Source organism: Coleofasciculus sp. LEGE 07092, assembly GCF_015207375.1.
In the GTDB taxonomy this organism is placed as follows: Bacteria; Cyanobacteriota; Cyanobacteriia; order Cyanobacteriales; family Coleofasciculaceae; genus LEGE-07092.
On the sequence record NZ_JADEWY010000022.1, the window covers coordinates 1 to 57,671 of the forward strand.

Genomic DNA, 57,671 nt, shown 5'->3' on the forward strand with positions numbered 1-57,671 from the left:
GAGCTGGGGAGCGGGGGAGCTGAGTAACACCCCAAATGTCCCCTTGTCCCCTTGTCTCCTATTCCCAAACTCTTAGAGGATGTAATGAAAAAAATTTCAGCACTGGGACTAGATGTAGGTAGTAAGCGTATTGGCGTGGCGGGATGTGATGGAACCGGTCTGATTGCTACGGGGCTGACAACAATTGAACGTACTTCTTTTGATCGGGATGTGGCACAACTGCGAGAATGGGTTGAGGAAAGAGAGGTTCAAATTTTAGTCGTTGGTTTGCCCTATTCGATGAATGGAACGGTGGGGTTTCAAGCGCGACAGGTGCAGAAGTTTGCCAAGCGCGTGGCTACAGCCTTACAACTACCTGTAGACTATGTGGATGAGCGGCTAACTTCGTTTGAAGCCGAACAGTTAATCAAAAACGAAAAGCGATCGCCCTCTCGCAATAAAAGTCTGATTGACCGCAAAGCAGCGGCTATTATCCTCCAACAGTGGTTAGATGCTCGCAGAGCCAATTCCAGCCCGATACCTTAACCTTTCAACCACACGGCTTAGAGTGATAACATGGAAAGCTGCTGCATTATTACAAATTAACTTGATCCATGACTCTAACCCAAGAGCGCAAACACGAAATTATTGAGGGCTACCAAGTTCACGAAACCGACACAGGTTCGGCAGATGTGCAAGTTGCCATCCTTACCGAACGCATTAATCGGTTGAGCCAACACCTGCAAACCAACAAAAAGGATCATGCCTCTCGACGAGGATTGTTGAAGATGATTGGTCAGCGGAAACGTTTGCTGGCTTATGTGCGTAACGACGATCTAGAACGTTACCAAGCCTTGATCAAACGCTTGGGTATTCGCGGATAGACCACTATATACGCTTATGTCTACTGAATCACCTCGCAACCGCTTGCCCTTTGAACCGCGATCCAAGCGCAAAAAAACAGAAAAAACCAAACCTGAACCAATTCCCAGTAAAACGACTGCCAAGGATGACAACCCGACTACCCCATCTAGAGAATCGATGACGATTCCTGATGCAGTCAGCAAGCGTATGGTGCGCCGGATGGCACTGCTCTGTGGCATTCCCACAGCCTTGGCGATATCCTCGTTTTTTATCAGTTATTTTTTGGTCACTAACGTGGGATTGAAGTTACCGAATGTGGCTGTGGTTCTGGTGAGTATGGGATTTTTTGGTTTAGGGGTACTGGGACTGAGTTATGGTGTTCTCTCGGCATCCTGGGATGAGGAGTCACCAGGGACTGTGTTGGGTTGGCAAGAATTTACCACCAATGTGGGACGAATGACAGCCGCATGGCGCTCGGTTCGACAAAAAAATTAGTAAGGGACAAAGAGATAAGCCTGATATAAGTTGAAGGGGTAGCCCAGCTACCTTCAACAAAATCTCGGTAACTCTCACCCTCAAGGTGGAGCTGAGTAGGGTGGAGTAGTTGAACCTGGCAGTACTATTACGCACAAAATTAAGTTGGTAGGAACTTTAAAAATATGATTGTGGTCATGAAAGTCGGCTCTCCAGAAGCCGAAATCGCCCGAGTCAGTGAAGAATTAATCGGATGGGGGCTGACTCCAGAAAAAATTGTTGGTCAGCACAAGGTGGTTGTCGGTCTAGTCGGTGAAACCGCCGCGTTAGACCCGCTGCAAATTCAGGAAATTAGCCCCTGGATCGAACAGGTACTGCGGGTAGAGCAACCTTTTAAACGGGCTAGCCGGGAGTTTCGTCACGGTGAAGCCAGTGAGGTGATTGTGTCAACGCCATCTGGTGCCGTTCACTTCGGGGAACATCATCCAGTTGTACTGGTTGCCGGTCCTTGTTCGGTGGAAAACGAGGAAATGATCGTAGAAACGGCACGTCGCGTCAAGGCGGCGGGTGCGCAATTCCTGCGGGGAGGGGCATACAAACCTCGGACTTCTCCTTATGCCTTTCAAGGTCATGGTGAAAGTGCTTTGGGCTTGCTGGCAGCGGCGCGGGAAGCAACAGGATTGGGTATCATTACCGAAGTGATGGATACCGCTGATGTAGAGAAAATTGCGGAGGCTGCCGATGTTGTGCAAGTGGGTGCCCGCAATATGCAGAATTTCTCACTGCTCAAAAAAGTCGGTGCTCAGGAGAAGCCTGTACTGTTGAAGCGGGGGATGTCTGCCACGATTGAAGAATGGCTGATGGCAGCGGAGTATATTCTGGCAGCAGGAAACCCGAACGTGATTCTGTGTGAACGGGGTATCCGGACGTTTGATCGCCAATATGCCCGGAATACTTTAGATTTGTCGGTACTGCCTGTTTTGCGATCGCTCACTCACTTACCGATTATGATTGACCCCAGTCACGGTACGGGACGGGCAGAATACGTCCCAACTATGGCTCTAGCTGCGATCGCGGCGGGTGCTGACTCGTTGATGATCGAAGTTCATCCCAACCCTGCCAAAGCGTTATCAGATGGACCACAATCCCTCACACCCGATCGCTTTGATCGATTAGTGCAAGAAATGTCTGTAATTGGTAAAGCTGTGAAGCGTTGGCGCGAACCTGCAATGGCTCTGGTTTAAGTTAATCATGGGGGCACGGCATTGCCGTGCCTTTCTAATTCATTTAGATTAACCCTATATTACGTGCAGCTAATTAGACTTAATGAGTGTCTTCGTGAAATTAAAACGAACTTGGTTAATGATTTCAATAAACTGATCGCGGGAAAATGGCTTAGGTAAGTAAGCACTAGCGCCTTGCTTCATACCCCAGATCCGGTCAACTTCCTGATTTTTAGATGAACAAATCACAATTGGAATACTGGCGGTAGCTGGATGGGTCTTGAGGCGGCGGCACAACTCAAAACCGTTAATTTCCGGCATCACTACATCTGTAATAATGACATGGGGCTTTTCTTTTACTGCCGTATTCAATGCTTCTTTGGAGTCTTTTAGGCTGATGATCTTATGACCACTATCGCGCAGGTACAGATTCATCAATGCCAACTGAGCAACACTGTCTTCAATTACCAAAATTGTACTCATAGGTAGTTTCTCCTTTAAAAGTCAACGCTCAGTATTGACTGGGCGATCCCCTTACTAGTGGGTTAAAAGTCATTGCAAATCAATCGATAAGGAACGCTCTTATAGTGGTTTGCCTAGTTTCCAGGATAACGGTCTCTATCTCAGGCATGACTCTGTATATTTGCTGAATCGATATACGCAGAATGGCTGAATTCGGTTAACAAGACTTGCAGGCGGTGTTTTCTACTACTCGGACGAGATCTAATTTCCTGTTTCTCTACTCCTCCTGCTCCTCTTAACCAAGCAGTATTGCCTGGAGTCCTTTTTTCTCTCCTACCCTTCCTTATGACTGGCATTTCTGGTGCATCAACACGGCTCGAACGCCACCGACGACAATTTCCCGCCTTAGGGAACAAAGCGTATTTCAACTATGGTGGTCAAGGTCCGCTCACTTCAGCGTCCCTAGCTGCTATCCAACAAGCCTACGACTACATCCAGCAGCATGGACCATTTTCAGGCAAGGTGTTTGCCTGGATTGTCGAGGAAGCCAATCAAACCCGACAAGCGATCGCTTCGGAATTGGGCGTACCTCCAGAGACAATTGCCCTGACTGAAAATGTCACGGTGGGCTGCAATATAGCGTTATGGGGGATTGACTGGCAAAAGGGCGATCGCATCCTCCTCACTGATTGCGAACACCCTGGTATCGTTGCGACTGTCGCAGAAATTGGACGGCGGTTTGGGGTAGAAGTCTCTACCTGTCCTATCATGGCAACTCTTGATCAAGGAAATCCCCTATCGGTCATCGTCCAACATCTAACACCCCGCACGCGACTGGTGGTGCTGAGTCATATCTTGTGGAACACCGGTCAAGTTCTGCCCCTTGCAGATATTGTTCATGCCTGCCGCCATTATGCTACGAATACGCAACCCATCCGGGTTTTGGTAGATGCAGCCCAATCAGTCGGTTCCCTGCCATTGAATTTAAGCGAACTCGGGGCAGACTTCTACGCCTTTACAGGACACAAATGGTGGTGTGGACCCGAAGGACTGGGTGGTCTTTACATCCGACCCGATGCTTTAGAAAGCCTCACTCCTACATTCATTGGCTGGCGCGGCATTGTGACAGACAAAATAGGCAACCCAACGGGTTGGCAACCGAATGCACAACGGTATGAGGTGGCAACATCTGCCTACCCACTTTACGCTGGACTGCGGAACGCGATCGCCACCCACCTGCAATGGGGAACGCCAAAAGACCGATACGAGCAAATTTGTCAAGTCAGTCAGTACCTCTGGCAGGGTTTGTCTCAGCTTAATTCTGTCCGTTGCCTGTTGAGTTCTCCTCCTCGAGCCGGTTTAGTTTCCTTTGTATTAACCAATGGCAAATCCTCTTCCCAACTGGTACAGTCTCTAGGGGAGCAAGGGTTCTTAGTGCGAACTCTCCGCGATCCAGACTGCCTCCGTGCCTGTGTTCACTACTTTACAACCCATGAGGAGATTGATCAATTAGTCGAAGCCATAGATCAATTGTCCGGTCAATCACTTGGTTGATAATCTGCTGTTGTCGTCATTCATTCTCTGTCCGTTATGTTGTTGTTACTAAGGAATGAGGAATGACTATTCAATTGACTTTTCCCGAACACCTTGAACAATTCTAGAAAGTTCACTCTTTTCATTCATCGTAACGCGGGTTGGAGAACCACTAATAATACGTTCGTAATTCCGGAATGAATCTTTGATTTCAGCTCCTTCCTGACTGATAGTGTACTCACGAATAGCCGTATCATGCCAAGAACCCCGCATTTTAAATACGTTAAGCGCCCGTGACATTTGACCACGAATTTCTACATATTGCAGCATCAAAATTGTATCTGTAATGGTAGAAATATGGGAATCTGTAATTGAATTAGAACCCATAAACTGGTCGGTGGTATTGGTAAAAAAGCCAGTAATTTCTTCTTGCTTGGCGTAGCCCGTCACTCCAATTACAAACTGCCGGAAAGCGTTGTTCGTGACTCCCCTTGCCATCGCTGAAAGAGAATCAATAGCAATTCGAGATGGCTTAAACTCCTGAATCTCAGATTGAATAATTTGCAAATGATCTTCTAATCCAGCGGATTCGGGATAAGAACAAAGAATTTTTAGCAAACCCTTTTGTTCCATCTCCTCAAAATCAATTCCCCAAGACAAACCATTCCGAGTGAGCTGCGCCCGAGATTCTTCGTAAGCGAAAAGAATGGCGCGTTCATGGGTTAAGCAAGCATCTTGGATAAACTTGCTGACTAATAGCGTCTTGCCAGTACCCGTGGCACCCGTTGCCAGGATAATCGAATCTTTAAAGAACCCACCGCCGCACATTTCATCTAATGTTTTGATACCCGAAGACACTCGCACATTGGAAGAACGCTGGGTTAGTTGCATGGCTCCTAGGGGGAAGATATTAAAGCCTTGATTGGTAATTGTAAAAGGATATTCCCCTTTCATGTGAGTGGTGCCCCGCAATTTTAGAATTTCTATAGTGCGGCGGCGTCGCTCTCCTTCTAAGACATTGCGAACAATGACTACATTATCTGAAACAAACTCCTCGACCCCAAACCGGGCTACAGGACCGTATTCTTCAACTCGCTCTGTCGTCATTACCGTTGTCACGCCAATTTGTTTGAGGCGTGCCACGAGGCGAAAAATTTCCCGACGCACGACTGAGGCGGCATCGTATTGCTGAAAGATGGCGGTCATGGAGTCAACTGACACTCGCTTGGCTTTGTATTTGCGAATGGCGTACTGAATGCGCTCAATGAGAGCAGACAGGTCAAAATTTCCAACAACTTCTTGACCTTCAGGATCGGGTGAGGCATCTAAAATAAATAACTTTCCTTCATTAATTAATTTTTGAAGATCCCAACCCAAACTGTGAGAATTTTTAATAATATCCGTGGGAGACTCTTCAAAGGTAACAAATACACCAGGATCATTAAAATACCTGATCCCGTTGTAGAGAAACTGAACCGCCAACAGAGTCTTGCCAGTACCCGATGTGCCGCTGACGAGGGTGGTTCTGCCAATGGGCAAACCGCCGTGACTGATATCGTCAAAGCCCTCGATCATTGTTTGGATTTTCTGAACTCCCACTGCTGCAAGTTCGTCGGGTTTTGGCTCAGTTGGGTTAAGGTGACTCATAGGTTCGGTTTTCAAAACAGATAGGGATCGAACAAAAGCTATTAAAGCAAAATACTCCCAAATGGGACATTATGCCATACCATTCAAAACAGTACTAAAAATCTACCTCTCCTTCACGGATTTCCTCATAGAGAAGATCCAATCCGATAAGTACCTTTTCCCGATCCGATAAGTCACCAATAATTTTACGAACGGGAGGCGGTAAAACTTTGGCTAGGGTTGGGGTTGCCAAAATTTTATCTTCCTCAGCCAGTTGGGGGCTTTTGAGAACGTCAATCACTTTGAGGGCATAAACCCCTTGAAACTCCTGTTCTAGGATATTTTTGAGTGTTTTTAAGGCTGTGACGGAGTGGGGCGTGTTCCCAGCCACATACAGTTTGAGAACATAGGTTTTTTTTAGCGTACTCATAGCTTATCCGTTATGAATCAGCAAAGGGATAGTAGAGATAAGGATAGCAATCACTACTAGAACTGAGGATAATTGCTAGTTGAGCCTCAGAGCCAGGTTTATTACTCAATGCAAATGATAGCGGAAAGCTATCATCTATAGCTCTCTAGGAATAGAGCGGCGATACATTTCACCTAAGTGAGCGATCACATCGATTAGAGTCAGGCGATAGTCCAGCAACACTTCTTCACTTCGCCCTTCTAGCTTCAACTGTTTAGAAAACTCCTCCATCAATTCCATATGAATTTCTACAACTCTTGATACTGAAATATCAGCAAAAAAGGCTTGATTGACAAAACTATCAATTTCCTGATTAATAGATTGTTCCTGAGAAAAGTACGTTAAAATGATTTGACGATAGTCTGATTTCAATTGGTCTAAAAACCGCTCTTTCTCCTTTTGCGATAGATAGCGGAGAAAAAATTTTGGATTTCTCTTATAGTACACACCTAGGTATCCGAGTCGCTCCTTTAGTTTTTCAGATAACCGACTTTGCTGCTGCATCAAAAAACTACGATTGGTTAGCTCGGTTTGTGGGTCGGTGCAGACTGAGGGATCGGGTAAGCTACACAGAGGAGATAGGGAAAGAAATCGGGCGATCGCTTGGTCAATGAACTTCCCAATCTCAGCTAATTGAACAAGTTTGAGTCTAACTTCAGCAGCATGGAACAAATAATTGCCCGTCTTGAGAGGATAGCAATAGCCGTCTGGACTCGCTAGGCTTGCCGAAGTCTGGCTCTCGTTGTGTCGGTTGTTTATGAAAGCACTCTGAGGAATTTTTTCAGCCTCGTCGGGCAAAATTACAATCGGTAGCAGTATCCCTTGTTCATACAAGTGATTGATGACTGGCAGTAAAGCGCTATCATCCTCTAAGATCAAACAATCGATGTGCTGCTTGTGTTGCTCAACCCAGTCAAAAAACTCAGCTTCTGAACGGGTGATCTGCAAACTATAGCGATCACCACTGAGTACCTGACTCAATGACTGAGCCAGAGATTCAGAACGCACAAAGGAACAGACAGACAATTGAGGATGCAAAACAATCCGCGATAAAGGTTGGAGAGAACAACCGACTCATTGAGCTGAGTAACATACTCTGCCCTAAAAGATTCTAACAAGAATCTTTATAAAGTTACTTAACATTAAGTGAAACAATGGCAGAATTGTAAGTAATTTTAATTGCTTTGCCCTCTGTTTCCCCCATTGAGCACCATAATTGAATTAGAGCTGTAGCTGTGCGCTGAAGGTCAGGAACATTTCTGGCGCTGTTGGTGCATTTTCAGTGCAGCAACCACTGACTGTCACCCGCCAGTAACCGCTCTATTTTTGCTAGATTGGTTCTATCTATGCTGACTCCCAGTTTAAAAGACTGTGCCGTTCAAGTTCCTGTTTGTTCGCAAACGACTGGTTTTGCCGCCGTCCTGGAGATTTTTCACTCTTCAGGATGTGACGCGATTGTTGTTGTGAGCGAACAGCAATATCCTCTGGGAGTAGTGAATCTCCGACAGATTACACCTCATTTAATGTCACAGGTCAAGTTGGAGAAAAATCCATCGCCAATGGCAACCGGATCTCTTTCCCAACCGCTATGCGAGCTAGATCCGCCTGTAATCGAACCTCTGGCAATAGTACCAGCATCGTTGAAAGCCAGACAATTCTGGACATACCTGCAACAGTCCTACGAGAGTTGGACGCCGAACGCTACAGAACAAGAGCATCAGCAGAGTGTCCCCTGCCCCCGTAGCCAGTGGGCATTGGTCGAAGGAGATGGCAAATTTTTGGGACTGCTGAATAGCTGGCTGCTCCTGAAGTATTTAGCTCCCAGCCAGGGGGAAGCTGTTGCCAGTGAACAGCCGAGCGGAAACACCCTGAATCTGCTGACATCGGTTCTCGAACAACTGCCCTTACCCCTGAGTCTGCAAACTGCTACCGGGCAAGTCCTGGCAGAAAATTTAACTTGGCGTCAGCAAATTGGGACATCACCCAATTTAGACTGGGTTCGAGTTCCCACTGGGTTAGATAATCCCTCCACCGAACCTCAAACAAGTTTAGCCTCCCTTAACACTAGCGGGATGCCTTACCAGAAGGCTCTTGACTCAAACCGCTCAGAATCGGCGGTAGCCATGTCAAATCAAACTCAGATTTCCCTGGGCAGCAGAGTTAATCCCTTGCCACGGCAGGTCGGCAATCGAATTGTCCCTAAGTCTTCGGTTCAAGCTGCCGTTCGCTGCTACTGTGCCACGGTTCCTACCCCCAAATTTGCAATCGTGGCTGGGCGTCAGGAAAACCGCTCTGTACCAGCCGCCATCACAGCCCAAAATGCCTTGGAAAGCCGGGAAATATCGAAAACACGTCAAACAATCAATGATCGCTTCTTTTCCTTTACAAAAATTCCCCTTTTACCACCGCTCCTCAAGGAAAGGGAATGGGGAATGAGACGACAAGGAAATACGGCACACAAAGTAACAAAAGGACAAACGGGCAATTCTCGATTACCCGAATCACCCAATTCTAATCTATGGTTGGTGCTGGCTCAAGACACCACAGAGCAGCAACAAGTCGCCAAAGAACTGGCAGCTAAAAATGCAGATTTAGTCCAACTCAACCGACTCAAAGATGAGTTTTTAGCCTGCATTAGCCACGAACTAAAAACACCGCTTACCGCTGTTTTAGGGTTGTCGAGCCTTTTAAAAGACCAAACATTGGGAGAACTCAACGAACGCCAAGCTCGCTATGCTCGACTGATTTATCAGAGCGGACGCCAGCTTATGGCAGTGGTCAACGACATTTTGGATTTAACTCGGATAGAAACGAATCAGTTAGAGCTTACCCTAGAACCGGTACAGATTCAGTCCGTCTGCGATCGCGCCTATGCCCAAGCGCGACAAGTCTACTTGGAAAAAGACCAGCAGAATGAAGAGTCTATTCCAGAAAATCCTTTTACCTTGGAACTTGAACCGAATTTAGAAACGATTGTGGCTGATGAGCTACGCCTGCGGCAAATGCTGGTACACCTACTATCCAACGCCCTCAAGTTTACAGAAACTGAGGGGGAAATAGGTCTCAGGGTCAGCGCTCTAGGAGGATGGATTGCCTTCACCGTCTGGGACAAGGGAATAGGTATCCCAGGGGAAAAGCAGCACTTGATCTTTCAAAAATTCCAACAGTTGGAAGAACCCCTAACCCGTTGCTTCGAGGGTACTGGTTTGGGTTTGGTCATAACGCAACGCCTTGCCCGCTTGCATGGTGGAGATGTCTCCTTTGTTTCCAAAAGCGGTGAAGGCAGCGAATTTACCCTACTCCTACCACCCTGTCCACCCCAGGGCAGAGGTTTAACAGAAACTGACGGCTGGGAACACAAAGGAGAACACTACCAATATCCCATCCGTAACCGTTTAGTGTTAATTGTTGAAACAGTACTCCGCTACTTGGAAGACTTGACGGCACAACTCAAGCGTCTGGGCTATTGGGTTGTCATTGCTCGCTCCGGTACAGAGGCAGTTGAAAAAGCCCGCAGCTTGCAGCCCTGTGCGATTTTACTCAATCCTCTCATCCCGCAACTGTCTGGCTGGGATGTCTTGACTCTTCTCAAATCCGATGTGCAAACCCGTCATATTCCAGTTTTGGTAACCGCAACTCAGGCAGAGAAAGAGCAGGCTTATGCCCACAATGCTGATGGCTTCTTGAGTTTACCCGTACAAGAACCAGCACTTCTTGGAAGTCTGAAGCACTTCGGCAAACCTCAAAGTACAACGACTAGCGCTCTGACTGTCCTCTACCTCAGTGCTGGTTTAGTTGAAACAGATCCTGAAGAGTCTAGACTAATTTTTCAATTAACTCAGGTATTGAGTCTTCAACATTCAGAACTTAACTATCGAATTCTGGAAGCTGACGATCTCGATCAAGCAGAATTGCTGGCTCGAGTTTGGCATCCTGATGTTATCTTACTAGATGGTGTTAGTGTTCCAGACCCATTGGCTTACTTGAAAACCTTCTCATTACATCCAGACTTGACCTCTCTACCACTAGTTACCCTGGATCGCCAAATTACACAAGCCGCCAATCAAATCATCGGTCTTTCGGTGTATCCTTGTTTGGCACCTGATAACCAGCAAAAGATTGCCGCGCTGCTGGAAGTCATTCAGATTGCTGCTGGACTCAGCCGCAGGTCGAGCATTCTAGTGATGGATATCGATAATGGGAAGGACACTGCGGAAATGACTTCATTTCCAAACTCCAATTCTCTAACTCCTCACAACCCTTGGCTGCGAGCACTGATGCAATACCTGCAAGCTGCTGGATATAGAAGCTTGCTTTCCTCCTCGTGGGCAGATGTATCCCGTCAACTCCAAGATCAAACGGTTGACTTACTACTGGTTCGTTTAAAAGAGAGTCATGATTCTTCGACACTGATGCAAGGACTAATGGACTTAAGTCAGTTCCCCAAGCAACCACCCATTTTGGTGCTAGATCATCGATTCGAGAATCCCACCAGTGATGATACTATCCTTGACTTGGGTCAGGCTAGTTCTACCCGCCTAGAGTCGCAGTTGAGAACCGTCGCCACCAAAATTTTGCGGGGTTATTCCCATTCAATGAGCCAATTGTTAGATCAAATCCATCAAACCCTGGCACAATGAGCCAGTATCTCCTTAATGGGGACTCCACAGAACTGACTGCCAATTTTTGTGTAACAGGAATAGCAGAAAAAAGTAAGAAAAGTAAGAAAAGCAGGAAAAGTAGGAAAAGAAAGAGCGTTCACGCCATATAGCTGAACTTCTGTATTTTCCTCGGTTAAATAAAATTTAAAATTAAGTGTTGTTCCTACTGAAGATTCATAAAGTTGGAGATAGACTTCATAAAAACTTCATGAACAAATATTGTTTTTTCTCATAAATTAATAAATATACCAGTTCTCCCTTAAAGTAAAGGATGATTGGATTTGCACCGCCATTTGTCCTAAAATTGCGCAATAATTCACTGTATAAGTGCCTGCCATTTCAATAATTGACGGGCAATGGATACCCAAGCCTCCAATCAGGAAAATTTCTTCCCTAACAGTTCCCCTTAGCACGGGGAAACTGGGAAGGTTTTAAGAGAGTAGTCTGCATAAGCATCACATAGCGAGAGTTAAAGGGTATCAAATGTGATGCTACCATCATCTTGAACGAATTAATCTCTACCAATTTTGAATTATGAATCTTGTCCAAGGGTTGAGGGTTTTCAATGGTCGCAAAAGCCAACGGAAATTAACAGTCAGCGACGTACCGAAATGTCTCCCATATCTACAAATTCCTAAGGTCTCTTTGCAGGTTATTCTCGATTTAGACCCCTTCAAGAACTCCCCTAGCTACTCTGCTAGTATCAATGAGACAGCTCAAGTGGTTGGTTATTGGAAAACCCCCAGTGGAGACACTTCTGCTTTCCTTTGGAGCCACAACCAAGGAATCACTGATTTAGGTAATTTTGGTGGCTACTCTAGTGAGGCTAAGGCTATCAATCGTCAGGGTTTGGTGGTTGGCTATTCAAAAACAGAGACTGGATACGAACGGGCGTTTGTCTGGAGTCAAGATGAGGGAATGCAAGATATCGGCACTCTCGGCGGTTTGTGCAGTTTCGCTTACGGTATCAACAATCAGGAACAAGTCGTTGGTTCTGCAACGCTCAGTGACAGTAGTGCCTACTGTCATGCCTTTTTCTGGAGTCAGGATCAAGGCATGATGGACTTAGGTACTCTCGGGGGCGACTATAGCGAAGCCAAGGCTATCAATAATAGCTCTCAAGTAGTCGGTTCTGGGGAATTGAAAAATCAAGACTGGCATGCCTTCATCTGGACTCAGGGCAAAGGAATGCACGACCTCGGTACCCTTGGCGGCAGTCACAGTTGGGCAACCAGTATCAATGATAAAGGGTTCGTCGTCGGTGCTGCTACCGTTTGCGCTACCAACTGGTACTCTCGCGGTTTCTTCTGGAGTCAGGATGAGGGAATCCAAGACCTCGGCACTCTGGGGGGTTCTCACAGCTACGCCCACAGTATCAACAATGTTGGACAGGTCGTCGGTTCTTCAGACACTCAAGATAAATCCCATCACGCTTTTCTCTGGGATAACGGTACAATGATCGACCTTAACAGTCTTATTCCTGTCGAAGCGGGTTGGGAACTGCGACAAGCCTTGCACATTACTGATTCGGGTCAAATATTGGGCTATGGCGTTTACCTGGGACAAATCTGTACCTTCCTTCTGGTTCTGTAGGTTATTTCAGAATTTGACCGTGAATTCCTAAGGGGGTACTCTTCCAAATCCTAATCTTGAAGTTTGACTGGCTATCAAAGTAAAACAAACTGGCAGCAATCATAGCTAGCCCCAAAACAATTATGCCAATATCATTTTTTTGCATTCCTTTAAGCCTCCACTATTGGTACTTCAACAGTAGAAACCTGACTTCATTTACAGACAGTTGAATGGGCAGCTTTGATAACTGTACTGTTGGTAATGGAACGTTCTCGCTAAGGTTTACAAGTTACCGGCGTCTGACGTTGGACAATTCCCTAGCTGGCACTGTCGCCCGTGCAGTTTTCTTATAGGTAAAAGGAGAAAGGTATAGGTTATTTGTTGGCTTCTCCTTTCCCCTGAGTTTTTTATAAATGCGGTATAGAGTATTTCTACATCTGACTCTGACTTTCTCAGTGTAAGTCTGCCTCCCAGATACCGATGTAAATTCGACCGCTTTTTTGGCGTTCGATTACCCCTTTGAGATAATCGAGCCGAAAGGAGAACTGCTGAGACTTTTGCTGCCACACTTGCTCTAACCCTTGTTGGATTTGAGGATTAATTTGGCAGCCTAGCATACCATTTAGGGTTAGCTGCACTGTTTCAGAATCAACCACAGGGGTAAAGGATGCTTCCGTTTGACGAATTCGTTCTGAATGTCTGTCAAACAAAAAGCCTAAGCTCACTTGCTCCGGTATCAATTCATAGAATACAGCACGAGTATTGGGCCAGTAACCGCGTGCCGTTCCCGTGGGAGCACCGAGCAGGCGAAGCACGTCGCTCTTCTCGATTCCTGGCTGAAATGCTGGAATGCCAACACCATTGGGAGCATCTCGACATTGGGTTTCAATGATTTCTCCTAGGGGAGGTGGAAACACTCTCATCGATTCCCACGGTAAGGCAGAAGGTTTTGTGGAGATTAGAGACATAGACTGTACCCCTGCCTGTTCTGACAACAGTTGAGGTGATAGCCATACCTGGGAAAGTCCAGCCACCAAACAACTCGTAACAATTAAGATCCCCATGATCGTTGTTCTTTGCACTTGTGTTGAATTGGCACCACCTGCGATCGGGTTTGTTCGCTTCAGTGTCTCCTGAAATTTTGAGTTTTCACCCTTTGTAAATCATTTGATAGCAATAAGTGAGTCTGGGTAATTGAAAATAGAGCGTGTTTTCAAATCACGGTATTTCAATTCAGTTCTAGGCGAATCTCAATCTTCCGATAAGTCAGCTAGACTGTACCCATAATTCCTCGCTTATCGGTAAATCATTTTTTTCGTCATTCCGCCATCAATCACAAAATTAGCACCCGTAACAAATGCCGCTTCAGGGGAGGCAAAATAGACCGCTAAGGCTGCAACATCTTCAGGTTTTCCAACTCTGCCAGCCGGATGTTGGTGGTTGTCTTGTTGAGTCAATTCGGGTTTGTGTTGTGTTGCTTGCTTTTGCCAATAAAATTTTGAACGGACTTTTCATCAGAAACATCCGCCTGAATAAATTGGATAGAACCTAGAGGCTGAAATTCTGCTTCTGTTTCTCGTCCGGCTTCTTCATCAATTTCAGCGATCGCAACCTTCATGCCTTCTTGCAAAAATCGTTTGGCGATCGCTTTACCAATCCCTTGACCCCCTCCTGTAACAATCGCTACTTTTCCTTGCAAGCTCATTTGATAAAGTCCTCTGGCATTTATGAATGAGCAGCACCCTTTTCTTCTTGCTTTTCTTTAAGATAGGCAAAAACCGACTTATCACCAATGTCAGGTGGAATCGGTTGCACAACCTTGCGCAGGGCAAATAGGACAAACAAAACAGCCCAAGTTCCCAGCAGGATCTGTTCCCATGTGGTTGGCAAAATACCTGCTAGGTGTCCCAGTAACAGTGTCGGCACGAGAGGGGTAAGGAACTTAGTCTCCAAGCGGTTAAAGCAAAAGGCTTCCTTGAAATATATCCCAGTTAAAGCAGCAAAGGTAAAGCCAATGCCGAAGAGGGTAGTTGGATTATTGTAGACGAAGGCAGAAAGAGGTTCGCTGTTTTGTACTGCCAGGATACCTGCCCCAATGCTGCCGATCCCCCAAAAAATTTGCAAAAGTCGGTGCAGGGGTTCCAGATAAATGTGAATGGTGACTAAGCTAACGCCTAACGCCACGCAGAACAAGGCATAAAGGGGAGTTATTACACTCAACACCGTTGGATTATTACCCTGCCACAACACTAACAGGCTCCCAATCGCAAAGCTCAACGCTGCCACAAGTAAGCCACTGCGGTACACAATAACACCAGTGCGATCGCTGTGATTAATCGTAAATTCTCCAAATTGACCCTGGTAAACCTCTGGTTCCCATTGCTGTTGTAATGTCATAACTTATCCTTATTTTATCGATAGCCAATGCTTAAGGCTACGGTTAAAAAAACCAAGCCTGCTCAGTGTAACGAGGCTTTAACATACTATAGTTTTTCAACTTTAACGTTATTTAAAACTCATAGACGTTTTTGCTCCTATTTGCTGATTAAGTTAAGTTAAGTTTTGTAATGTTTTGTTGTTGAACTTTTATAAAGTAACTAGGGCTAACTGACAGTTCATCCCAATTTATGAACAAAGACCCTTTGTCGTCATTGAAAGGCTGGCGATCTTTCTACTCCATTACCTTATGCGTTTTTTCTTTTCTGTATCGAAAAATACGATTACTACCCCTGATGCGACACCTTTCGTGTTATTTTTGAAGAGTAAGACTCGATACCGCAAATCAGCAAAAAGGAATGTTTACCATGAACAAAAATTTATCACAAAAAGTACGGGAAGCTGCTAGTGTCCACCGCCACAGTCTCCAAAAAAGCTTGCAGCATCGCTTAGAAATCGCTAGAGCAAAGGGGGATGAAGCGTTGGTTCGTCTGCTAGAAGCAGAAGCCAGCTATCTCAACCTCAACTAAAGTTTCTTCATCGTTTCGATCTTGGCACTAATGACGCAACATTGGGAAAAATGTCAGGAAATTTTAACAGGGATGTCAGGGTAGACTGATATCCCTATTTTTGTGGGGCTCGGTGCGATCGCCTGAAGGCATGGCAGATGACAGCATCTAGCTTCGGTATCCATACCCCTGCATCCTCATACAAGCTGTATCTTTGAAGCAGCAGAAATTTCAAGAATCCATAAAGTGATTCAATCTCTGACAGCATCAATTGAGTCGGGTATTAGTTGTCGAAAGATCCCTGCTAAAACGTCTCTAGTTGGGAGTATCTCTTAATTTCATCCACTTCAGAAAAATTTCCTGTAGCACGTTACCGAGATCAGCTAGCTATACTAGTGATTACGACACTATTCAGCAGACTCATACCTGTACCGAAAAGCCTATGAAAGCTCTCATTGCTTATGCCTGGAAAGCTTGGCATCGCCACAGTGGTTGGATGGCGTGGAATTTATTTCTAGCTTTCATCCCATTGGCTTTAAGTGTTTGGTTGTTCCGAAGAGAATCGGGTTCGCGTTCGGTTTTATGGTGGGTGGGTTTGTTGGTTTTTATCGCCTTTTTGCCCAATGCGCCTTATTTGCTCACAGATATCATTCACCTAATTGGAGCAATTCGTGCCAACTACTCCATATGGATTATTACCCTGGTGCTAATCCCCCAGCATTTGAGTGTAATCCTAATTGGTTTTGAAGCCTATGTCCTGTCGTTAATCAATCTGGGTTACTACTTGCAACAGCAAAGAATGAGCAAGTTTATCGTAATAGCGGAGTTAGCTACTCACGCGCTGTGTTCTGTTGGTGTCTATTTGGGGCGATTTAAACGATACAATAGCTGGGATTTGGTCACGCAGCCGAACGACGTAGCCCTGACGTTGTTTGATGATTTGACGACAAAACGCCCCCTGCTGGTTATGGGAATCACGTTTGTGATAGTGACGGTATTTTACTGGCTAATGAAGCAAATAACCTTGGGTGTGATATTCAGATTGCGCCATCGGAAAATGATTCAAGATTAAATGACTGTAACTACTTGATCTGACCAGCTATTATTTGCTGTTCCCAATCTAGAGAAAGGCGAAATTAGTACTCACGCTTCCCAATTTTGGTGAGAATGAAGCCGCACTTACCTCCGACGCGACCAAAATCGATCGACCAGCCAAAGCAAAAAATCACTAATCGTTTTGATCAGGCGTTCCCAAAATCCCTTTCGTTCTTCTATTGTGGTGATCATTTTCCCTATTTCCCAATACATACACTAGGAAATCAGTCTTTATAACCAGAAAACATCTTTCTTTGGGTGCAGTTCCGAAAATTAGAGGTGAGATTGGGGAATGGATAGGGAACTGGCAATTCCGCGAGCGTCGGCACCAGAACAGTACCAACCTCAAAAATAGACAGATACTATCCTGAACTGTGAGAGTTTATCTTGTATATAGAGGAGTTCTTAGGCTAAGCTGCGACAAACGAGCAAGCGAAGAGGCGAGCGCTAAATGGCAAACGAGCAACATTTGGCTTTACTCAAGCAGGGGGTAGAGGACTGGAATCAGTGGCGGGAGAATAACCCTCAAGTACTGGTAGACCTGAGTGAAACAGACCTGAGCAGAGCTAATCTCAACGAAGCTAATCTGAGAATGGCTAACCTTCATCAGGTTGACCTGAGAATGGCGAATCTCAGTGAAGCTGACCTTACAGGAGCCAACGTGAGAGGAGCTGACCTCCGAGGAGCAAACCTCAGAGGCACAAACTTTACTGAGGCAGACCTCACAGGCACAGACTTGAATGGGGCATACCTGACGTTGGCTAATTTTATCAATGCCAACCTCACGTTTGTCAATCTCAGCGAAGCTAACCTGAGAATCGCTAACCTGACTAGGGCAAATCTCAGCGATGCCAACCTGAGTATATCGAATCTGAGCGGAGCTAATTTGAGTGAGGTCAACTTCAGAATGGCAAACCTCAATGATGCCAACCTGAGGATGGCAAACCTCAGCGCAGCCAATTTAGAAAGAGTGCAAGCACTGGATACTAACTTTAACAAAGCTATATTGACAGGAGCCTGTCTAGAAAACTGGCAAACTAACAGAACGACCAATTTAGAGGAAGTAATTTGCGATTATGTTTACTTGCAAGTTGAACAGCAAGAACGCCGTCCGACGCAGGGAAATTTTTCGGCTCGAGAGTTTATCCAGCTCTGGCGCAGCAGTCTGAACCCTATTAATTTGACAGCCCCCAATGTAACGACTTCGGTGCAGGATTATCAGATAGCCAGCAATACCTCACCGAGTATACCAGACGTAGTCGTGGATGTTCAGCAGCTACCGCCCTCTGCCCAAAGCTACACATTTAACGTACCCAAGGTGACAGCAGAAACTCAAGAGTTGCCCCAAGCCCAACCCAGTTCCTATCAAACTCCTGCCCCCAACCTACCTCAATCCGTTGTAGAAGTTCAGCAGTTAATCGAGCAATTCGACCAGACCATTTCAAAATCCAAATGGTCTGAAGTTGCAGCAGAAATTCAGCAGCTACTCCAAGAGCTAACCCAGACTTGCCCAACCAATACTCCACTCGAAAAAGTCATCGTGGTTGCAGCAGCAATCAAACAGTTAGAGAGCAATTTTCCTCTGAAAGCACAAATAATAAACGCCTTGCAAGAAGTAAATACTGCAACGCTTAAAGAGTTAATTAATCATCCCCTGAGTGGTATCTTGCTTTCAGCACTGGAGGGATGGCATTAGTCCAAGAGGGAGTAGGGAGTAGGGAAAAGGACTTCCTAAAGACACCAAAACGTCGTTCTCCTTTTCCCTATTATTTCTCGAGATTACAAGAAAGGGAGGTTAAAAGCCCCTCTCCTTGAGGACGGGCATGAAAACTACAGGGATAATCCTACAGGACAAGCCACATTCGTACCACCTAACCCACAATATCCGCCTGGATTTTTAGCTAGGTATTGCTGGTGGTAGTCTTCTGCGTAGTAGAATTCTGGCGCTTCGATAATCTCCGTGGTAATTTCCCCATAACCAGCTTGGTTTAGGGCTTTTTGATAAGCGTCCCTCGACGCTTCAGCCAGTTTTTTCTGGTCTTCTGAATAAACATAAATGCCTGAACGGTACTGGGTGCCAGCGTCATTGCCTTGGCGCATCCCTTGGGTAGGATTGTGACTTTCCCAGAAAACTTTCAGGAGTGTTTCATAACTGATCACTTTTGGATCAGACACGACGTACACTACTTCATTGTGAGCCGTCATACCTGTACAGACTTCTTGATAGGTCGGGTTGGGTGTTACCCCAGCAGCGTAACCTACGGCGGTGACGAACACGCCTTCTTGCTGCCAAAATTTGCGCTCGGCTCCCCAAAAGCACCCTAAACCAAACATTGCCACTTCCATTCCTTCAGGGTAAGGGGGCTTGAGCGGCTTTCCGTTAACGTAGTGATGAGAAGGTACTGGCATGGACTCTGACCGTCCTGGTAATGCGTCTTCAGGGGTGGGTAGAGCGAGCTTCTTCTTACCAAATCCAAATAGTACCATTAGTTTTGACTCTGATTTTGAGTAACGTCTTTACTTTACTTAATATTATCCGTGACCTTTCGCCTAAAAACCGTACCGTATCCACCAGAAAACCGCCATATCTGCTTTAATCTGTGGTTCTCATCCTGACTATTTATAATGAAGGTTTGAAGCCTTTCTTTAATCCTTGTTTAGATTAAGTCACTATGACCACATCTCCCCGCCGCTACCATATCACCACCTTCGGTTGTCAGATGAATAAAGCTGACTCGGAGCGTATGGCTGGCATCCTTGAAAACATGGGGTTTGAGTGGTCAGAAGACCCCAACGATGCTAGCCTGATTCTCTACAATACCTGCACCATTCGGGATAACGCTGAACAAAAGGTTTATTCCTACCTTGGCAGACAGGCAAAGCGCAAGCACGAAGAACCTAATCTGACTCTGGTAGTCGCTGGGTGCGTTGCCCAGCAGGAGGGTGAAGCACTGTTGCGACGGGTCCCGGAACTGGATTTGGTAATGGGACCACAACACGCGAATCGGCTCAAAGATTTGCTGGAAGCGGTGTTCGATGGCAATCAGATTGTCGCTACTGAACCGATTCACATCGTTGAAGACATCACTAAACCCCGCCGCGACAGTCGCGTAACGGCTTGGGTGAATGTTATTTACGGCTGCAATGAACGCTGCACTTACTGTGTAGTGCCTAACGTGCGCGGAACCGAGCAATCTCGTACTCCGGAAGCAATTCGTGCTGAGATGGAAGAATTGGGGCGACAGGGTTATAAGGAGATTACCCTACTCGGTCAAAATATTGACGCCTATGGGCGTGACTTATCCGGAGTTACCGAGTCTGGGCGTCACCAGCATACCTTGACAGATTTACTTTATTATGTAAACGGTATACCGGGAGTTGAGCGCATTCGGTTTGCCACCAGCCACCCCCGCTACTTCACCGAACGGCTGATTCGTGCCTGTAAAGAGTTGCCCAAGGTGTGCGAACACTTCCACATTCCCTTCCAATCGGGGGATAATGACATCCTTAAAGCAATGGCGCGGGGATATACTCAGGAGAAATATCGCCGGATTATTGATACGATTCGGGACTCTATGCCAGATGCGTCGATTAGTGCCGATGCGATTGTTGGTTTCCCAGGCGAAACGGCAGAACAGTTTGAAAATACCCTGAAGTTGGTGGAGGATATTGGTTTCGATCAGCTCAATACCGCTGCCTATTCTCCCCGTCCTGGTACACCAGCCGCACTGTGGGAAAATCAGATTAGTGAGGAGGTAAAGAGCGATCGCCTCCAGCGTATCAATCATTTAGTTGGGATTAAGGCAGCCGAGCGATCACAGCGTTACCTGAATCGCATCGAAGAAGTGCTGGTAGAAGACCAAAATCTAAAAGACTCCACCCAGGTGATGGGGCGCACTAGGGGCAATCGGTTGACCTTTTTTAGGGGTGATATTAAAGAGTTGCAGGGTCAGTTGGTGAAAGTCAAAATTACTGAAGTACGTGCCTTCAGCCTGACCGGTGAAGCCTTAGCCCTAGCCACCTGTTAATTTCTGTTCTGCAATTCAGTGCCATTCCACTTAGAGCCTATCCGAAAAATCCGTTACGCTGTAAACTGACATAATAAACAGCACTCAACCAAGTCAAGCTCAACTAGTGGTCTGTCAACCTTAAATGGAAAAGTTAAGCTCATCCTCAGACTGGAAGTGCAGAACAGGGACTTACTTTGGGACTCTATAGGGGTGGTAGCTGTAGTACTTCGGGTACGAGTCTAAGCGGATATGTAGCCAATATACCCCTAAACCTGAAGTACTTAACCAGATGGGATGCTCATCAAGCTTTTGCTCAAGTGCTAATCCTACGCTTTGCCACAAGGCGTGCTTTTGCTGTGTCGGTGCCTCACGCATAAAAGCAGCAATATGACGGTATGTAGATGTAGATGCTTTTGGACAAGGCACAACAAGCAAAGCATCTTTCCCCAGATTAGGAAATGTAATAATTGACTCTTTCTCACCTGCTGCTGCAAAGTGACTGGCAAAATCACTTGGATTGGCTTGTACACCTGCAAGGTTTGGACTATCTACCAGCACAAACTCGAATACTTGGTTGATAGTAGCGTCCGAGAGAGCAGGAGTTTCCCAGAAAAAAGCTGAAAATGGAGCATCGGCTAGCAGGGATATGAAGAATGTACGAAAATCCTTGCTATGCTGCCATAGCTGAATTACTTCTGAGTAGAGAATCAGCTTGCCATTGGACAGAATAGAAACCTTTTGAATGCGATCAGCGTTTAGAGACTCGACACATGATTTCCACATTTGGATATCCTGTCTTTTCTTCAATGTTAGATGTATGGATGTGCTTAGAGCAATACTGCGGGCAAGGTTAGCGATATAATATAGTTTCCCCATGTTTATCAAAGAACAGCACAGCCATGAATTTTACATAATCAGCTTAAGAACAAAAAAATGGAGAATGTGCAACCAACCTCTAGATCCAGATAAATGTCTTTTTAAACCAGATAGAAAGTATTAATAGTAAATAGAAAATTAAAACTTAAATGGCAACAGGCATACCAGGTAAGACTAAACGCAATAGTAGATTGGCGAATGCTAATCAAGTATCATTCCAACTGGAATATGAAGGTAAACTTCCTGTTGAAGATATATTTAATACTCCTCCCGCCAAATTACGTCGTGTTGCGACTGTAGAAAAACAGCTTAAAAACAGACTGATCTATGGCGAAAATTTAAGAGTTATCCGAAGTTTATTAGATGACATTAATATTGTTGGAAAAGTGGGATTGGTTTATATTGATCCACCTTATGCTACCGGAGCTGGTTTTGAGTCTAGAAATCAGACTCATGCTTATCATGATTTAATAGATGGAGCTGATTATTTAGAGTTTTTACGTCAACGGTTAATCTTGCTTAGAGAACTATTAGCTAATTATGGATCTATTTATGTCCATTTAGACGACAATATGGCTTTTAATACAAAAGTATTGATGGATGAGATATTTGGAGCTAAAAATTTCCGAACTTGTATTACTAGGAAAAAATGCAACCCTAAGAATTACACAAAAAATCAATATGGCAATGTGTCAGATTATATTTTATTTTATACAAAAACTGGTGATTATGTATGGAATCAACCTTTTGAACTCTGGACAGATGCTACGGCTAAAAAAGAATATCAATATATAGAAGAAGAAACGGGAAGACGTTATAAAAAAGTCCCAATTCATGCACCAGGAGTGAGGAAAGGTGCAACCGGTCAACCGTGGAGAGGGATGCTTCCTCCGCCTGGTAAGCACTGGCAGTATACACCTGAAAGGCTAGAAGAAATGGATACACGGGGAGAAATTTATTGGTCTTCAACTGGCAACCCAAGAAGGAAAGTATATTTGGATAATAGTAAGGGTATCCTAGTTCAGGATATCTGGCTTGATTTCAAAGATGCTCATAATCAAAATATTAAAATTACAGGCTATCCAACTGAAAAGAATCCAGAAATGCTGAAGCGCATTATCCAAGCTTCCTCGAACCAAGGAGATCTTGTGTTAGACGCTTTTGTGGGCAGTGGTACTACAGTGGCAGTTGCAGAGGAGCTAGAAAGGCAGTGGATAGGGATAGATAATTCTCCTTTGGCAATGGAAACCACAGTCTGTCGCCTAGCAAAAGGGACTGAGGCAATGGGTGACTTTATTAGCGGTAATGGTAATAAATCAAATCCTGGCTCTTTGATAGATATCAATAGAATTTTACGAAGTGGGTTGGATCTTTACGTTGAAACTGCGCCAGATTTACAACCTATTCCAGAAACGGTGATTGAGGAATGGAATAGCAAGCTTAACTTTCAAGCCAATCTTTGGTAAACCTCTCATCTAGCATTTTAAGAGTGCATACCATCACTCTTCCTTTCCCATCATCCTCTAGAGCTGCATAGTCATTCCACATCGAACCAAGTGTCAGTCCGGGACCATCATTTAGAAAAAACACCTTTAGAGGTACGTTATAAGTATTTGCATAGTCGAGAATATCTGTCACCTTTTGTCTGTTGGCGCTTATTCGATCATCCTCCTGTCCTCCCCCTCGATCTGTATCATAACGAGCGAACCCTACAACCAGAGGAGTGCCATCGGCACGAGAAATCAGTGTGCCGCCAGGCGGATTCCCTCTGTTGTGTCAGACACAGATGTGGCACAACTCGCGGAACCCAACTCTGTATTCGACGGTCAGGTTAATCAAAAGTCAAGCAATCTTAACGAACTAACTGACTATCGAGGCTACTTTTATGGTATATAAAACTATTGCTATTTCTACTTTGGCAGCCCTAGTGGGTGGGGAGTTAACCAACCAGGCAATTGCCAGTCCAGATCCCGCAACTGCCAACCCGCAATCGCCAGCCAGAAACTATGTTGTTCCGACTGAGGCATCTCCGGCACCCCAGCCCACAGAAGCGATCGCTGCACCGGAAGCCATCCAAACACCAGAATTTGCCCAATCCACCGAAACGGCGGCAGCGTTATACGCTTCAAATCCGGCTGCAAACAACCCAACACCAGAATTTGCCAGGGCAACCAGTACCAATAACGATCTTGTCGTCATCGCCACCGACGTGCAGGTAATCGGTGTTCCTGAAGAATTGCAACAAATCGTCTTGAAAGCAATCGGCACTCGTCCAGGCACTCAGACCAGTCAAAGCCAATTAAATAAAGATATTACTGCAATTTTAAATACTGGCTTATTTTCCGACGCCCGCGTAACTCGCAACGCTAACCCGAACGGCTGGGAAGTCGCCTATCAGGTGCAACCCGCGATGGTGCGATCGCTTCAACTATCCGGCAACCAAGTTCTTACCCCAGAAGTTGCCAATACTATTTTCCAATCCCAATTCGGCAAACCCGTTAGTCCTGCTGCCTTGCGTCAAGGTGTGCAGCAGGTAAGCCAATGGTATAAAGACAACGGTTATATCTTAGCGGAAGTACTCGATATACAATCAACGCCCGATGGTGCGATCATACTAGAGCTAGCAGAGGGTGTAGTGGGTGATATCAATCTCCGCTTCCTTGATGAAGAAGGCAATCCTACAGATGGGCGCACCCGTGAAGACTTCATTAAGCGCGAGTTAAAACTGCAACCCGGTCAAGTCTTTAAAGTGGATGTGGTGCGGCAGGACTTGCAGCAGCTTTACCAGTCGGGGCTATTTGACACCGTTGATATTGCCTTAAATGGTGATGCTACAGATGTAGGTGTCACCTACGAACTGATTGAACGCTCTGCCCGTGCAGTGAATGCGGGGGCAGGTTACGACAAAGAGCAAGGTGTTTTCGGCACCCTCAGCTTCAATGATTTCAATGTTGGGGGAGTCAATCAACGCTTAGGCGTTAATCTCCAGTTCAGTCGCCGCGACTTCCAGTTTGACGGCAATTTCGGCAGACCTTACCTTGCTAGCAATCCTGATACACCAGGATATAATATCAATACTTTCCGGCGGCGCACGGTATCCCGAACTTTTGATGATGATGTTGACTTAGCCAATGGCGACGATCCCCGCGAAGGACAGTTTGGCGGTGGCGTTACCTTATCTAAACCCTTGAACGAGGAATGGGGTGGGTCAGTAGGATTAAACTACACTCGTACCAGTATCCGCGATAGCGATGGGAATATTACTCCAGTGGACGAACTGGGCAATTCCCTCTCCTTCAGTGGCACGGGTATTGATGACTTGGTGACAGTATCGGCTGGCGTTGCCAGAGATAAGCGGGACAATCCCTTTAATCCTACTCAAGGTTCTCTCCTCCGCCTCACCTCTGAACAGTCTGTACCAATCGGCAGTGGTAGTATTTTAATGAATCAAGTTAAGGCGGACTACTCTCAGTACCTTCCCCTTGATGTCATCGGCGGTAATGGTCAAGAAGTACTAGCCTTTAATGTTCAAGGTGGCACCACCATTGGCGATTTGCCCCCTTACCGCGCCTTTAACTTAGGGGGTCAGAATTCGGTGCGCGGGTATGGCACGGGTGATGTCGGTACGGGTCGCAGCTACGTGCTAGCATCGGCTGAGTATCGGATTCCCCTGTTTAATCCTGTGGGTGCCGTTGTTTTTGCTGACTTTGCTTCTGACTTGGGTACTGGCGACACAGTGCCGGGAGAACCGGGAGTCGTGCGTGACAAACCGGGAGCAGGTTTTGGTTACGGTGCTGGCTTGCGGGTTAATTCACCAGTGGGTATCATTCGTGCTGACTTGGGATTTAACGATCAAGGCGAAAGCCGAGTTCAGTTTGGGTTAGGTCAGCGGTTCTAAGGGTTTGCTGAAGACTCGGCAAAAAAAATACCCAAGTTTTCGTAGGGTAGGCGTCTCGCCTGCCCCTAAAAGGTAGGATGCCTGCTTTTGATAGCTTTTGACAGGCAAGATGCCTGTCCTACGGGATGGGATAATTTATTTTTTGGAACTTTTTTCTAGTCTCTATGCGGAATTGAGCGATCGCAAAGTGAAGTAACTTAGTGTAGCACCTCAGTCCTAAATGATTCTTTCGGCAGTTTCTGGTACGGATTACTACAGCTTGCCCTAGATTGAGTAAAGAGAGTTGCTGTTGTCGTTAAATAACAACAAATATTGCCATGCCATCTAAAAAAGAAAAAAATGGATGTGGATGTGCGAGTATTCCATTTTCCTTAATCATAGTTTTGTTAGGTGTTGGTTACTGGGGCTTTACACATCTAGATAATCTAGGCATCGACAAATTTGTGTCTGATAATATCAGCAGGTTTTTGCCTAATAATCAACCTAATAATCAACAACCAACTACTCCTACTTTGACTCCTGCGCCGACGCCGCCCTTACCCGTTGCCAATTCTCCCCTTCCACCCGTTAGTCCGACTGAGACACCGACAAGCAATCCACAAGTTTCACCATCACCCGTAACCGCCAAGAGCTCACCATCACCTCAAACACCTTGGGAGAAAAAAGAAATAAGGGGAATTTATTTAAGTCGGTATCAAGCGACTAATAATGCTAGCGAACAAATGATTCGTGAACGAGTTCGTTCTTATCGCGCTCAAGGAATTAATACAATTATTCATGGAGTGTGGGGTAATGGTTGCACGATGTATAACAGCGAGGTTCTGCAGCAAACATTCGGATTCAAAAGTTGTCCCAACCAATTTCAATCTCAATGGTTAGATTGGTTAATTGATGAGGCACACAAGCAGGGAATGCAAGTTCATGCCTATTTTGAGAAAGGAATTAAAATCGATAAAAATAGCCCGATATTTGACTTGGCAATTTCTAAACGATGGGTTGTGCCTGGGGTTGATAGAACCTACGCTGACATTGAACACTATGTACTAGATGTGGAGATTCCAGAGGTTGCTAATTTATTCAAAAAGATATCAGTGGAATTTGTCCAAAAGTATCCAACCATTGATGCCGTTCAGTGGGATGATTACCTAGGTTATCATGCTGACTTACCCGGAAAAGTCGATCGTACCACTCATTTAACTAATTTTGTGCAGCAAATGAGGGCTGATATAAAGAAAGCTAACCCGACCGTTAGCTTCGACCTTTGCCATCATAACCCTTATTGGGGTAAACGTTATTTTGCGGCGGATTGGACAAATTGGAATGTTGATCGAGTTTTCATTCAAATTTATAACGATGATAATTTCAAAGAAGAACTAGATTATGCCGAAAATTATGCGGGAGTTGCCATTTCAGATCAGCAATTGTATCGCTTAAAAGAATTGGTTAATAACCCCAAAATCAAGAGTGTTTTACTTTTTCCATCATCGGGAAAGCCAGAAGAAACGGCTGCTTCTATCAAAAAGTTTACATCAATGAGTAACTAGTCCCGCATAGGTAAAATCCAAGCAATAACCCCGATTTCTCTAAGAAGTCGGGGTTGTCTGTACTTCACTCACCGGAAAGATGATTTCTCTATTTGGCAGCCTTTCTAATTGCGATCGCTTTCCTATCTACAGACACTTTCAACTGCTCTAAACGTTGCTCTAACTGATTCACTAACTCGATAGTTCCCTCCAAGCTGTTCGCTTTTGCGTGATCGTGGAGTTGACTCGCTAATCCTGACATCGATTGCACGGCAACTGAGGCACTCGAACCTTTGAGCTGGTGAGCTTTGTTCGCGAGAGTAACCCAGTCTTGATTCTCTAGAGCTTGCTTGGTTTCCGTGAGGAAACCTTTGCTATCTTTGATAAATCCCTTCACCAGTTCCAGTTGGAATGCAGGCTCCGCCCCAGAGATTTCTTGTAGGTGTGCCCAATCTACCAAATCGTCACCTTCAGACTTGCTGCGTTCTCCCCGCACGTCTGCTTTGACGACAGATGACCATCGCTGTAACATAACTTTCAACTCCTTGACCATCACGGGTTTGCTCAGGTAGTCATCCATACCCGCCGCCAAACACTTCTCCCGATCCCCCGGCATCGCGTAAGCCGTCATGCCAATAACAACGGTATGACGATCTGTACCTTCTCGCTGGCGCAATTTCTGGGTTGCCTGATAGCCGTCCATAATCGGCATCTGACAGTCCATAAGTACGATGTCATACTCGTTATGAGCTAATTTCTCAAGGGCTTTGCGACCATTTTCTGCCGACTCCCACTGATGACCCAGCAAGCGCACCTGATGCTGAACTAATTTTAGGTTAATGGGGGTATCTTCAACTAACAGAAGTTTCAGACTAGTTTGTTGTTTTTGGTCAGAGTCCAATCCTAGTTTCCTCAATGGCGGAGTATCAGTGCTGGGCGATCGCTTTTGGGGTGTTTGTACCTTAGTCGCTTGAGGCGATCGCTCATCTCCAGTTGAGGCATTCATATCGATATGTCCCTTGAGTTGCTCAAGGATTTGTTCTAACTGAGCAATGAACTGAGCCGCACCATCCGGATTTTTAACGATCGCTTGATGGCGAAGTTGAGACGCCATCTCTGGCATAGCTTGTACGGCAACCGAAGAACTTGCCCCTTTGATTTGGTGAGCTTTGTTGGCTAATGTCACCCAGTCGCTATCGGCTAAAGCTTCTTTGGCTTCCGCAAGAAAACTCGCCCCCTCTTTGATAAATCCTTGCACCAGTTCCAGTTGGAATGCCGGGTCTCCCTCAGAAATTGCCTTCAGACGTACCCAGTCCACTAAGGTTGAGGACGGCTCCAGTTTCGTTTGACGCTCAGGTTTGAGCTTTGTCTCCTGGGAATTTCCTTTACCTTTCGGCGACCAACGCTCTAGCATCGGTGCCAAATTTTTCACCATCACCGGTTTGCTGAGGTAGTCATCCATGCCGACTGCCAAACATTTTTCGCGATCGCCTTGCATCGCATAAGCCGTCATGCCAATCAGCACAGTATGGCGGTCTGTACCTTCCCGTTGGCGCAACATTCGAGTTGCCTGATAGCCATCCATCACCGGCATCTGGCAATCCATTAGCACGATGTCGTACTCATTTTGTGCTAATTTGTCAAGGGCTTCTTGTCCATTCTCTGCGGACTCCGACTGGTGTCCCAGGAGTTGCACCTGATGCTGCACCAGTTTGAGATTGATAGGAGTATCTTCCACTAACAAAATCTTCAAGCTCGTCTGCTGTTCACCTTTAGGAGTCAATTCGCCGTCCAAAGAAGACTGAGTACTAAGAATTGATGATGGGACTTCAGGTGCAAGTATCTTGAGTAGTGACTGTAGTAACTGCGATTCTTTGACAGGTTTGACTAAATAATCAGCAAACCCACTTTTTAGTAGGGGTTGAGCGGAATCGCCAGCATGCATGGATGTCATCAGCACCAATTTGGTACGCGCCCAATCGGGTTCTGCCAGAATCAGCCGCCCCAGAGTTGAGCCATCGATTTTAGGCATTTTCATATCCAGCAGCGCCACATCGTAGGGGATTCCAGCTTCCGTGGCGGCTTGCAAAGCGTTGAGTGCGACAATGCCATTATCGGCTTCATCCACTTGCATACCCCTAGCACTCAACTGATGCTGCACGATTTGACGGTTAATGGGACGGTCATCGACTACCAACACCCGTTTCCCAGTCAGGGATTCAGGGGATGCCAGCACACTGCTAATAACAGGATAGAGTCCTTCTACAATAGAGTCAGCCGTCACTTTCCCAAAGGTGGCTGTAAACCAGAACGTAGAACCAACCCCAGCTTGACTTTCTACGCCAATTTCACCGCCCATTATTTCGATAAGTTGCCTACAGATTGCCAGACCTAAGCCAGTACCACCGTGCTTGCGGGTTGTAGAAACGTCTACTTGTGAGAAGGCTTGAAATAGCTTTCTCTGGTCGTCTAAGGAAATGCCAATTCCTGTATCTTTAACTGCAAATCGCAATTGGGTTTTTTGTTCGTCTTCCGATTCACCAGAAACCGATACGTGAATTACGACTTCCCCAGCATCGGTAAATTTCACTGAATTGCCGACTAAATTGGTGAGAATCTGCCGCAGGCGACCCGCATCTCCTAGCAATTGTCGCGGTACATCGGTGTCTATTAACAGCGCCAGTTCCAACTCTTTGGCATTGGCTTGGGAGCTGCACAAATCCAGTACTTCTTCCAAGCAGCGGTTCAAGTTCAACTCACCGGTATCGAGCCGCATTTCTCCAGCTTCAAGTTTCGAGAAGTCGAGAATATCGTTAATGACTCCTAGCAAGTGTTCGCCACTCACTTGCAGCGTTTTCACGAAGTCGAGCTGTCGGTCATTCAGTTCGGTACTCAGGAGCAATTCACTCATGCCCAGCACTCCATTCATCGGGGTGCGGATTTCATGGCTCATGTTTGCCAAGAATTGGGCTTTGGCTCGTGCTGCTTCAACGGCAGCTTCCCGCGCTTCAACTAACTGATTTTCGTATTGCTTGCGTTCGGTAATGTCGCGATTAACACCAATGGCAGCGATGGGCTTGCCCTTTTCGTCGGGCAGGGGTACGATGACAGTTTCGCAAACTCCTCTAGTCCCATCTTTACGAATAAAGTCAATCTCTCCAGCCCAGCGTCCCTCGCGCATCAATCCATCAATCATCTGCCGAGTCAGTATTCTTGCTTCTTCTGGCTGATAGACCATTCCGCAGGTTTTGCCTAACATTTCAGCTTTTTCGTAGCCAAATATTCGCTCGGCAGAGGGGTTCCAATCCAGAATGCGACCCGCTAAATCGGTGAGGATAACGCCGTCGTAAATGGTTTCAAACATTAGAGCTTGTCGGCGCAGCGCCTCATCTGCTCGTTTGCGTGCTGAGATGTCTTGCACTAAACAGACGATTCCTTGAATTCTACCCGCAGCATTCTGCATAACTGATGCAGTAACAGACACGGGAATGGGACCGCCTTCTTTAGTAAAGAAGGTTGTTTCTCTCCGCCCTAGGAAGCTATTTTGTCGAGAGCCGTTCGCTTCTAAGGACGAAAGGAAATTTTCTTCTTTAAAGAAGAGGTCTAGTGGTTGTCCGCGCAGCTCACTGGATTCATAGCCAGAGAGAAATAAGGTCGCTTCATTAAAGCTTTCAACTTTAATATTTCTATTAAGAACAATCAACGCATCGCTCAGAGAACGGATAATATTATCTAGATAAGATTTGGATACAGTTGTGTCCTGAAGCTGCCGAACCATATTATTGAAGGCATCGGCTAAAATACTCAATTCATCTCCTGTGTTAATCTCAACCTGGGTATCAAATTCTCCTTCCCCAATTTTGGCAGCGGCTTCTTTGAGCTTTACAATAGGTCGCGTAATCCTTTCGGCTAGCACTATCCCCATGATGATCGAGATAGCAATAACGACAGAAACGGAAGTTGAGTTAATGATAAGTGAATAAGTAGAGCTGCGGTTAGCGGTTTTATTTTCCTGTTCGAGAGCCTCCAAATTAACAGCAATTGCCTGATCGACGACTTCCAGAAATTGATCTTGCGCCTTTTCTATCTCCTGCCTAGCTTGAAGGATATCCTCTCCTTTAAAATTGGCAGCCTTTAAATCGATAATCTCCTGACCAATTTCAGCGAGTTGCAATTTTCCAGTGGTGAGTTGTCGGTAAACATTTTGTAATTGAGGCGTATTGGCAAAGTCTTTAAACTCAGCTAAGGATTGTTCTAGATTTTCGACAGCCTCCTGAAATTCTTTTTTCTCTTGAAGTTGTTCTTGGGAGCTGGCATCAACTTTAGTAGGAATAGAAAGATACTGAGATTCTCCTTCAATGACGGCATAGCTATAAACTTCATTCATCATTAAGACTGAAGCAACCTTTACTCGGTCTAAGGCGATTAACTGTCGAGTTGTACTTTCTGTAATTTTATTAAACTGTTCGTCAACATTCTTTTTCGTTTGAATATTAATGATGCCCAAAAGGGCGACTAGGGATGCCACCCCTAAAAAACCGGAAATAAATTTGGTTTTAAGTTTCATACACTTCTCCCATAACTATCCTGTTTTTCAGAGGTTGGCAGGTAATTTCCGGATAGTCGTATCCCTTCAAGCAGCAGGCGATCACACGGGATAGCTAGCAGGTTAAACTATTCAGAAGGGTTTGGGATGTGGGGGAAGAGATAAGGAGAGAAGGAGACAAGGCGATTTTTGAGTGTTACTCTTCTCCTCCGCTCCCCCGCTCCCCACACCTGAGCGAAGCTCCCTCGTCTAGCTGTCATGCCTACATTTTTATTAGAAGTCGGTACAGAAGAATTACCCGCAGATTTTGTCGATCGCGCTATTGTCCAGTGGCAGTCAAACCTGCCGAAAACCCTCGACGAGCAATTCCTCACTCCCGAAGCCATTGAGGTGTACGGTACTCCCCGACGCCTTGCCGTGCTAATTAAAGGGTTGCCAGCACAACAACCCAACCGGGAAGAAGACGTGAAAGGTCCACCAGCAAAGGCAGCGTTTAAGGATGGTAAACCAACCAAAGCTGCCGAGGGGTTTGCCCGCAAGCAAGGGGTTGAACTGGATGCCCTGGAAGTGCGGGAGACAGACAAGGGAGAATTTGTTTTCGTTCTCAAAAAAATAGCCGGTCGTGCCGCTACTGAGATTCTCACTGAACTGATTCCTCAGTGGATTTTGGGGCTGGAAGGCAAGCGGTTTATGTCTTGGGGAGATGGGGACATCAAGTTTTCTCGACCGATTCGCTGGTTGGTGGCACTATTGGATGATGCGGTATTGCCGATCGAGTTGGTCAGTGGTTCAGAAACGGTTAAGAGCGATCGCATTTCCCAAGGTCATCGCATCTTACAATCAGAACCCGTTCAGATACCCCAAGCGGCTGATTATGTCCAGTGCCTGCATTCTGCTTATGTTGTCGTAGACCCCAATGAACGTCGGAGCAAAATCAAAGAACAAGTGGAGTCGGCAGCGCAAAAGCTGGGGGGTCACGCTCCAATGTACGAAGATTTATTAGAAGAAGTTACCAACTTAGTCGAATTTCCCAGCGCTGTAGTCGGGAAATTTGACTCGGAGTTTTTGATTTTACCGCCAGAGGTGGTGAAAACAGTGATGGTCACTCACCAGCGCTACTTCCCGGTGTTCAAAGATGTCACCGCTACCGAGTTAATACCTTATTTCATTACCATTTCTAATGGCGACCCAGCTAAATCTGACATTATTGCACCTGGAAACGAACGGGTAATCCGAGCACGCTTGGCAGATGGTCAGTTTTTCTACAAAGCTGATTTGTGTCAGCCTCTAGAAAGTTACTTGCCCCGGTTGGAGAAGGTAACGTTTCAGGAAGATTTGGGTTCGGTACGCGAGAAAGTAGGGCGGATTGAGAAAATTGCGGCTCAGATTGCTGACCAATTACCAGTATCCCAGGCAGAGCATACTGATATTTTACGAGCGGCAGAGCTTTGCAAAGCTGACCTTGTTACCCAAATGGTCTACGAGTTTCCCGAATTGCAAGGAGTAATGGGCAGTAAATATGCTGCCGCTAGCGGGGAATCAGAAGCTGTGGCAACGGCAATTGTTGAACATTATTTACCCAAAGGAGCGGGAGATAAGTTGCCGCAAATCCTTACGGGTCAAGTTGTTGGCTTGGCTGACCGACTGGATACCTTAGTAAGTATCTTTGGATTAGGAATGCTGCCAACGGGTTCCTCTGACCCCTTTGCTCTACGCCGTGCGGCAAATGCGCTCATTACTATTACCTGGGATGCTGATTTACCGATTAATCTGTATCAGTTATTACAGGATATATCGGCAGATTTTGTAGCAACTTATTCGGATAAAAATTCGCCTGTGGAATTGCTACAGGAGTTCTTTTTACAACGCATCCGCACACTACTACAAGAAGAACGGACGATTGATTACGACTTAGTAAATGCTGTTCTGGGTGAGAATGATACTGAGTACACTCAACGGGCATTAAAAGACTTGTTGGATGTCCGTGATCGCGCTTTATTCCTCCAAACTATCCGCAATAACGGTAAGCTCGATGAAATCTACGAAACCGTTAACCGTTCTGCCCGTTTATCAGTTCAAGGGGAGTTGGATTTCCAACAATTAGAACCCAAGGCGGTTGTGCGTCCGGAACTATTCCAAAAATCCTCTGAGAAAGCATTTTACGATGCCCTAGTCAAGCTAGTACCGCAAACCCAAGCAGCTCAAGAACAACGTAATTATCAACAAGTGGTTGATGCTTTGGCAGAGATTGCTCCTACTGTTAGCCGATTCTTTGATGGTGAAGACAGCGTGTTGGTGATGGACTCAGACCCAGAAATTCGGCGGAATCGGTTGAATTTACTGGGTTTACTGCGGAATCATGCGCGGGTGCTGGCTGATTTTGGAGCGATCGTTAAAAGTTAGAGTTGGAAGGGAGTGGGGAGTGGGGAACTCCCCATGAGTTCAAAAGCCGAGGATTCCGTCAGGATAAATAGGGGAAAATTATGCGTAGGAACAGGGAATCGGTTCATTCACAACTCATCGAGTTGCAATGTTCCCCGTATTTGTTGCTGAAACAGTCGCTGTTGTAGGGATGGAGGTTGCTGCAAAATTTCCCGAATTTGTTCTTCAGCTTTTTGTTGCAGATTGTCAGACTCAGCGGGTTCTAACTGTAAAAATAAATACAGGAGAGGTTGTTCGCGCTGGAGGCGTTGTTGCAATTGCCGGAGTTGGGAGGGGTTGGTGAGTTGCTCGATAGTAGAGGGTAGTTGTTGCTCGGATAAGGGTTGTGCTTGAGTTGGTGTTATCCAGCCGAGTAAGGTCAAACTTATCGCTGCTGCCAGAATTTTGATGTTCATAGTAAAATGATTGCCCCTGCTTTATTTACTATTAATTTATCATCCAAATAATTGAGTAGAGGGCATTCGTGTCAACTTAACGTGAAACCTAAGCGTGACTATAATTTCCCATCAAACCCGCAGTCTGAAAGCCTAGGGCTACACGGGACAAAACCAGCATACGCAGGCTTCAAATTCAGCCCGCGCAAGATTCTCTCATTGGGTGCCCGCCAGTGGCGAGGATGATGGAGTTGAAAACAGGCACGGAGTATCTCATCTATCGCTCTTTTGTCACTCTCCGAAGAAAGCAAGTAACTTCATAAGCCGATTATCCATCGGCAAAATCAAGTTTAAATTGATTCATAGCATGAATTAAATCATGAAATCCCAGTAATAAGTAACGATTAGGAAAAATGTCTAACCAAGGGGAAATTAGCCACAATAGAATAGTCGGCTGGATAATTAAACGCAGATTATTCAAAACATTTTTCCATCCAACTCCCTGATTCCATTGTTGATGTATAGAAAAATCAACAGCAGGTTTTTTACTCTTAGAATTACTGGGATGAGATGGGTTTAATAACTGAAAAACTGGTGCATTCAAGCTAATCATTAAATAAACCGAAAAAATAATTTCCCACCATTTTTCAATATCGGCAAAACTAGTCAGACGTGAAACAATTCCCTGCTCGACTTTACCGATGCTGCCTAGGTACTGTCTGGCTACATAATCTGTTGTTTTCCCTTTTTTTCTATCTCCGGTTTCATCTATTACTACTGTCAGCGGATTGTCATTTAACAGCGCTAATATTTTTGATAATCTTTGCTTTCTTAGTTCGCTGACCTCCCACGGTGATTCAGAAAGGAAATGGTGCAATGATTGAGCCGATTTCAGTCCAACCGCTTTCGCAATTTCTGGTAAAGATTTTCTCTTAATTTCTGCAATTATTCCCAAATGTAAATATTTAAAACATTCATAACTTCTGACTTCAGTAAATAAGTCTTTGCAGCCCTCACAATATTTATCTATGAAGGATACCGTCCCTTGAGCATCTCTGGCTTTATGTTTGAGAATTTGTAACTCTACATCCATTGCTCTGCCTTCCTTATAGAGATTTAACCTGTTTATCTCTTCATTTTAGTTCTCGGAGAGTGACAGAAGAGGGATAGTTTATATAGGGAAAGTTTGATTAAACCTACCTTGATATGTAAAGTGAGGTAAATCTTCACGTAAGAACTTACGTTGTGTATTCTTTGAGAAGTGGACAAAGAAAGAATTGAACGATTCATTGTGTTGTATATCTAAATCATCTACACCAATGAGTTCTGAAAAAAGAATAAATAACTCATCAAAAGAGTAATAGAAATGCCAATGAGTTTCCACGTTATTGATAATGTTCCAGCATTCCTGCTCGTAAGGGATACCGTTGTGGGGCATATGATTGACGGAGAGGAAGTGGAGGATAGCGTGTCCCTGGGGAGCAAGAACGCGATAAATCTCGCGCATAAGTAGAAATGCCACATGCTTTTCGATGTGCTGGAGTGCAGCACATGAATAGATGACAGGAAAATAGTTATCGGAAAACGGAAAATTAAAGCCGTCATAGAGAACAAACTGGGCTTTAGGATCAGAAAATCGTTCCTGAGCCCTCCGAATCATATTTTCGGAAATATCTAACCCAGTAATTTCCCCCATAGGGAACTTTTCCAACATGACTTGCATAATCCAGCCAACACCACTACCAATCTCTAGCACGTGATCGCCCTCTTTAGGCTGTGCAAAGGGATAGAGAACTTCAAACATCTGGTCACGATAACCCCGAGCGCGATCGGCAAGTTGCTCAAGCGAAACACCATCATGAATCCGTCTATTCAAGCTATCGAGGCTTTCTTCTCTTGTCCAGGCAGCAGCATACGCAGTTGGTTCCATCTCCTATTCTCCCTTTAGTAGTTGATTTGTCTCAAATGTTCTCGGCTTGCTTGTCTTGTGACAGCACATCAGTACGGTTGCCGATGATTACCTTAGCTCAAGTCGATGATGAATACTATCCTTGCTCCTGTTGATAGCAGTGCCAACACGAGGCTAGAAGTTCGCTGGAGGTACAGGGTGCGGGTTTCGTTTAAACCAATATCCCTTTCCGAATGGCTCAACAGTGCATTGTAATTGTTTGCTATCCTCAAGAGTCCAGTAATGGCTGACCAAACTCTTTCGAGTTAGTGCTTGGTTCTTGATAGGTGCTCCTCCATGCAGCAGCTTGGAATGCCAGATGAAAACATCACCTTTCTTAGCCTTTAAATAGTGAGGAGTCAAGCCTAACGTACTAATATTGGACTGGATATACTCTTGCCATTGAGGCATTTCCTCTGGAATAAAGTGTATCCCCCCGTTAGAGAAGTGGTACACAGGGATATTATGGCTTCCTGGGTAATACTGAAGAGGCCCTGCATCCAGATGAGCGTCTTCTAAGGCAATCCAGGAAGCTGCCAGGTTATTTTCTCTCAACGGTGTCATGTAGAGCGCATCCACATGATAAGGCTGCTGAGTGCCCTTTTCCATGTTCAAAGTATTGATCAAGACGGGAGCATCTCCTAAAACCTTTGCTAATACCTCTACAAGAGTTTCGTGGAGCGCCACATGAAGGATCTCTTTGAAATTTAAGTAGAGATCATTGACTTTACAGTGATGAAACTTTTCATCACTCGAAAGGTCGCTCATCCAATTTCTCCGACCAGTGACCAAGTCATCTACCACTACGAAAGGGGGACAGTCCCGCCAAACCTCACTAACAAGGCGGTTCACATCCTCAATGATGTCTTCACTGAAGAAACCAGGAAGGTAGAGATAACCATTTTTTTGCCAAAACTGCGAATTTTCAGGTTCCTGAATACCTACATATTTGTAATTCGATTGATGGGATAATCTCTTCCAAAACCTAAATCCCTTAGAGAATAGAGCCATAAATTTGTCTTGTTTGCTGACCTGTTATACATTTAAGCAGCTATAGTGATGCAATCTGACATAGGATACCCAGACCTGTTCAATTAGTCAAGCCTGGCTTGACAGTCCACTAGCCCTGAAGGGGGGGACTTAAACTTCCATCCAAGGAACAGTATTGACCTATCTACGCGACAAATTGAGAAGAGCCTGGCGGACTTACAGTCTGTTTCCTGATCGCTTGTTGGTAAGAACAATACCAGACGGGCTTCGTTTGAGTAGCCCAAGGATGAGAGCCTTCGGGCTTAAGTTGACACCAATGCCCCTATACCTGATTTATCCGGACGAGCCAGAAGCCTATCAGACAACTACCGAATATTTTCTTGGTGATTCAGTACTCGTTGCCCCAGTAGTAGAGGCAGGTGGATATCGTCGCGTTTACCTGCCCGGTGAGAATTGGTGGGAACGAGAAACGGGTAAAATTTACTCCGGTTCCCAGCATCTGGATTTATATGTTCTGATCGAACAAGTCCCCGTATTTGTAAAAGCGGGAGCAATATTACCCCTGCAACCCGTCTCGCTGCGGGTGGGAACCACTTCCCGAGATTCCCTTATTCTTGAAGTTTATGCTGGGGAATGGGGAATAGGGAATAGATGCGATCGCTGAAACACTTTTAAGTAGGTTGGGCATTTCTGTACGAGATATTATAGTCAGTTTAAATGAATCGTGAAATCTTTTTGTTCCCTGTTCCCTTTCCTCGCTTTTGGCGTTTACGAATCAAATACACTGACTCTATACGGTATGCTAAACCAGGGACTTTTTAACACCTAAGTTATGCCCAACGCTCATGTTATTGGTCTGGGACGCTCCGGAATCGCCGCCGCACGGCTGCTAAAACAGGAAGGATGGCAGGTAATCGTCAGCGACAGCAAGACTTCTGAATTCCTGCAACTTCAACAACAGGAACTTTCCAAGGAGGGAATTCCTGTTAAATTGAGTCATTCGCTAATGCTTGAGCATTCAGATTTACCCCAGCTCATTGTCGTGAGTCCCGGCGTACCTTGGGATATCCCTATATTAATCGAAGCTAGAAACCGAGGCATTGACACCGTTGGCGAACTTGAACTGGCTTGGCGTCATCTCAATGGGTGTCCTTGGGTTGGCATTACGGGTACGAACGGTAAAACTACGACTACTGCCCTCATCGCCGCTATTTTTCAAACGGCAGGGTTCCAAGCCCCCGCCTGCGGTAATATTGGTTATGCTGCTTGTGAATTGGCTCTGAAAGAGAGAGAGAGGGGGAGCAGGGGTAAGACAGATAATTCATCCGCTGCCAAACGCCAAAAATCCCTGGATTGGATTATTGCTGAAATCAGTAGTTACCAAATTGAGTCCTCACGGAGTTTAGCGCCCCGCATTGGTGTTTGGACAACCTTTACCCCCGATCACTTGAACCGTCACCAGACACTAGATAATTATTACAACATCAAAGCATCTTTACTGGCGCGATCGCAACTGCAAGTCTTTAACGGTGATGACTCTTACTTGCGCCAGTTGGGGGCAAACCACTGGGCTGATGCCTATTGGACAAGTGTAAAGGGTCAAACTATCGACGCGAATTTTCGCCCGTGGGTTTATATTGAAAACGGTTGGGTAATTGCTGAGGCAGAACCGATCCTACCGGTGGCATCGTTGCGGATGGTGGGCAACCACAATCATCAAAATTTACTCATGGCAGTAGCCGCAGCGCGGTTAGTCGGAATCGAGAAAGAGGCGATCGCTCATGGTATTGTTAACTTTCCCGGTGTTCCCCACAGACTTGAACACATCATCACTTGGCAGGGCATTGACTTCATTAACGACAGCAAAGCCACCAACTACGATGCCGCTCAAGTTGGATTAGCTGCTGTTGCGGCACCGACTATTTTAATTGCTGGCGGTGAAGCCAAAACTGGTGATGACTCTCAGTGGATGGAGACGATTAAAGGTAAAGCTGCTGCTGTTTTACTCATTGGTGACGCTGCACCTGCTTTTGCCGAACGCCTCAAGCAAGTGGGTTACACCTGTTATGAAATTGTCGAAACCCTAGCACTAGCCGTGCCTAGAGCGACTGAACTAGCGCAGCAGTATCAAGCTCGTGTCGTCCTCCTATCCCCTGCCTGTGCAAGCTTTGACCAATACCAAAGCTTTGAGCATCGGGGTGACGATTTCCGACAGCTTTGCTTGGAGTTATTGCGATCATAGTTCTACATTGTTAGGGAATTCAGACCCTGATTAACTGATAAAACTTTAGCACCCTCACCCCCAGGACTTGGAAGCGGAAGCCTAGGAACAGCCTTTTCAAGGTCTTTTCGTAGCGATCGCTAATTTAGCATTGGGAATTTCGCGCAATTGATCCATCACGGCGACGACTTGACCATGGTCAACAACTGTATCGGCTTGTACAATGACCAGAGCTTCCGAATTGGGTTCGATTAGCTGCCGCACTTCGATTTTCAATGCCTCTAGCTGAATAGACTTGCGGTTTAGTGCCAGCTTTCCTTGGGGATCAATCGTGACGGTAATTTTAGTGGACGGTTGAGCTTTAGATGTTTTTGCCTGGGGTAGGTTGACGGGCAATCCGTCGGATCGCGTCAAAAATAAGGTTGAGATAATGAAAAAAGCCAAGATTGCAAAGATCACATCGATCATCGGCACAATGTTGATCTGAGCGGGAATTTCTGGCTCATCGGGTAGACGCATACTCTAGATCTCCTTTGTTGTTTGCTTCATAGCGACGGCGATAGAGCAGTTCCAGTTGACCGCCGTACTCCTGTATCAGTGCTATTTGTCTCAGGTAGAACCCTCGAAAGGTATTGGAAACCATCAAGGCAAACATGGCAACGACCAATCCGGCAGCAGTGGACACCAACGCTTCACTAATTCCACCCGTGACGCCAGTCGATTCACTTCCCCCAATATCACCCACCCGCAGGGACGCGAAGGAAGTAATTAACCCCAAGACTGTTCCCAACAAACCCAACATTGGAGAAAGTCCGATAATCGTTTCAAAGGCGACGTTAAATCGTTTGAGTACAGGTAACTCTGCTTGTGCCTCGCTTTCTAGAGCCAAGCGAAATTCTTCTGGAGTAGGTTGCTCCAGTTCTAACGCTGCCAAAAATATCCGCGCAATTGGCAAATCGGCATTCGGCTGTAAGGTTTTAAGTGCATCTTCCGGATCACGTCGGTAAAGCGAAAGCACATCCCGCACTAAACGGCGCTGTCGTCGATTGACACGAAACCAAAAGGCGGCACGTTCAGCCGTTAGAGCGATCCCTAGCACAGAGAATCCCAGCAGGGGCCACATTACCACGCCACCGGCACTAAAAAAACTATTGACTTGCATCGAAGGGTTGGATTGTTTTTTGAACAAATACACAGAAAACTGACCAGCTTGCTCAGGTTTGTAGCTGATAGTAGTTCTCAAAAAGAACTTATACCTAATCAAGATAAATTGTCAAGCAAGTTGGCGTAAATAACTCTTGGGAATTTTTTAATATTTATTTACAAAAGAAGTATTTGAGCTAAAAAGTCCTGTATTCATTAAGTTTTGAGGATTGTAGAGGGATTAAAAGACAAGCTTTAACTCTCACTTTTTGTATTGACATTGGTACATCGGCAGCTTAATCTACTCAAACATCTGATAACTACTTGCAATAAGCTATGGGCTTGTCAACTCTCGCTATAGAGCAGCGAGAAAAAGAAGACGAGGCGGTTCGGTCTTTTTTGACCTACAGCCTTATCGGTTCGCTGGCACTGCATATCGCTGTGCTGATACTCAGCAGTCTTTGGGTCAAAACGCCGGGACTAGCGGAAGAACCGATTGAAATCATCGTCATCGATTCGCCCAGTCCTGAAGTAACAGAACCCAAGGAAACAACTCAGTCTGAAGATTCAAACGACTCAGGCGGTAATGAAGGCGGTGGTTCTGGCGCGAGTTCTGCACCATCATCTGTGCCAGCAACATCCATGCCAGAGATTGCTCTATCGCCGCCATCGAATCGATCTGAAAAACCATTTAAGGTGGCTGAAGTTACTCCTCCGCCAAAACCTGTTGTTACACCTAAACGGGTGGAAACTCCGCCTCCTGTTCCGACGGCAACACCAGAACCCGAACCTGTGGAAACCCCAGAGGTAACGGCAACACCGGAACCCGAACCTGTTGAAACTCCGGAGGTGACGGCAACGCCGGAACCCGAACCTGTTGAAACCCCAGAGGTAGCAGCAACGCCGGAACCTTCACCTGTTGAAACCCCAGAGGTAACAGCAACGCCGGAACCGACACCCGAACCTTTACCTGTGGTGACTCCAAGCATTGCAGAGGAACCCTCACCAGCAATGACACCATCTCCTAGTCCAACTCTGGCAACTGCGCCAACACCAACGTCTCAACCACGTATCGCCCAACGAATTAGAGATTTTTTCAAACAGCCATTCAATTCTCCAGGGAGTCAAGAGGTTGCTAGCCAGGATACAAACCAGTCAGATGATACCAGTGGAGGAGGCGATCGCAACCTTTCCAATGATTCCGGAGATGTAGGAGATAGTAACTCTGGTTTAGGGGATGATACAGGCGATACCGGAAACGGAACGGGTGATGAATCTGGAGATGGCGATGATACAGGTGGTGGTGACGGTGATACAGGAAAAGGAACGGGTCGGGAATCTGGAGGTGATTCGCCCATAACCCCTAAACCCAGTCCTTCTCTACCGCTCATGACTCCTGATAATAGTGAGGGTGGTAGTCCCATGCCTGGTTCGGGAGCAGCTTTGGTCAATTGTCGTCGCTGTCCTGACCCGGACTATCCTCGCAGAGCGAAAAGACGAGGTTTGGAAGGCACGGTGCAGGTTATTTTCGATGCGGACAGTGAGGGCAATGTCAGGAATGTGAAGCTTGCGAGTTCTAGCGGTCACGGTATGCTCGATCAATCCGCGCTCGAAACCGTAAAGACTTGGAAATTGGCATCCTCACAAAGCGGTTGGCGTGGCATATCCGTACCGTTTACCTTTGCCGAACAAGGTTCTGAACTCGAACGCCAAGCTCGTGAACGCCGTGAACGTCAAGCACTAGAAGCCCAGCGAGAACAGGAACGCCGAGAACTAGAAGCCCGACAAGAGCGGGAACGTCAAGCCCTCGAAGAACAGCGAGAATGGGAACTGCAAGAACAAATTTCAGAACCGCCTAGCTTTGAGATTGAACCATCTGCACCACCATCGCCATTAGTCGAGCCTTCACCAATTCCAGAAGTGTCACCACCAGTTATTGAGTCTCCTCCAGTTCTTGAGGAACCGCCCTCGATTGACCCCTCACCGGAACCACCACCATTGGAGCCCGTGGAGGAAGCAACACCACCACCGGATTAGTCTCTCAAAGCGGTGATCCGCCGGGGGTTTCAACCCCTGTCTCATAGCTAAAGTCCTCTGTTCGCTTTTAGCGTTCCCGAAGGGTAGAGGACTACAGCGGTTTGGTGGAAAACATTGGCAAAAATTTTCGTTAACTGTTGACAACTATTCTTATTTAGTCCTATGCTTCTAACCTTAGAGACACAAATTATCACTAATAAATTTCAATTAGCTTTAACGCTAGCTGAAGTTATTGCACAAGCTAGAGGGATTTGACAGTGCATCAAATTTGCAATAGCTCCGATTCAGAGGAGCAAAAGATTGTAGGGCAACCGAACGCCCGTGACCGCCTTGGTCATGTACCTGGTCCTATTTCCCATTGGTATCTTGAACGCCAGACTCAACGGGAATCTAATGCTCGCAGTTATCCTCGGCGCATTCCGATCGCAATTCGGGAAGCGAAGGGTATTTATGTCAAAGATACAGACGGGAACGTGTATTTCGACTGTCTGGCGGGTGCTGGCACCTTGGCACTGGGACACAATCATCCCGTTGCGCTAGAGGCAATGCGGAGTGTTTTAGATGATAACTTGCCGTTGCATACCCTTGACCTGACAACGCCGATTAAAGACCAGTTTGTTGAAGACTTGTTTGCCAGTTTGCCTCCTGCCTTTGCCCGGAATGCCAAAATTCAGTTCTGCGGTCCCTCTGGGGCGGATGCAGTGGAAGCAGCACTGAAGCTAGTGAAAACGGCAACTGGACGGCGTAGCTTGCTTTCGTTCCAAGGGGGGTATCACGGTATGACTCATGGGGCGTTGAGTTTAACGGGTAATCTTGCCCCAAAAACGGCAGTGGCGGGTTTGATGGCGGATGTTCATTTTCTGCCCTACCCCTATCACTACCGTTGCCCCTTTGGTTTTGGGGGTGAGGTGGGGTATTGCACTGCTAGTCGCTATATCGAGCATATTCTGGATGACCCTGAAAGCGGCATTATTCCTCCGGCTGGGATGATTTTGGAAATTGTGCAGGGAGAAGGGGGAGTGATTCCAGCACCCGATAGCTGGATACGGGAGATTCGGCGCATGACTCGCGATCGCCATATTCCCCTGATTGTGGATGAGATTCAGACCGGTTGGGGTCGCACGGGTAAGCTTTATGCCTTTGAACATTCTGGGATTACACCGGATGTGGTGTTGCTGTCGAAAGCAATTGGCGGCAGTTTGCCCCTCTCTGTGGTTCTCTACAACCAAGACTTAGACTGCTGGGCACCGGGAGCTCACGCCGGAACCTTCCGGGGCAATCAGTTAGCGATGGCAGCAGGGACGGCAACCCTGCGCTACATCCTGGATAACGGTTTGGTTGAACACGCCGCAGCGATGGGCGATCGCTTGATGAGTCATTTACGCCAGATTCAGTCCGAATGTCTCTATATGGGAGAAATTCGGGGACGGGGGCTGATGATTGGTGTCGAGATTGTCAATCCCGAAGTCCCAGCCGATCGGCGCGGTAGTTATCCTGCCTATCCGGTGGTGGCGCAGGGCATTCAACGAGAATGTTTGCGGCGGGGGTTAATCGTTGAAATTGGGGGACGTAGGGGGAGCGTAGTTCGCTTTTTACCGCCTTTAATCGTCACTGCCGAGCAAATTGACCAAATTAGCGAAATTTTCCAGGCAGCGGTTAAAGCCGCCCAACAGCAGGTGCTGTCGGTTGTCGAGTTTTCCGAGGTGGGCTGATGTTGAAAGTAATCCCAACACCCCGCCAAAGCCAAACCTGCTTTCTCAGCGATTCTGGGGACAGCATCAGTGCTTACCGGGATGCGATCGCAACTGCTCAAGAGGTTTTGATTGACTGCTTTGCCAACCAAACTCGACCCTATAGCGGGGCGAATCCAGATGAGTTAGCAGCAATGTTGGCAGCAAGTGAGGTTTGTCCAGAAACGGGAAAGCAATTAAAACTTATTCTCAATTATGTTGGTGAGACTATTCTCAATAACTCCGTTGTAGTTTCCCACCCAACTTGCATAGCTCATTTGCATTGTCCGCCGCTAACCGCAGCACTAGCAGCAGAGGTTTTGATTAGTGCCACCAATCAATCGATGGATTCCTGGGATCAAAGTCCGGCAGCAACTGTATTGGAACAACGGGTTGTGGATTGGCTGTGTCGGCTGTTTGGGTACGGTGAGGATGGGGATGGTGTCTTTACCAGTGGGGGTACGCAGTCTAACTTTATGGGGTTGTTGCTAGCCCGCGATCGCTACGTGGGCGATCGCTTCGGTTGGTCGGTACAGCAGCAGGGATTGCCGCCAGAGTCTTCTCGCTTGCGGATTTTGAGTTCGGCGGCGTCTCATTTCACCATCCGTCAAGCAGCAGCGTTGTTGGGATTGGGAGAACAAGCGGTGGTGAGGGTGGAAACCGATGCTGACTATCGCCTGTGTCCAGTTGCCCTCGAACGGGAGTTAGCCCAACTGAGTCGGCAAAACTTGTTACCCATCGCCCTGGTTGCCACAGTGGGGACGACGGATTTTGGCAGTATCGATCCGCTACCGGAACTGGCAGCGTTGGCGAAACAGTATGGGTTGTGGTTGCACGTCGATGCGGCGTATGGGGGGGCATTGATATTAAGCGATCGCCATCGGCATAAACTCGCGGGTATCGAGTTGGCAGATTCCATTACCGTAGACTTTCACAAGCTATTTTACCAACCTATTAGCTGCGGGGCGTTTCTGCTGAAAGACCGTTCTCATTTTAATGCGATCGCCCTACACGCTGATTATCTCAATCCCAAAACTAACGCTGAAGCTGGGATTCCTGATTTAGTCACCAAATCCGTACAAACCACCCGCCGTTTTGATGCCCTAAAGCTGTACGTTTCCCTACAAGCATTAGGTCGTCAGGGGTTTGCTGAGTTAATTGATACCACCATTAACCTTGCGACAGAAACTGCCCGTTTAATTGATGCTGAACCCGTACTAGAGTTGGCAAATCAACCTGAAATTAATGCGGTGGTGTTTCGGTATTGTCCCCAGAAAATGTCTGCCGATGCCAATGTCATTAATCGCCCGATTCGGGCATCGCTGATGCGAAGAGGTGAAGCGGTTTTAGCTCAAACTCAAATTGGTGATCGGGTTTATTTGAAATTTACCTTACTCAATCCCCACACAAATTTAGAACATATTAGCGGAATTTTGACAAGCATCAAACACCTTGGCAATGAATTAGAATCAGCAGGAGCATTAACATGATAGAACCCACCCTTGTAGAACCTGCAAGTTCGCAACCCAATCTCAATCCAACCGATAAGCAAATTGCTGAACGGGCTACCATTCAAAGTTTTCTGAATTGTTATCTTCGAGAAATCGGGTTTGGCAGTTCTGAGGGACAAGAAATTCGCTGTCCTTTAGTTCATCAAGGCGTGGAACTTGTAGCGCGTTTGCGCTATTGGTCGCCAACGGGACGGCATTTATTTTCATTTCCGGTTTATTATCAACCCGCAGGTGGTAATCTTTTAGAACTAGATTACGTGACATTAGTCGCTCTAATTACGAAAGAATTGGCACTGGCAAATGGCAGTGTTGGTCATCAGGATGAATTACTACTGCGAGTCATTCAAAGTTGCTGGAATATTGAACAGTTTGTCCGGCATCGGCGTAGGGATGCGGAATTGTTGTATGGGTTTACCAGTTCATTTATTGACGCTGAACAAGCCTTAGTATTCGGACATCATTTGCATCCTACGCCCAAAAGCCGTCAGGGGTTTTCCGATGAAGAATTGTTCATTTATTCTCCGGAATTAAATGGTCGTTTTGCCCTGCATTATTTCCGCGCTCATTGTTCAATTGTGCAGGAAGGTTCGGCATTATCCCAATCTGCAACTTCTCTGATTAAGGCGGAATTGCTATCGGATTCAGCCGTAGATTCAGCCTTTAAACAAAGCTATTGCGGTGAGGATGACTATGCCTTGCTTCCAGTTCACCCCTGGCAAGCCAAGTTTCTGCGGTATCAACCCGTGATTCAGACGTTATTTAAGCAGGAATTATTGCAAGATTTAGGGCAGCAGGGTCGAGAATTTTTTCCTACCTCTTCAATCCGCACGGTGTATCATCCAGAGGCAGCGTTCATGCTGAAATTGTCGCTAAATGTTAAAATTACCAATTCTGTGCGGACGAATTTGTATAAGGAATTGGAACGGAGTGTGGAAGTTTATCAACTTCTGGAGAGTCAAATCGGTCAAAAATTAAGGGATAAATTTCCGGAATTTTCTATCATTCGTGACCCCGCTTATATTACACTGAATATAAATGGCGAACCCTTCGATGGCTTATCCACCATTTTGCGAGAAAATCCGTTCTCCAAAAATCCCGTCACCGATGCCACTTGTTTGATAGGCTTATGTCAGGATTCTATCTTTGGTGATGGTTCGCGGTTAGCTCAAATTATTCGCCAGCTCGCTAAGCAAGAACAACGTACCACCGCTGAGGTTAGCTGTGACTGGTTTCGTCGCTATCTGAAGATTTCTTTAGAACCAATTCTCTGGCTGTATTTTACCTACGGCGTTGCCATCGAAGCCCATCAACAAAATAGTGTGTTGCAACTGCACGATGGCTATCCATTTCGGTTCTATTATCGGGATAATCAAGGCTATTACTATCGGCGATCGTTTTATCCCAAATTAGATGCCATTCTGCCGGGAATTAGCGAGAAAAGTCAAACCGTTTGTGATGATGCTGTAGTTGACGAACGCTTGGGGTATTACCTGTTTTTGAATAACCTTTTTGGCTTAATTAATGCCTTTGGGGTTGCGGGATTGGTGGATGAGCGATCGCTGTTAGCCCAAGTGCGAACAGTTTTGGAAAATTATCCGGTTTCAGAGTCTGATTGCTCGACGCTTCTACAAGCCTTTTTATCCCAATCAAAATTGCGCTGTAAGGCAAATCTTTTAACTCGCTTTCACGATATGGATGAATTAGTGGGTTCGGTTGCCACTCAGTCGGTTTATGTCAGTGTTGATAATCCTCTTAGCGCCCTTTGCCCCCCCTAACTCCCCTTAGTAAGGGGGGAATGGAAGAAGAGATTTTTATCCTTAAACACAGAGGTGCAAATGTCCCTTAGTCATCAAGAGACGTTACAGCAGCACGTCTCTACCTACCAAACATTCGACCCAGAGATTAATAAAGTCATTGCCTTTCGTCCAGTTGTTCTAGAAGAGGATTTATCCCTAATTCACAACTGGATGAATCAACCTCATGTGATTCCCTTTTGGAATCTAGATTTTGACCTAGATCGAATGCGAAATCACTTAGAAAAAGCATTGGCAGATACTCATCAAACCCTTTATATCGGGTTATTAAATGGGGTGGCGATGAGTTATTGGGAATCCTATTGGGCAGTGGATGATATAGTTGCCAAATGTTATTCAGCTCATCCCGCCGATCAGGGGATTCATTTATTAATTGGTGAACCAGAGTTCTTAGGAAAAGAATACGCCCTGCCGTTGTTACGGGCTATGACGGCATTTCAATTTCAACACCCAAAAACTCTAAAAATTATTGCTGAACCTGATAGTCGCAATCAAAAGATGATTCATGTCTTTAAACGCTGCGGCTTTGAATTCCAAACAGAAATTGATTTACCCAGTAAGCGGGCGGCGTTGATGTTCTGCCACCGACAGAATTTTTTTAGGAGGTGGGGATAATGCCTGATGAGATTTACGAACTTATTGGGGTGGGACTCGGACCCTTTAATTTAGGGTTAGCGGCATTATTGGAACCCATTTCTGGAGTTAATGCCCTATTTCTAGAACAGAAACCCAAATTTGAATGGCATCGGGGTTTGTTAATCGAGGGAACAACCATTCAAGTGCCGTTTTTGGCGGACTTGGTGACAATGGCAAGCCCTAGCAGCCGTTTTAGTTTTCTCAGTTATTTACAAGCTCAATCCCGTCTCTATCACTTCTATTTTCTGGAACATTTCCACATCCCCCGCCGTGAATACAATCATTACTGTCAGTGGGTTGCCGAACAGTTAGAAAGTTGTCGTTTTGGGGAACGAGTCGAAGCGATTTCCTGGCAGGAATCCTTGGGTTATTTTGAGGTAAAAACTCAGAGTTCAACTTATCGGTGTCGGAATTTGGTGTTGGGAGTGGGAAGTGTTCCGAAAGTGCCGCCCTGTTTTCAGGGGTTGCAGGGAGAGGATATCTTCCATTCTGCGGAATTTCTGCATCAGCGTCAGCCCTTGCACAATTCTCAATCCATTACGATTATCGGTTCGGGGCAAAGTGCGGCTGAAGTATTCAATGAACTTTTGCAGGAACAGGAAACCTATGGTTATCGCCTAGACTGGCATACTCGTTCGTCGGGTTTCCTACCGATGGAATATTCCAAGTTGGGATTAGAACATTTCTCCCCCGACTATATCCATTATTTCCACGCCTTGCCCCAAGAAAAACGCGATCGCTTACTCTCCCAGCAACATTTACTCTACAAAGGCATAAGCTTCAGCACCATTGCCCAAATTTACGACTTACTCTACGAACGTTCCGTTGCTGGCAACACTCCAGAGGTGCGGTTGCTACCGTTGGTGGAAGTTAAGGAAGTGGAGGTACTCACTACCCCGAATGGGAAACGTTACCGCCTGGGTTATCGCCACTTGCACCAAGACAAGCGCTTTACCCACGAAACCGACTGCATCATCCTGGCAACCGGCTACCATCACCAAATTCCCGATTGCATTGATGGCATTCGCCCCCTAATTCAATGGGATAACCAAGGGCGCTACTGTGTTAATTTCGACTACCGTCTGGCACTCACCCAAGATAGTCCTAATCAGATTTTTATCCAAAACGGCGAGTTACACACTCACGGCGTTGGTGCCCCAGATTTGGGATTGGGTGCCTATCGCAACTCGGTAATTATTAACACCTTGATGGGGCGAACCATCTACCCCGTTCAACGCCGCAACGTTTTTCAGCAATTTGGTGTAGCCTCATGAAGCAGCGACAGCAATGGGTTTGGGGCACACTTTTCCTTTGTGTCTTCCTGGCAATATTCAACGAAGTATTGCTCTCGCCATTTTATCCCCAATTTTTCCGCAAGGTGTTTGGGGTTGAAGAGTTGTCCTATACCGGCTATTACATTTTCGTTTGTCGGTTAACCGTAGTGCTGTGTGCCCCAGTTTGGGGGATGCTAGCGCGGCGGTTTGAAGTCAAACACCTACTGTATATTGGACAGGCGGGAACGGCAGTGATGACGGCGCTGATGGCAACGGCTACGAGTAGTCAGCAGTTTCTTGTCTACACCATTGTGTTACTGCTGTTCAAAAGCAGCTATTTATTGGTTTATCCCTTAATTATCCAATTAGCAGGCAAAGACGAAAGAGCCACCGTTGCCGGAACTTACCAAGCAGTATTTCACGGGGCAATTGTCACCGCTACCATTGCTGGTGCTTGGATGGTAAACCTTGATGCGCCTTTGTTTTTGTTTTACTGGATTGCCCTTGCTGATGTTTTTCAATTGGGGTTGTGTCTCTATCTGCTGCGGGGAGTTTCGACACGGCAGCAGAAGGTGGATGTTCCACCAGAAAATCAGCCTTCATCCGACAATTCCTGGGAGTTTATTGTTGCCATTGGCATGGTAATTCTCACCTTCCATCTGGCAAACAACCTAGTCCGTCCCTATTTTACGGAATACGTCACAGCAGCAACTCCCTTTAATAGCAGTTTGCTGACGAGTAGTATTTTGTTTCTCATTCCCAGCATAATGGCGATCGCCGCATTACCTTACATCCGCACTGCCTGCCGTCCAGAACGCCTGAATACTATTTATCCCTTGGGGTTATGTCTGGTGATGGTGAGTTTGTATCTCCAAGGGCAAACGCAACAGGTATGGGTTCTGGTTTTGGCGCGAGTCGTTTATGGCTTTTGTTTCGCTGTTACCCAAGCTGCCTTGGAATTGCAGTTATTCGGCAAAAGTCAGGACAATCGCCTCCACTTCAATTACAGCCTCGCCACCTCCTTTGCCAATGTGGGACATTTAGCCGCCCCCTTGATGGCGTCTGGGTTGGTGAGTACTCAGAGTTTAGCCGCCCCATTTTTTGCCGCTGCCGCGATTTGCGGGTTTAACAGTGTTTTTGCCCAATTCGCTATTTTTCGCAGAAGTTACCCGAAAAAGGCAGAGGGCAGTGGTTCGACAAGTGGAACACTGAGCTTGCGATGCCCTGAGCTTGTCGAAGGGTCGAAGTGCTCACCAACCGGGCAGGGGAGACAAGGGAGATTCTATCCGCATTCTTATCTATTTCCACAACGAATACTAGTCATGGAACACCTGAAAATTCTCAACCATGCCTTACAGCCAGAACGCTGGCAGTCTGTGAGTCGGACGCTACTGGCGAAGATGCTTTCTGAGTTTATGTATGAAGAGATTATTCTGCCAGAAGCAATTACGGAAAATGATGGACACACTTTTGACCCCCCTAGCCCCCCTTATCAAGGGGGGAACCAGAGCACACCGACTCGCAAAGTGCTGTATCATCTCTCGCTACCGGAAGGCATCGCCTATCGTTTTGAAGCCAAACACCGCCTGTTTAACAGCTATCGGGTGATACCGGAATCCATCCAGCGAGGGCAAGGTGGTGATTGGTTGCCTGCGTCTAACCCCTTCCAATTTGTCTTAGATTTTCACAGTGCGGTTGGCATGACTGCCGAAACTGCTGCCCATCTGATTAAAGAACTCAGCAATACTCTGCTGGCAGATGCCCATATCCATGCAGATAAGGAAAATCAAGACACTGATTTACTGACGTTAGATTATGCCCACCTCGAAGGGGAAATGGAAGGACACCCCTGGATTACTTTTAATAAAGGGCGAATTGGCTTTGGTTATGACGATTACCTGCACCACGCCCCAGAACGCAAACAGCCTGTAACCCTTGCCTGGATAGCTGTTCGGCATGACCGCGCCCAATTCCATGCCGTTGAGGGGCTTGATTACTCGACGTTGATGCAAGAGGAGTTAGGGGAGGAAACTCTAACTGAGTTTAATAATGCATTAAACGCCAAAAATGTCAACTCCTCGAATTACTATTTTCTGCCTGTACACGAATGGCAGTGGCAAACTATTATCATTCCCCTATTTGCTGGGGAATTAGCGACGGGGGTAATGATTTATCTCGGCAGGGGTAAGGATTATTATCTACCCCAACAATCCATTCGCACCTTCGCCAATATCAGCCATCCCCAAAAGCGCCACGTTAAGTTGCCTCTCAGTATCCTCAATACTCTCGTCTATCGGGGTTTGCCGGGAGAACGAACTGTAGCTGCCCCCCAGGTGACGGAGTGGGTGAAGTCAATTTGCGATCGCGATTCCTTTTTAAACAACGAATGCCGTTTAATTCTACCAGGAGAAATTGCCAGTATTAACTACGACCATCCCTACTACACCCAACTTCCTAGCGCCCCCTATCAATATAAGGAGATGTTGGGCTGTCTGTGGCGAGAAAGCGTTGTTGCCTACGTCGAAGCCGACGAACGCCCGATTACTTTAGCAGCACTCCTCCATATTGATGGTAACGGTCAACCCTTCGTTTCTGGTTTAGTAACGCAGTCGGGACTTAGCCTAGAGGCATGGCTAGAACGCTTGTTTAATACCATCCTTCCCCCCCTATTGCACTATCTCTACCGCTACGGTGTCGTCTTCTCTCCTCACGGTGAAAATACGATTCTGGTTCTGAAAAATTCCATCCCCCATCGCCTAGCGATGAAAGACTTTGTAGATGATGTCAATATCAGCCGCCATCCCCTACCAGAACTAGACTCATTACCCCAACACCTAAAAGCTGTCTTGTTAAGCGAACCCCCAGAAGGACTCTGCCAATTTATTTTTGCAGGTTTGTTTATCTGCCACCACCGTTACCTGTCCGACTTATTAGAAATTCACCACAATTACCCGGAACGTCATTTCTGGACACAAGTGCGGCAAAGCATCTTAAATTACCAACGCCGCTTCCCGGAACTACAAGAACGATTTGAGTTATTCAACCTGCTGGCTCCTCAGTTTACCAAGCTTTGCCTGAATCGAAATCGCTTGCTGACTTATGGGTATGCCGACGATGGCAACCGTCCCCATGCCTCGGCGTTTGGGAAAGTTAGTAATGCATTGTATGAAGTCGGGGAACAGCCTGCATTGTCTTTACAGTAACAAGACTTTGCCCTGACCTCTTCGATCCTCCCTCACTCCAGGGCTGAGTCTCTCTCCAAACCCGCCAGGGAATCAATTCCCTGGCTCATAGCCAAAGTCGGTTGAAACCGACTGCAAGACATAGAGCGTTTTTAGTCCATTGAAATGGACTTGAGCTATTAGCCCGGAGTTTAAACTCCGGGCGGGTTTCGGGAAAACTTAGCTTCCTTTGTCTTCCTCCTTTTGAATTTTGCACGTTGAACGTTGAATTACTAAGTATTGTGAAATCCCATCCATTTCTGAATTCCCTTGGGCTAACCAGTGCCATTTGCCTAGTCGCCGCAGCACCTGTACAAGCGGGTGTTGTAGAAGTTACAGACGTACAACTTAATTCCACACCAGATGGACTTGAAGTCATCTTAGAAACAACAGATGACACGAAAGCGAGAGTGTTTACCGCCTCTCATGGCAATACCTTCTTCGCCGATATCATCAACACTCAGTTAACGTTGCCACAGGGCAAAGAGTTTCGCCTCGAAAATCCCACCGAAGATATTGCCTCAGTCAGAGTTTTTCACACCTATACCAATACAGTTCGGGTTGAAGTCATTGGTAAAGCTGGCGTTCCTACAGTACAGCTAAACCGAGATAATCAAAGATTAGCGTTTAGTTTGACAGCACCGACTACTGCTACAGCAACTCCACCTCCCCCAACACCAACGACACCTTCAGCAGAAGTACCTATCCCACCGGGAACATCAACACCACCCTTACCGGAAGTACCCATCCCACCGGGAACATCAACACCACCCTCAGCAGAAATCTCCCCAGGAACACCAACCACACCTTCACCAGAAACCCCTTCACCTGAACTCGAACAAGAACCCGTCACCCAAACAGAACCCCCAGTACCACCACCCGACACATCCCAAAGCTTACAAGAACGGATTATTGTCAGCGTAACGCGCACGGAAGAAGAACTTTCTGACGTACCCCGTTCTGTGACAGTGATTACCCGCGAACAGATTGACGAACAAAGCAATCTCACCCAGGATGTGGGAGATATTCTCGGTCAATTGGTTCCAGGGTTTGCTCCTCCCACCCAAAGCACCAGCGCTTTCGGACAGTCTCTGCGGGGACGGAATGTGTTGGTATTGATTGACGGTGTGCCTCAATCAACGAGTCGGAATGTGTTTCGGGATTTGAGTACTATCGACCCCTCTACAATTGAACGAATCGAGGTACTGCGTGGACCAACTGCAATTTATGGAGATGGGGCAACCGGTGGGGTTGTCAATATTATTACCCGCAGCGCAGGGGCAGAAGCGCTAACGGCGACAACCGAAGTGGGTGTGAATTCTTCCCTCACTCATGTTGAAGATAGCCTGGGATATAGCCTTCAACAATATATTGCTGGTAGATCAGGAAATTTCGATTTTGCCTTCACCGCGTCCTTTGCCGAGACGGGAGGATTCTTCGATGCAGAAGGCGATCGCATTCCGCCCGATCCCAACGGACAGGGAGGTTTAGCGGATGCTGACACCCTGAACCTGTTAGGTAAAGTCGGTGTGGATTTGAGTGACACCCAACGCTTACAACTCACCGTCAGTCACTTCAACAGTGAACAACACACAGATTTCACCACCGATCCCAGCATCCTCGATATACCAGGACGGCAAAAAGCCCGCGCATTAGAAGGATTGGAGTTAGAAGACCCCCAAGGGACTCAGAATACTCTGATCAACCTCAACTACACTAATCAGAATATTTTAGGCAGTCAACTGCAAGGGCAACTGTATTATCGCAACTATTCCACCCGATTTTTCCCCTTTGATGCCCGTGACTTTGCCAGTTTAGGGAATGTTATCTTTCAATCAGAGTTAGACTCAGAAAAATGGGGCGGTCGCTTACAGGTTGAAACCCCCTTAGATCAGAATGAATTCATCAATTTACTGTGGGGATTGGATTATTCGAGGGAAGAAAGTTCTCAACCCGTTGATATCTTCGATGAGGATAGATTTGATAATAGTAATGGTTTAGTTTTTCGGGAAACCGGACAACGGTCTTGGACACCTGCCTTTGAACAAAGCAGCTTGGGATTATTTGCTCAGTTGAAATGGGACGTGAGCGAAAATTTCATTCTAAATGGCGGGGTACGCCACGAACTAATTGGTGTTAGTGCTGAGGACTTCACCACAATTCGAGGAGATGAAATTGGCGGCGGCGATTTAGATTACGATGCCACCCTATTTAATGTCGGCGCTGTATTTTATCTAACCGATGAACTGAACCTATTTGCTAACTTTGCCCAAGGATTTTCTGTTGCCGATGTTGGTTTAGCCTTACGCAATGCGCCCGCAGGCTTTTCTGTAGACTCTCTGCGTCCCGAAGCCCAAAAAGTCGATCATTTTGAACTGGGAATTCGCGGCAATTGGAACACTGTCCAAGCTTCTCTGGTTGGTTTTTACAACGAATCTGATTTAGGTACGACATTTACAGCACCCGGAACCGTCATTCGCTCCCCACAACAAATTTACGGACTCGAAGCCACGCTCGACGTGAAACCCGCCAACAATTGGCTATTTGGAACAACGGTGAGTTGGACAGAAGGGGAACGGGATAGTGATAATGATGGCGATTTCGACACAGCGCTTGATGGGTTTACGATTCCCCCATTGAAACTAACCGCTTATGTAGAAAATCAAACCACACCCGGATGGCGCAATCGTCTCCAGCTTTTATATTCTGGAAGTCGTGACCCCAAAGGAACAGGATTTGGCTTAAATGAGGTCGATAGCTATATCACGCTTGACTACATTAGCCGTATAAATGTAGGTGCTGGAGTCCTTGAAATTGGCGTCCAAAACTTACTCAATAACCAATACTTTCCCGTCGTTTCTCAACTCCAAACCAGCGACACAAGTTATGCAGCAGCTAGGGGAATAACCTTGAGTGTTAACTATTCTATTACTTGGTAATTCCCCATTCCAATGATTCTTAATGCTCACAACCTAACTATTACTTTCGATAAAACTCCAGTTATTCCCAACCTGTCAATGACCCTCCAACCTGGAGAAGTCACGGCGCTAATTGGACCCAACGGATCGGGGAAAAGTACGGTATTGCGATCGCTAGCCCGTATCGTCCAACCCAGCCAGGGAACCGTCTACCTTAACGGACGCAATATCGCCCAGATACCCACCCGTGAAATTGCCCGTCAGCTAGCCATGCTACCCCAATCACCGGAAGTCCCCGCTAGCGTTACCGTTTGGGAATTGATTGGTTTCGGTCGCCACCCCCACCGAACTTTATTAGGAGGCTTATCTAAAAAAGATATGGCAGCGATGCGGTGGGCTTTAGACGTTACGGGTTTAGAACCCCTGGCGAACCGTTCCGTAGATACCTTATCCGGTGGCGAACGGCAACGGGCTTGGATTGCCCTAGCACTAGCGCAACAGACTCAGGTATTGTTGCTGGATGAACCCACCACGTTCCTTGACATCCGCCACCAACTAGAGGTGCTGTCTTTAGTACGGCGGTTGAACTACGAACACGGCATTACGGTGGGATGGGTGCTGCACGACTTGAACCAAGCGGCAGCTTATAGCGATCGCTTAATTGTACTCTCAGCAGGTCGAGTTGTCGCTACGGGTTCTCCGACGGATGTCCTCACAGCATCCATTATTTGGGAGGTTTTCGGCGTGGAAATGACCGTTATTCCCCACCCCCTCACTGGTACTCCGATTTGTTTGCCCTGCGACTTGGGACGAAAGCATGAAACAAATTAACAGACGCCAGTTTATCGCAACAACTATTATCTCTGCCTTAGCCGTTGCCTGTACCCCATCTCCCCAGAAATCTGCCAGTTTTACCAACACCCCCAGCCGAGTAGTAGCACTGGAATGGGTGTATGTTGAAGACCTATTAGCACTGGGTATCCAGCCTGTTGGGGTAGCGGACATCAAAGGTTATCAGGAATTTGTCAATATCGAACCCAAACTGGCAGAAACTGTGGTGGATGTCGGCACACGTCAGGAACCCAGCCTAGAAGCGATCGCAAAACTGGAACCCGACCTAATTCTCGGCGTACAGTTGCGCCATGACTACATCTACGATACCTTGTCCTCGATTGCCCCAACCCTACTTTTTAACCCCTATCCCGCCGCCGATGGATTGACGCAGTTAGAAGAAATGAAGCAAACCTTCTTAACAATTGCGGATGCAATCAAGCGGCGCGAACAAGGGGAAGCCGTGATTCAACAGATACAGGAAACATTTAAACGTGCTGCTAACCAATTGCAAGATTCTAACCTAACAAAAAACAAATTTATTCTCGGACAATTTACCCCCAGCGCCCCCCAACTACGCTTATTTACTGACAATGCGATGGCAGTGCAACTATTAACTCAAATTGGTTTAGAAAATGCCTGGAACGGAGACTTTGACCGCTTTGGATTTAATACTGTATGGGTGGAAGCTTTGCCAAAGGTTCAACAAGCGAACTTTCTGTATATCGGTGAACACCAGAACGCCTACTTTCAGCAGTTAAAGAATAATCCCGTGTGGAAAAATCTAGCATTCGTTCAAGAGAACCGCCTTTACCCCATCGGTGC

The 57,671-nt window shown here is 46.4% G+C and carries 43 protein-coding genes and 1 pseudogene (1 of these 44 running past the window's edge); 27 read left to right on the forward strand and 17 right to left on the reverse strand.

The window, feature by feature from the left end:
• Positions 1–84: 84 nt before the first annotated feature.
• The 4 genes from ruvX (at position 85) to aroF (ending at position 2,561) form a co-directional block, all read left to right on the forward strand.
• Positions 85–525 carry a Holliday junction resolvase RuvX gene (ruvX, locus tag IQ257_RS07705; RefSeq protein WP_193872887.1) on the forward strand — a complete coding sequence of 147 codons (441 nt, stop codon included), beginning with the start codon at positions 85–87 and terminating at the stop codon, positions 523–525.
• A 68-nt stretch (positions 526–593) separates the two neighbouring features.
• Positions 594–863, forward strand: a complete 270-nt coding sequence (rpsO, locus tag IQ257_RS07710) for a 30S ribosomal protein S15 (protein WP_193872886.1) — start codon at positions 594–596, stop codon at positions 861–863.
• Positions 864–879: 16 nt separating this feature from the next.
• The gene (locus IQ257_RS07715; protein WP_193872885.1) at positions 880–1,338 is read left to right on the forward strand and encodes a PAM68 family protein; all 459 of its coding nucleotides are present in this window, start codon (positions 880–882) and stop codon (positions 1,336–1,338) included.
• 164 nt (positions 1,339–1,502) lie between these two features.
• Positions 1,503–2,561 (forward strand): 3-deoxy-7-phosphoheptulonate synthase, encoded by a 1,059-nt coding sequence (gene aroF / locus IQ257_RS07720; protein ID WP_193872884.1) that lies wholly within the window; start codon positions 1,503–1,505, stop codon positions 2,559–2,561.
• A 69-nt stretch (positions 2,562–2,630) separates the two neighbouring features.
• On the opposite strand, the gene IQ257_RS07725 is transcribed toward aroF, so the two are convergent.
• Positions 2,631–3,023, reverse strand: coding sequence for a response regulator (locus IQ257_RS07725; protein WP_193872883.1), 393 nt, complete (start codon positions 3,021–3,023; stop codon positions 2,631–2,633).
• A gap of 324 nt (positions 3,024–3,347) precedes the next feature.
• Between IQ257_RS07725 and IQ257_RS07730 the strand changes: the two genes are divergently transcribed.
• On the forward strand, positions 3,348–4,556 hold the full coding sequence (locus IQ257_RS07730) for an aminotransferase class V-fold PLP-dependent enzyme (RefSeq protein WP_193872882.1): 1,209 nt from the start codon (positions 3,348–3,350) through the stop codon (positions 4,554–4,556).
• Positions 4,557–4,622: 66 nt separating this feature from the next.
• Here the strand turns inward: IQ257_RS07730 and kaiC are convergent, their stop codons facing one another.
• The 3 genes from kaiC to IQ257_RS07745 all read right to left on the reverse strand — a co-directional run bounded on the left by kaiC (position 4,623) and on the right by IQ257_RS07745 (position 7,656).
• Positions 4,623–6,182 (reverse strand): circadian clock protein KaiC, encoded by a 1,560-nt coding sequence (kaiC, locus tag IQ257_RS07735; protein WP_193872881.1) that lies wholly within the window; start codon positions 6,180–6,182, stop codon positions 4,623–4,625.
• Positions 6,183–6,276: 94 nt separating this feature from the next.
• Entirely contained in the window at positions 6,277–6,591 is a 315-nt protein-coding gene (gene kaiB, locus IQ257_RS07740) for a circadian clock protein KaiB (RefSeq protein ID WP_193872880.1), read from the reverse strand.
• Between the two features lie 135 nt (positions 6,592–6,726).
• A complete protein-coding gene (locus IQ257_RS07745; RefSeq protein ID WP_228060510.1) occupies positions 6,727–7,656 on the reverse strand; it encodes a circadian clock protein KaiA in 930 nt (309 codons plus the stop codon).
• A 320-nt stretch (positions 7,657–7,976) separates the two neighbouring features.
• On the opposite strand from IQ257_RS07745, the gene IQ257_RS07750 reads away from it, so the two are divergent.
• Positions 7,977–11,270 carry an ATP-binding protein gene (locus IQ257_RS07750; RefSeq protein ID WP_193872878.1) on the forward strand — a complete coding sequence of 1,098 codons (3,294 nt, stop codon included), beginning with the start codon at positions 7,977–7,979 and terminating at the stop codon, positions 11,268–11,270.
• A gap of 666 nt (positions 11,271–11,936) precedes the next feature.
• Positions 11,937–12,884, forward strand: coding sequence for a DUF3466 family protein (locus IQ257_RS07755; RefSeq protein WP_193872877.1), 948 nt, complete (start codon positions 11,937–11,939; stop codon positions 12,882–12,884).
• 1 nt (position 12,885) lies between these two features.
• On the opposite strand, the gene IQ257_RS07760 is transcribed toward IQ257_RS07755, so the two are convergent.
• The 4 genes and pseudogenes from IQ257_RS07760 to IQ257_RS07775 form a co-directional block, all read right to left on the reverse strand.
• Entirely contained in the window at positions 12,886–13,029 is a 144-nt protein-coding gene (locus tag IQ257_RS07760) for a hypothetical protein (RefSeq protein ID WP_193872876.1), read from the reverse strand.
• A gap of 286 nt (positions 13,030–13,315) precedes the next feature.
• Entirely contained in the window at positions 13,316–13,927 is a 612-nt protein-coding gene (locus IQ257_RS07765; protein ID WP_228060511.1) for a hypothetical protein, read from the reverse strand.
• A gap of 231 nt (positions 13,928–14,158) precedes the next feature.
• A pseudogene (locus tag IQ257_RS31415) lies at positions 14,159–14,568 on the reverse strand (SDR family NAD(P)-dependent oxidoreductase).
• Between the two features lie 20 nt (positions 14,569–14,588).
• A complete protein-coding gene (locus tag IQ257_RS07775) occupies positions 14,589–15,260 on the reverse strand; it encodes a DUF2301 domain-containing membrane protein (protein ID WP_193872875.1) in 672 nt (223 codons plus the stop codon).
• 407 nt (positions 15,261–15,667) lie between these two features.
• Between IQ257_RS07775 and IQ257_RS07780 the strand changes: the two genes are divergently transcribed.
• The 3 genes from IQ257_RS07780 to IQ257_RS07790 all read left to right on the forward strand — a co-directional run bounded on the left by IQ257_RS07780 (position 15,668) and on the right by IQ257_RS07790 (position 18,599).
• On the forward strand, positions 15,668–15,829 hold the full coding sequence (locus tag IQ257_RS07780; protein WP_193872874.1) for a hypothetical protein: 162 nt from the start codon (positions 15,668–15,670) through the stop codon (positions 15,827–15,829).
• Positions 15,830–16,250: 421 nt separating this feature from the next.
• Positions 16,251–16,880, forward strand: coding sequence for a DUF1361 domain-containing protein (locus tag IQ257_RS07785; protein ID WP_193872873.1), 630 nt, complete (start codon positions 16,251–16,253; stop codon positions 16,878–16,880).
• A 474-nt stretch (positions 16,881–17,354) separates the two neighbouring features.
• Positions 17,355–18,599, forward strand: coding sequence for a pentapeptide repeat-containing protein (locus IQ257_RS07790; protein ID WP_193872872.1), 1,245 nt, complete (start codon positions 17,355–17,357; stop codon positions 18,597–18,599).
• 134 nt (positions 18,600–18,733) lie between these two features.
• Here the strand turns inward: IQ257_RS07790 and msrA are convergent, their stop codons facing one another.
• Complete coding sequence (gene msrA / locus IQ257_RS07795; protein WP_193872871.1) at positions 18,734–19,390, reverse strand: peptide-methionine (S)-S-oxide reductase MsrA; 657 nt, start codon at positions 19,388–19,390, stop codon at positions 18,734–18,736.
• Between the two features lie 185 nt (positions 19,391–19,575).
• On the opposite strand from msrA, the gene miaB reads away from it, so the two are divergent.
• Positions 19,576–20,931, forward strand: coding sequence for a tRNA (N6-isopentenyl adenosine(37)-C2)-methylthiotransferase MiaB (miaB, locus tag IQ257_RS07800; RefSeq protein WP_193872870.1), 1,356 nt, complete (start codon positions 19,576–19,578; stop codon positions 20,929–20,931).
• A gap of 171 nt (positions 20,932–21,102) precedes the next feature.
• Here miaB and IQ257_RS07805 read toward each other — a convergent pair whose 3' ends face one another.
• The gene (locus IQ257_RS07805) at positions 21,103–21,696 is read right to left on the reverse strand and encodes a DUF6940 family protein (protein ID WP_193872869.1); all 594 of its coding nucleotides are present in this window, start codon (positions 21,694–21,696) and stop codon (positions 21,103–21,105) included.
• Between the two features lie 242 nt (positions 21,697–21,938).
• Here IQ257_RS07805 and IQ257_RS07810 point away from each other — a divergent pair, with 242 nt between their 5' ends.
• The 3 genes from IQ257_RS07810 to IQ257_RS07820 all read left to right on the forward strand — a co-directional run bounded on the left by IQ257_RS07810 (position 21,939) and on the right by IQ257_RS07820 (position 27,231).
• Positions 21,939–23,255 carry a site-specific DNA-methyltransferase gene (locus tag IQ257_RS07810; protein ID WP_193872868.1) on the forward strand — a complete coding sequence of 439 codons (1,317 nt, stop codon included), beginning with the start codon at positions 21,939–21,941 and terminating at the stop codon, positions 23,253–23,255.
• A gap of 419 nt (positions 23,256–23,674) precedes the next feature.
• Positions 23,675–25,687: a BamA/TamA family outer membrane protein gene (locus IQ257_RS07815; RefSeq protein WP_193872867.1), complete on the forward strand. Its 2,013-nt coding sequence runs from the start codon at positions 23,675–23,677 to the stop codon at positions 25,685–25,687.
• Between the two features lie 317 nt (positions 25,688–26,004).
• Positions 26,005–27,231: a family 10 glycosylhydrolase gene (locus IQ257_RS07820; protein WP_193872866.1), complete on the forward strand. Its 1,227-nt coding sequence runs from the start codon at positions 26,005–26,007 to the stop codon at positions 27,229–27,231.
• Between the two features lie 88 nt (positions 27,232–27,319).
• Here the strand turns inward: IQ257_RS07820 and IQ257_RS07825 are convergent, their stop codons facing one another.
• A complete protein-coding gene (locus IQ257_RS07825) occupies positions 27,320–31,777 on the reverse strand; it encodes a response regulator (RefSeq protein WP_193872865.1) in 4,458 nt (1,485 codons plus the stop codon).
• A gap of 237 nt (positions 31,778–32,014) precedes the next feature.
• On the opposite strand from IQ257_RS07825, the gene glyS reads away from it, so the two are divergent.
• Positions 32,015–34,159, forward strand: a complete 2,145-nt coding sequence (glyS, locus tag IQ257_RS07830) for a glycine--tRNA ligase subunit beta (RefSeq protein ID WP_193872864.1) — start codon at positions 32,015–32,017, stop codon at positions 34,157–34,159.
• A gap of 107 nt (positions 34,160–34,266) precedes the next feature.
• Here the strand turns inward: glyS and IQ257_RS07835 are convergent, their stop codons facing one another.
• The 4 genes from IQ257_RS07835 to IQ257_RS07850 form a co-directional block, all read right to left on the reverse strand.
• Positions 34,267–34,593 (reverse strand): hypothetical protein, encoded by a 327-nt coding sequence (locus IQ257_RS07835; RefSeq protein ID WP_193872863.1) that lies wholly within the window; start codon positions 34,591–34,593, stop codon positions 34,267–34,269.
• 307 nt (positions 34,594–34,900) lie between these two features.
• A complete protein-coding gene (locus tag IQ257_RS07840; protein WP_193872862.1) occupies positions 34,901–35,665 on the reverse strand; it encodes a transposase in 765 nt (254 codons plus the stop codon).
• A 78-nt stretch (positions 35,666–35,743) separates the two neighbouring features.
• Positions 35,744–36,502: a class I SAM-dependent methyltransferase gene (locus IQ257_RS07845; protein ID WP_193872861.1), complete on the reverse strand. Its 759-nt coding sequence runs from the start codon at positions 36,500–36,502 to the stop codon at positions 35,744–35,746.
• Positions 36,503–36,655: 153 nt separating this feature from the next.
• Entirely contained in the window at positions 36,656–37,531 is an 876-nt protein-coding gene (locus IQ257_RS07850; protein WP_193872860.1) for a phytanoyl-CoA dioxygenase family protein, read from the reverse strand.
• A gap of 295 nt (positions 37,532–37,826) precedes the next feature.
• On the opposite strand from IQ257_RS07850, the gene IQ257_RS07855 reads away from it, so the two are divergent.
• Together IQ257_RS07855 and murD are read left to right on the forward strand one after the other, a co-directional pair.
• Positions 37,827–38,174, forward strand: a complete 348-nt coding sequence (locus tag IQ257_RS07855) for a TIM-barrel domain-containing protein (RefSeq protein WP_228060514.1) — start codon at positions 37,827–37,829, stop codon at positions 38,172–38,174.
• Positions 38,175–38,342: 168 nt separating this feature from the next.
• A complete protein-coding gene (gene murD / locus IQ257_RS07860) occupies positions 38,343–39,752 on the forward strand; it encodes a UDP-N-acetylmuramoyl-L-alanine--D-glutamate ligase (protein ID WP_193872859.1) in 1,410 nt (469 codons plus the stop codon).
• A 96-nt stretch (positions 39,753–39,848) separates the two neighbouring features.
• Here the strand turns inward: murD and IQ257_RS07865 are convergent, their stop codons facing one another.
• Positions 39,849–40,250 (reverse strand): ExbD/TolR family protein, encoded by a 402-nt coding sequence (locus IQ257_RS07865; RefSeq protein WP_193872858.1) that lies wholly within the window; start codon positions 40,248–40,250, stop codon positions 39,849–39,851.
• On the reverse strand, positions 40,234–40,893 hold the full coding sequence (locus tag IQ257_RS07870) for a MotA/TolQ/ExbB proton channel family protein (RefSeq protein ID WP_193872857.1): 660 nt from the start codon (positions 40,891–40,893) through the stop codon (positions 40,234–40,236). Before IQ257_RS07870 ends, IQ257_RS07865 begins: the two co-directional genes overlap by 17 nt.
• Positions 40,894–41,210: 317 nt before the next feature.
• On the opposite strand from IQ257_RS07870, the gene IQ257_RS07875 reads away from it, so the two are divergent.
• The 10 genes from IQ257_RS07875 to IQ257_RS07920 form a co-directional block, all read left to right on the forward strand.
• Positions 41,211–42,911 carry an energy transducer TonB gene (locus tag IQ257_RS07875; protein ID WP_193872856.1) on the forward strand — a complete coding sequence of 567 codons (1,701 nt, stop codon included), beginning with the start codon at positions 41,211–41,213 and terminating at the stop codon, positions 42,909–42,911.
• Positions 42,912–43,261: 350 nt separating this feature from the next.
• Complete coding sequence (locus IQ257_RS07880; protein WP_369076421.1) at positions 43,262–44,623, forward strand: aspartate aminotransferase family protein; 1,362 nt, start codon at positions 43,262–43,264, stop codon at positions 44,621–44,623.
• Positions 44,623–46,131 carry a pyridoxal phosphate-dependent decarboxylase family protein gene (locus IQ257_RS07885; RefSeq protein ID WP_193872855.1) on the forward strand — a complete coding sequence of 503 codons (1,509 nt, stop codon included), beginning with the start codon at positions 44,623–44,625 and terminating at the stop codon, positions 46,129–46,131. The genes IQ257_RS07880 and IQ257_RS07885 overlap by 1 nt, the downstream gene beginning before the upstream one ends.
• On the forward strand, positions 46,128–47,927 hold the full coding sequence (locus tag IQ257_RS07890; RefSeq protein ID WP_193872854.1) for an IucA/IucC family protein: 1,800 nt from the start codon (positions 46,128–46,130) through the stop codon (positions 47,925–47,927). Before IQ257_RS07885 ends, IQ257_RS07890 begins: the two co-directional genes overlap by 4 nt.
• 60 nt (positions 47,928–47,987) lie before the next feature.
• A complete protein-coding gene (locus IQ257_RS07895) occupies positions 47,988–48,581 on the forward strand; it encodes a GNAT family N-acetyltransferase (protein ID WP_193872853.1) in 594 nt (197 codons plus the stop codon).
• Positions 48,581–49,876: a lysine N(6)-hydroxylase/L-ornithine N(5)-oxygenase family protein gene (locus tag IQ257_RS07900; RefSeq protein ID WP_193872852.1), complete on the forward strand. Its 1,296-nt coding sequence runs from the start codon at positions 48,581–48,583 to the stop codon at positions 49,874–49,876. The genes IQ257_RS07895 and IQ257_RS07900 overlap by 1 nt, the downstream gene beginning before the upstream one ends.
• A complete protein-coding gene (locus tag IQ257_RS07905) occupies positions 49,873–53,079 on the forward strand; it encodes an MFS transporter (protein WP_193872851.1) in 3,207 nt (1,068 codons plus the stop codon). Before IQ257_RS07900 ends, IQ257_RS07905 begins: the two co-directional genes overlap by 4 nt.
• A gap of 260 nt (positions 53,080–53,339) precedes the next feature.
• Positions 53,340–56,036 (forward strand): TonB-dependent receptor domain-containing protein, encoded by a 2,697-nt coding sequence (locus tag IQ257_RS07910; RefSeq protein WP_322744245.1) that lies wholly within the window; start codon positions 53,340–53,342, stop codon positions 56,034–56,036.
• 12 nt (positions 56,037–56,048) lie between these two features.
• A complete protein-coding gene (locus IQ257_RS07915) occupies positions 56,049–56,846 on the forward strand; it encodes an ABC transporter ATP-binding protein (protein WP_193872850.1) in 798 nt (265 codons plus the stop codon).
• A protein-coding gene (locus tag IQ257_RS07920; protein WP_193872849.1) for an ABC transporter substrate-binding protein crosses the window boundary here: on the forward strand, positions 56,833–57,671 show its 5' portion. Its footprint extends 85 nt past the window's final position; the window shows 839 of its 924 coding nt (coding positions 1–839); it begins with the start codon at positions 56,833–56,835; its stop codon lies beyond the right edge, outside the window. Before IQ257_RS07915 ends, IQ257_RS07920 begins: the two co-directional genes overlap by 14 nt.

Bases quoted from the DNA above. Each gene is read 5' to 3' on its own strand.
- ruvX (WP_193872887.1), top strand. From the start codon at position 85: ATGAAAAAAATTTCAGCACTGGGACTAGATGTAGGTAGTAAGCGTATT.
- rpsO (WP_193872886.1), top strand. From the start codon at position 594: ATGACTCTAACCCAAGAGCGCAAACACGAAATTATTGAGGGCTACCAA.
- IQ257_RS07715 (WP_193872885.1), top strand. From the start codon at position 880: ATGTCTACTGAATCACCTCGCAACCGCTTGCCCTTTGAACCGCGATCC.
- aroF (WP_193872884.1), top strand. From the start codon at position 1,503: ATGATTGTGGTCATGAAAGTCGGCTCTCCAGAAGCCGAAATCGCCCGA.
- IQ257_RS07725 (WP_193872883.1), bottom strand. From the start codon at position 3,023: ATGAGTACAATTTTGGTAATTGAAGACAGTGTTGCTCAGTTGGCATTG.
- IQ257_RS07730 (WP_193872882.1), top strand. From the start codon at position 3,348: ATGACTGGCATTTCTGGTGCATCAACACGGCTCGAACGCCACCGACGA.
- kaiC (WP_193872881.1), bottom strand. From the start codon at position 6,182: ATGAGTCACCTTAACCCAACTGAGCCAAAACCCGACGAACTTGCAGCA.
- kaiB (WP_193872880.1), bottom strand. From the start codon at position 6,591: ATGAGTACGCTAAAAAAAACCTATGTTCTCAAACTGTATGTGGCTGGG.
- IQ257_RS07750 (WP_193872878.1), top strand. From the start codon at position 7,977: ATGCTGACTCCCAGTTTAAAAGACTGTGCCGTTCAAGTTCCTGTTTGT.
- IQ257_RS07760 (WP_193872876.1), bottom strand. From the start codon at position 13,029: ATGCAAAAAAATGATATTGGCATAATTGTTTTGGGGCTAGCTATGATT.
- IQ257_RS07765 (WP_228060511.1), bottom strand. From the start codon at position 13,927: ATGGGGATCTTAATTGTTACGAGTTGTTTGGTGGCTGGACTTTCCCAG.
- IQ257_RS07775 (WP_193872875.1), bottom strand. From the start codon at position 15,260: ATGACATTACAACAGCAATGGGAACCAGAGGTTTACCAGGGTCAATTT.
- IQ257_RS07780 (WP_193872874.1), top strand. From the start codon at position 15,668: ATGAACAAAAATTTATCACAAAAAGTACGGGAAGCTGCTAGTGTCCAC.
- IQ257_RS07785 (WP_193872873.1), top strand. From the start codon at position 16,251: ATGAAAGCTCTCATTGCTTATGCCTGGAAAGCTTGGCATCGCCACAGT.
- IQ257_RS07790 (WP_193872872.1), top strand. From the start codon at position 17,355: ATGGCAAACGAGCAACATTTGGCTTTACTCAAGCAGGGGGTAGAGGAC.
- msrA (WP_193872871.1), bottom strand. From the start codon at position 19,390: ATGGTACTATTTGGATTTGGTAAGAAGAAGCTCGCTCTACCCACCCCT.
- miaB (WP_193872870.1), top strand. From the start codon at position 19,576: ATGACCACATCTCCCCGCCGCTACCATATCACCACCTTCGGTTGTCAG.
- IQ257_RS07805 (WP_193872869.1), bottom strand. From the start codon at position 21,696: ATGTGGAAATCATGTGTCGAGTCTCTAAACGCTGATCGCATTCAAAAG.
- IQ257_RS07810 (WP_193872868.1), top strand. From the start codon at position 21,939: ATGGCAACAGGCATACCAGGTAAGACTAAACGCAATAGTAGATTGGCG.
- IQ257_RS07815 (WP_193872867.1), top strand. From the start codon at position 23,675: ATGGTATATAAAACTATTGCTATTTCTACTTTGGCAGCCCTAGTGGGT.
- IQ257_RS07820 (WP_193872866.1), top strand. From the start codon at position 26,005: ATGCCATCTAAAAAAGAAAAAAATGGATGTGGATGTGCGAGTATTCCA.
- IQ257_RS07825 (WP_193872865.1), bottom strand. From the start codon at position 31,777: ATGAAACTTAAAACCAAATTTATTTCCGGTTTTTTAGGGGTGGCATCC.
- glyS (WP_193872864.1), top strand. From the start codon at position 32,015: ATGCCTACATTTTTATTAGAAGTCGGTACAGAAGAATTACCCGCAGAT.
- IQ257_RS07835 (WP_193872863.1), bottom strand. From the start codon at position 34,593: ATGAACATCAAAATTCTGGCAGCAGCGATAAGTTTGACCTTACTCGGC.
- IQ257_RS07840 (WP_193872862.1), bottom strand. From the start codon at position 35,665: ATGGATGTAGAGTTACAAATTCTCAAACATAAAGCCAGAGATGCTCAA.
- IQ257_RS07845 (WP_193872861.1), bottom strand. From the start codon at position 36,502: ATGGAACCAACTGCGTATGCTGCTGCCTGGACAAGAGAAGAAAGCCTC.
- IQ257_RS07850 (WP_193872860.1), bottom strand. From the start codon at position 37,531: ATGGCTCTATTCTCTAAGGGATTTAGGTTTTGGAAGAGATTATCCCAT.
- IQ257_RS07855 (WP_228060514.1), top strand. From the start codon at position 37,827: ATGCCCCTATACCTGATTTATCCGGACGAGCCAGAAGCCTATCAGACA.
- murD (WP_193872859.1), top strand. From the start codon at position 38,343: ATGCCCAACGCTCATGTTATTGGTCTGGGACGCTCCGGAATCGCCGCC.
- IQ257_RS07865 (WP_193872858.1), bottom strand. From the start codon at position 40,250: ATGCGTCTACCCGATGAGCCAGAAATTCCCGCTCAGATCAACATTGTG.
- IQ257_RS07870 (WP_193872857.1), bottom strand. From the start codon at position 40,893: ATGCAAGTCAATAGTTTTTTTAGTGCCGGTGGCGTGGTAATGTGGCCC.
- IQ257_RS07875 (WP_193872856.1), top strand. From the start codon at position 41,211: ATGGGCTTGTCAACTCTCGCTATAGAGCAGCGAGAAAAAGAAGACGAG.
- IQ257_RS07885 (WP_193872855.1), top strand. From the start codon at position 44,623: ATGTTGAAAGTAATCCCAACACCCCGCCAAAGCCAAACCTGCTTTCTC.
- IQ257_RS07890 (WP_193872854.1), top strand. From the start codon at position 46,128: ATGATAGAACCCACCCTTGTAGAACCTGCAAGTTCGCAACCCAATCTC.
- IQ257_RS07895 (WP_193872853.1), top strand. From the start codon at position 47,988: ATGTCCCTTAGTCATCAAGAGACGTTACAGCAGCACGTCTCTACCTAC.
- IQ257_RS07900 (WP_193872852.1), top strand. From the start codon at position 48,581: ATGCCTGATGAGATTTACGAACTTATTGGGGTGGGACTCGGACCCTTT.
- IQ257_RS07905 (WP_193872851.1), top strand. From the start codon at position 49,873: ATGAAGCAGCGACAGCAATGGGTTTGGGGCACACTTTTCCTTTGTGTC.
- IQ257_RS07915 (WP_193872850.1), top strand. From the start codon at position 56,049: ATGATTCTTAATGCTCACAACCTAACTATTACTTTCGATAAAACTCCA.